We start from the raw sequence: 56404 nt of genomic DNA on the forward strand, positions 1-56404 counted from the left end.
TTGCTTCAGTTCGGCCGGTCAGTGCAGCTTCGGCGCCTTCAACAGCTTGAAGCGGTCGGTCGAAGTCACCGTGACGTCGAAGGTGACGCCTTCATGATGCACGGTGAGCGGCACGTCGACGCCGGCGGCGCCGAGCGCCCACATCTTCTTGTAGAAGGCGGTCTGGCTGATGATCTTCTCGCCGTCGACGGCGAGGATGACGTCGCCGGTCTTGAGCTCGGCGCGGGCGGCCGGCCCGTTGGCGGAGATCCCGATCACCACCACGCGGTTGTCGATCTCGGTTGAATAGAGCCCGAGCCAGGGTCGCGACGGCTTGTTGACGCGGCCGAACTTGCGCAGATCCTCCAGGATCGGCTTCAACAGGTCGATCGGCACGATCATATTGACATGCTCGGCCTTGCCGTCGCGTTCGCGCTCGAGCTGGAGCGAGCCGATGCCGATCAACTCGCCGCGCTCGTTGAGCAAGCCGGTGCCGCCCCAGTTCGGGTGCGCGGGATGTGTGAAGACGGCCTCATCCAGCAGATATTCCCAGTAACCGGCGAATTCCTGCTTGGCCACGATCTGGCTCGCAACCGATCGCGTGCGGCCGCCGGCGCCGCCGACCACGACGCGGTCGCCGACCCGAGTCTCCGCCGAGCTGCCGAGCGGCAAGGGTTCGACGTCGAGCTCACCCAGCGCCTGCACGAGGCCGAAGCCGGTGACCGAATCGAAACCGAGGGCATGTCCCTCGACGACGCGCCCGTCGGCGAGGTGCAGCCACACCGATTCCGCCTCGGTGATGAGATAGCCGATGGTCAGCACCAGCCCGTCGTCGATGACGACGCCGTTGCCGGCGCGCTCGGTGCCCAGCGTCTCGGCGCTGAACGCGTCCGGCGGGATGATGGCGTGCAGGCCGACGACGGACGCGAGCGCGCGGTCGAGATCGAAACCGTAATCGCTCGCACGCGGCTGATTGGCCGGCGGCACTCTCCATTCGGTCAGGGCGGGCATGGAGTTCTCCTGGCTGAGTGCATCGCTCCGCCGTGGCTAGCGGAACGACGCGCGAAGCATGGATAATTTAGGCCGGAGAAGGCCGTCTTGAAAGCCTCGTTTCCCAACTATTCCGCAGAACGCCGTGTGAAATCTTCGAAAGGCGCGGGACCGTTTCGCGCGCGGTCGGCGGCCCGGCGGTCCTTCGATCCGGCATCCGCCGCATGGCTGCTGTCCGGCGAGGTGCTAGGCGCCGTGTAATGAAGCTGCTAACCATTGCCGCTTCGTTTGACCAAGAGATCACGGACCGAAACATGGACAACCGCAGCGACATCTGGCGTGGCGTCGACACGATCAAGGCGCGTTTCATCGACCTCAGCGACAAGGTCTGGGGCATGCCGGAGGTTTGTTACACCGAGGCGCGGTCCGCCGCCGAGCATCTCGCCGAACTGCGCCATCAGGGCTTCCGTATCACCGAGAACGTCGCGGGCATCCCGACCGCGCTGATGGGCGAGTGGGGCGAGGGCGGACCGGTCATCGCCTTCATGGGGGAATATGACGCGCTGCCGGGCCTCAGCCAGGAGGCGGGCGTGGCGGAACATCGTCCGGTCGAGACCGGCGGCCATGGCCATGGCTGCGGTCATAATCTGCTCGGTTCTGCGGCGCTGCTCGCCGCGACCGCGGTGAAGGACTGGCTCGACGAGAACAAGGTGCCGGGCCGCGTGCGCTACTACGGCTGCCCGGCTGAAGAAGGCGGCGCGGCAAAGGCGTTCATGGTGCGCTCCGGCGCGTTCGAGGATGCCGACGTCGCCATCACCTGGCATCCGCACAGCTTCTGGGAAGTGGCGGTGACGCCGTCGCTCGCGAACACGCGCGCCGACTTCATTTTCACAGGCCGCACCTCGCATGCGGCCGCCTCGCCGCATCTCGGCCGTTCCGCGCTCGATGCGGTGGAGCTGATGAATGTCGGCGTGAACTACATGCGCGAGCACATGCCGAGCGACGCGCGGGTGCATTACGCGCTGCTCGACACCGGCGGCATTGCGCCCAACGTGGTGCAGGCGCATGCGCGCGTGCGCTACTCGATCCGCGCCCGCGATCTGCCCGGCATGAACGAGCTGGTCGGCCGCGTGAGCAAGATCGCGGACGGCGCGGCGCTGATGACCGAGACCAAGGTGGAGATGAAGATCATCTCCGCGGTCTCCAACATTCTGCCGAATACGCCGCTGGAGCAGGCGCTACATCGGGTCATGGAAGAGCTCGGACCGCCGCATTTCGACGACGCGGACAAGGGGTTTGCCACCCAGATCCGATCGACGCTGACCGACAAGGACATTGCCTCGGTTTACTACGCGATCGGGATGGAGCCGACCGATCGGCCGCTGGCCGACTTCCTGGTGCCGCTCGATGCCAAGCGCAACCCGCTGGTCGGCTCGACCGACGTTGGCGACGTGAGCTGGGTGGTGCCGACCGTGCAGGTTCACGCACCGACGGTTGCAATCGGCACGCCGTTCCACACCTGGCAGGTGGTGGCGCAGGGCAAGAGCCCGCATGCCCACAAGGCCATGGTGCAGGCGGCCAAGGCGATGGCGGGTATCGGCATCAAGGCGCTCACGGAACCGGAGCTGATCAAGGCCGCGAAAGCCGACCTTGCGAGGCGAACAGCCAAGACACCTTACGTCTGTCCGCTGCCGGACCACGTCGCGCCGCCACTGGATATGTCCGTGGTGTAGAATTTCGTCTCGATACTTCGTCTGATCCGGCGAACAAATTTTCTGCAGTGCAACGTGGATTCCGGCTTGTTTTGACGCCGGATTGCCGAGCGCTTGGGCTGCGGAACGCAGTTTTGCCCAACGGACAGCCAGAACACCGTTTGCATACACACAGTCGCAGTTGACGGGCGGCCTATTCGGTGTGCCATCTACGGCCAGACAAAACCCGGCGGTCGCATCGCGGCCGCCTGCATCCATTCGGGAACCAGACGGGGGACAAACCATGCTGGATAAAGAACTGCGTTCGATGATCGGCCAAGTGAAGGACGGACGGATGGATCGCCGTGCCTTCATCCAGCGTCTTGCCGCTGTCGGTTTGACCGCACCGCTGGCCAACCAGATCCTCGCGCTGGGCGGCGTCGCCATGGCGGAAGGCGTTTCGACCTACAAGCCGACCAAGCGCGGCGGCGGCGGCGCACTGAAGCTGCTGTGGTGGCAGGGGCCGACCCTGCTCAATCCGCATTTCGCCACCGGCACCAAGGACCAGGACGGTTCGCGCCTGTTCTACGAGCCGCTTGCCTGTTGGGATCCGGACGGCAACATGAAGCTGGTTCTGGCCGCCGAAATCCCGTCGATCCAGAACGGCGGCCTCGCCGCCGACGGCAAGTCGGTCACCTGGAAGCTTAAGCCCGGCGTCAAATGGCACGACGGCAAGCCGTTCACCGCCGACGACGTCGTGTTCAACTGGGAATACGCCAAGGATCCCGCGACCTCCGCGGTCACCATTGCGACCTATCGCGACATCGTCGTCGAGAAGGTGGATGACCTCACCGTCCGCATCCTTTTCAACAAGCCGACGCCGTTCTGGGCCGATGCTTTCGTCGGGGCTCCGAACACCATCATCCCCAAGCATCTGTTCGCGGATTACAAAGGCGCGAAGTCCCGCGAGGCGCCGAACAACCTCTCGCCGGTCGGCACCGGCCCGTACAAATTCCTCGAGTTCAAGCCGGGCGATCTCGTCCGCGGTGAGCTCAATCCCGACTATCACATGCCGAACCGTCCGTATTTCGACACGCTCGAAATGAAGGGCGGCGGCGATGCCGTCTCGGCGGCGCGCGCGGTGATCCAGACCGGCGAATACGATTTCGGCTATAACATCCAGGTCGAAGACGACGTGCTGTTGCGCCTGGAGAAGGGCGGCAAGGGCAAGGCCATCTACGCCGTGGGCGGAGACACCGAGTTCATCGCGCTGAATTTCACCGACCCGAACACCGAGGTCGATGGCGAGCGCTCTTCGATGAAGACGAAGCACCCGCTGTTCTCCGATCCCGCCGTACGCAAGGCGCTGGCGATGCTGGTCGATCGTGAAGCGGTGAAGAAGGTGATCTACGGCCGCGCAGGCCGCACCACGGCGAACTTCCTCAACGGCCCCGAAAAGTTCGTCTCCAAGAACACGAGCTGGGAATTCAGCATCGAGAAGGCGTCGAAGATGCTGGATGACGCCGGCTGGAAACCGGGTGCGGACGGCATCCGCGAGAAGGACGGCAAGAAGCTGAAGCTTCTGTACCAGACTTCGATCAACGGCCCGCGCCAGAAGACCCAGGCCATCGTCAAGCAGGCCTGCCAGAAGGCTGGCATCGACGTCGAGCTGAAGTCGGTCGTCGCCTCGGTGTTCTTCTCCTCCGACGCCGGCAATCCCGACATCTACCCGAAGTTCTATGCCGACATGGAGATGTTCCAGATCCCGATGAGCCAGCCGGATCCGTCCCAGCACATGCGGCGCTATATGTCGGCGAATGTGGCGACCAAGGAGAACAAGTGGCAGGGACAGAATTTCCCGCGCTACGTCAACAAGGAGTATGACGACACGATCCTGGCCGCGGAAGGCGAGATGGACCCGGTCAAGCGCGCGGCGCTCTACATCAAGGCTAACGATATCCTGATCGGGGACACCGTGTTCATCCCGGTGCAGCATCGCCTGAAGGTGGAGGCCGCTGCTAACAACCTGGTTTGCGTGGTCAGCGGTTGGGCGAACGAGACCGACAACCTGTTCGACTGGTACCGGGAGGTATGATCGCGCAGGCCTAGGCGGGGTCTTTCCCTATGAGTCAATATGTCCTGCGTCGCCTGCTGATCGCCATTCCGAGCCTGCTCGGCATTTCGCTCGTGCTGTTCGTCGTGCTGGCGCTCGCCCCCGGCGATCCGTTTTCGGAACTGGCGACCAATCCGAACGTACCGCCCGAAGTCGCTGCCGCGCTTCGGGCGAAGTTCGGCCTCGACGATCCGATCTATCTGCGCTACCTGCACTGGCTCTCCGCCATGGCGCATGGCGATTGGGGGTTTTCCTTCGTCAGCCGGATGAACGTCGATGCGCTCATCCTCCAGCGCCTGCCGGCGACGCTCTATGTGATCGGCTCGGCGCAGATCCTGGCGCTCCTGATCGCGATTCCGGTCGGCGTCTACGCGGCGACCAAGCCGTATTCACTGTTTGACCAGATCGCCAACGTGCTGGCCTTCGTCGGTTTCTCGCTGCCCACCTTCTTCACCGGCATCCTCTTCATCCTGATCTTCTCGGTCACGCTGGACTGGCTGCCCTTCGTCTATTCCAGCGACATCAAGGCCACCGGCATCCGCTGGGTGCTCGAGATGATCCGGCAGGCGATCATGCCGGTGGCGGTGCTCGGCCTGTTCCAGGCGGCGTCGATGACGCGCTTCGTGCGCTCGGCGATGCTGGACGTGATCCGGCTCGACTACGTCACCACGGCGCGCGCCAAGGGACTCGGGCAGGCCAAGGTCATCGTCAAGCATGTGATGCGCAATGCGATGATCCCGGTCGTCACGCTGATCGCGCTCCAGATGCCGGCGGTGTTCGGCGGCGCCATCGTCACCGAGCAGATCTTCCGCATCCCCGGCATCGGCTCGCTGCTGATCTCCTCCATCCTTTCCAACGACACGCCGGTGGTGATGGCCGTCACCTTCGTCTTCGCGTGCCTTGTGGTCCTGTTCAATCTCATCGCGGACGTCCTGTATGGCTGGCTTGACCCTCGCATCTCCCTCCGCTGAGCGGCGCGTCTACTCGCCCTGGCGCGAGACGTGGCGGCGCTATAGCCGCCACAAGCTTGCCGTGGTCAGTGCGTTCCTGCTCCTCATTCTGGTGCTGGCGGTGGTCGCCGGCCCCTTCGTCTGGCGGGTCAAGATCGACGACATCGACATCGTGGCGGGCATGCAGGGGCCCTCGCTCGCCCATCCCTTCGGCACCGACGATCTCGGGCAGGACATCCTCGCCCGCATGATCTATGGCGGGCGCATCTCGCTCGCGGTCGGCCTTGCCGCGATGCTGGTCTCGGTGTTCGTGGGCACGCTGATCGGTGCGCTTGCCGGCATGTCGCGCGGTGCGGTCGGTCACGGGCTGATGTGGCTCACCGATCTCTTCTTGTCGCTGCCGCAGCTGCCGCTGCTGCTGCTGCTGATCTATCTGTTCCGCGACGGGCTCAAGGCCGCGTTCGGCCCCGAAGGCGGCATCTTCATCCTGATCGTGCTCGTGATCGGGGGCCTGCGCTGGATGCCGGTCGCCCGCCTCGTGCGCGCGCAGTTCCTGTCGATCCGCGAGAAGGAGTTCGTCGAGGCCGCGCGCGCGCTCGGCGCCAGCCCGGTGCGGCAGGTGGTGCGCCACATCCTGCCCAACGCGCTCGGTCCGGTGATCATCGCCGGCACCATCGACGTCGCCGCCGCCATCATCGCGGAATCGACATTGTCCTTCCTCGGCCTCGGCTTTCCGCCGGACACCCCGACCTGGGGGCGGCTGCTGTACGACGCCAAGGACTTCCTCGATATCGGTCCGCACTGGGCGCTGTTTCCGGGCGGCGCGATCTTCATCGCGGTGGTCGCCATCAACTTCATCGGCGACGGCCTGCGTGACGCGCTCGATGCGCGACGGGTGATCTGATGGCGCCGCTGCTCGAGATCAAGGGCCTGAAAACCCATTTCTCCACTGACGACGGCATCCTGCAGGCCGTCGACGGCGTCGACATCTCCATCAACCGCGGCGAGACGCTCTGTGTCGTCGGCGAGTCCGGCTGCGGCAAGACCGTGACGGCGATGTCGATCCTGAAACTGATCGCGATGCCGCCCGGCCGCATCGCCGCCGGCCAGATCATCTTCGAAGGCCGCGATCTCGTGCCGCTGACGAGCAATCAGCTCGACGAGATCCGCGCCAAGGAGATCGGCTTCATCTTTCAGGAGCCGATGACCTCGCTCAACCCGGTGCTCACCGTCGGCGAGCAGATCGCCGAGAGCCTGCGCCGGCATGAAGCGGTGACGAAGAAGCAGGCGCTCGAACGCACCATCGAGATGCTCAAGCTGGTGCAGATCCCCAACGCCGAAGGCCGCGTGCACAACTACCCGCACCAGTTCTCCGGCGGCATGCGCCAGCGCGTGATGATCGCGATGGCGCTCGCCTGCAAGCCGAAGCTGATCATCGCCGACGAGCCCACCACCGCGCTCGACGTCACCATCCAGGCCCAGATCCTCGACCTCTTGCAGGACATGAAGGAGCGCTTCGGCATGGCGGTGATGCTGATCACCCATGCCATGGGCGTCGTCGCCGAGACCGCGCAGCGCGTCGTCGTGATGTATGCCGGCAAGGTGGTGGAGGAGGCGAGCGTCGACGATCTCTTCGCCGATCCCCGCCATCCCTATACGCAAGGCCTGATCCGCTCGATCCCGCGCATCGACCTCGACAGCGAGCACAAGACGCGGCTGGAGGCGATCGGCGGCTCGGTGCCGATCCTGATCAATCCGCCGGTCGGCTGCCGCTTCGCGCCGCGCTGCAAGTTCGCGATGAACGTCTGCACCGAGAAGGAGCCGCTGCTCCGCGAGGTCTCGCCCGGCCACCGCATGGCCTGTCACCTGGGGGATACGCAGTTGGGAGCCGCGTCATGAGCGAACCCTTGCTCCGCGTCAGCGGTCTGAAGAAGCATTTCCCCGTTCTCGGCGGCTTGCTGTCGCGCCAGGTCGGCAGCGTCTATGCGGTCGACGGCGTGTCGTTCTCGGTCAATCGCGGCGAGACGCTCGGTCTCGTCGGTGAATCCGGCTGCGGCAAGTCGACGACGGGGCGCTGCGTGCTGCGCCTGATCGAGCCGACCGACGGCGAGGTCACCTTCGACGGCCAGGACGTGCGCCAGCTCGGCGGCAACGATCTGCGCGCGATGCGGCGGAACATGCAGCTCGTGTTCCAGGATCCGTTTGCCTCGCTCAATCCGCGCATGACGGTGGGTACGATTCTCGGCGAGGCGCTCGTCATCCACAAGCTCGGCTCATCGGCCAAGGAGCGGGAGGAGCGCGTCGCGAGCCTGCTGGTCAAGGTCGGCCTCAAGGCCGAGCACATGCGCCGCTACCCGCACGAATTCTCCGGCGGCCAGCGCCAGCGCATCGTGATCGCGCGGGCGCTCGCGGTCGAGCCGAAGCTGATCGTCTGCGACGAGCCGGTCTCCGCGCTCGACGTGTCGATCCAGGCGCAGGTCATCAATCTGCTGGAGGATCTCCAGGCCGAGCTGAACCTCACCTATCTCTTCGTCGCGCACGACCTCTCGGTGGTCGAGCACATCTCCGACCGCGTCGCGGTGATGTATCTCGGCCGCATCGTCGAGCTGGCGAAAGCCAGCGACCTCTACCGCAACCCGCAGCACCCCTACACCAGGGCGCTGTTGTCAGCGGTGCCGGTGCCCGATCCCAAGCTCAAGCGTGAGCGCATCCGCCTCAAGGGCGACGTGCCGAGCCCGATGAAGCCGCCGTCAGGCTGCCACTTCCACACCCGCTGTCCGATCGCCCAGCCGCGCTGCGCGGAGAGCGCGCCCGAGCTGAAGGAGGGCGCTGGCGGTCACTTCGTGGCGTGCCATCTCGCCTGAGGCCGGGCAAAGCGGAAGGCGTATTCATTCGCCCTGAAGCACGCCGTGCGCCGAGAGGGCCTGCCTGAAAGCCTCCACCGACGTGTGGTGATGCGCGAACAGGCCCGCCTCGCGCGCGCCGGCAACATTGGCCGGGAGATCGTCGACGAACAGCACGGTCTGCGGCATCACGTCGAGCTCGGCCAGGCAGCGGCGATAGCAGCGCGGGTCCGGCTTTGCCGTCTTGAACTGGGCCGAAGTGTAGATCCGGGAGCCGAACAGCGGCCGCAAGTCCGGCAGCAGCGTGTCGATGTGGTCGGCGACCAGCGTGGTATTGTTGGTCAGGACGGCAATATCGACGGTCTTGCGCAGACGTCGGGCAATCTCCAGCATCGCGTGATCGGGCTGCATCGAGCGGCGCCGCGCCTCCACCCACTCGTCGAGCGACAGCGGATAGCCCATGCGTTCGCCAAAGCCCCGCAGATAGTCAGGGGCGTCGAGAGCGCCGGAATCGCCGAGCAGCTCGAATCCGCTGTCCCAGATTGCCTTGTGGACGAGCTCGCTGGTCGATCCCGCGAGCTCCGCCAGGCATGCCACACGCTGTCCCCTGTCGTAGTTGCACAGGACATTGTCCATGTCGAAGAGGACGAGCTTGATCGCGTCAGTCACGGTAGCACTCTCGGATTGGCTTAAATGTCCGGTCGATTCGTAGTCATATCCCGCTGGAACGTGGACGACAAATCCAGGCCGGGCCGAGCTCCGAGATGAGCGCGACACCTCTACGATCGTGATGCGCGGCGGCGGGCCAGCTGGTGCAACACTGTATCGAAAGCCGGGATCGCTCCGGTCTCGCGGAGCCACGTGTCGGTCAGCTCCCTGAGCTCGCCCGGCGTCAGGCCGAACTTGCGGCGAAACGCCCGGATGAAGGTGGAGTCGCTGCTGAACCGCAAGCCGACAGCGAGGTCGATTAGACGTTTGTCCTGCGCCGCCGGCGACAACAGCCGCTGAAAGGCGAGATTGAGCCGCTGCTCTCTCACGTAATGCGCCAGCCCGCCATCTGCCTCGAACAGCCGGTAAAGCGTCGCGCGCGAAATCTGGAAATGGCGGCAGAGCTCGCTTACGCCGAGCGCGTCGGTCTCGAGATTGTCCGCGATGCGGCGCTTGATCATTGCCAGATAAAGATGTCGCTCGGCCCGCTCGACGCCTTCGGCGATGTCGGCCGTACCGCCCGCAGCCGCGGCAACGATGTCGGCGATGGCCTCGATCGTGGCCTCGACGCTGCCCGCCTCTGGCTCAGGCGGCAGCGCAAGCGCTGCGTAATGGCTTGCGAGCAGGCGCGCGTGAGGGTGGTCTGACGGCAACAGGGTAGCCGTCGCCGAATCCGGATGCGCGAGCCGTGGCGCCAGCATCGACCGTTGCACGATGATTGCCATCAGGTGGGTGCGTCCGCTACCGCCGCGAAACACCGTCCGGTTCGGCTGCGCCATGTCGAGCAGGCAAATGTCACCGGGCCGCAACGTCACCTCGCGGCGACCGGAGCTGAACCGCATCTCGCCTTCGATGCAGAGGGTCATCTGATAGTGGTCGAGGCCGCCGCGTGCGATGTGCGCAGGCGTCCGGTCGTATTCGAGGTCCGTGGCGCGAGAATCGACCAGCAATGCGTTGCCGGCCATCACTGTCGTGGTGGTGATGTGGAAATCGTTCTCGTCGGTGAGCGCAATGACATCGCAGATGTCCACGGTCATCGCGCGCAACTGTCTCAGCGCGCTCGGCCCGTGTTCGGGGTCGTCCGCCAGCATCGTCTTGTTCACCGCCGTCTCGTCCGCATCACGCCTCGACGAGGTCGCGCGCCTTAATGTTCTGAGCCCGGCAGCAGACCAGCATCGCCCCCGCATGTAGCGGTTCGGCAACGAGGACGCAAGCGACGTCGGACGATGAGGGCGTTCGACGAGGCTGCGGGCGCGCGGCCTCGATGTGCCGCACATGCATCACTGTTCACCGAAATCCACGCCTGAGACACCGGGCACATTGTGCAGGTGTCCAGTCTGCTAACGACGCGTCGAGATCACCAGCGTTGCCACGCAGCTTGCGTCCGAGGCTCTTCGTGACGACCAGATTGCGTCCGCCCTCGTGCCTGTCGATCGGGCAGACGAGCCTTCGGCTTGGTGCACGCCGGTGTGCAGCGCTCGCAAGTGTTGCGGTCATGGCATCGTTCTTCGGCCTGTCCGGTGCGGCGCGCGCAGCGACGCTGGTGGTGACCTCTACGGCCGACAGCGGCGCCGGCAGCCTGCGGGGGGAGATCGCCAGCGCCACGAGCGGCGACACCATCCTGTTTCAGGTCAGCGGTACCATCACGCTCCTGAGCGAGCTGCCGATCATCACCAAGAACATCACCATTGACGGCAATGGTAACAACCCGACCATCAGCGGCGCCGGCACCTACCGGCCGTTCTTCATCGGCGATGCCGGGACCACCGGCTCGACCTATTCGGTGACACTGAAGAGCCTGACCATCGCCAATGCGGTGGCGCAGGGCGGAGCCGGTTTGGGCTCCGGTGCCGGCGCCGGACTCGGCGGCGCGGTCTTCGTTTCCAGCAACGGCGCATTGACCTTGTCGAACGTCGCCGTCTCGAACACGCAGGCCAAGGGCGGCGGCGTCGTGGACAACTTCGGAGAGGTGGGCGGCGGGGGCGGCATGGGCGGCAAGTCCTATCCTCTGACTCCGGCTGGAGGCGGTGGACTATTCGTCGGCTCGGACGCCAACAGCTCGGGCACTACCGGCGGTTCGAGCGGTGGGGTGCATAACGGCGGTAGTGGTCCCCAGACCGGAGGCGCCGGTGGTTTCGCCAGCGGTGGCGGCGGTGGCTCGTCCGGCGGGGGGCCCGTGGCTGGAGGCGCGGGCGGTTTTGGCGGTGGCGGTGGCGGTGCCAATGCGGGCGGAGCAACAACGGGCGGTTCGGGCGGCTACGGCGGCGGAGGTGGCTCGGCAGCCGGATTGTCCACCTCGACCGGCGGTGCCGGCGGCTTCGGGGGAGGCGGCGGCGGCGGGATCACGGCTGCCGGGAGCGGCGGCTTTGGCGCCGGCAATGGCGGCAGTGGTGGGACCGGATCCAACTCCGGTGGTGGTGGCCTCGGTGCCGGCGGTGCCATCTTCGTGCAGAGCGGCGGGACGGTGGCCGTTCAGGGCGATCTTTCGCAAACGACGAGCAGCGTTTCGGGCGGCACGGGCCTCAACGGCGGCGGCAACGGCTCGGCCTTCGGCTCCGGCATCTTCTTCCAGGGCACCGGCGGGACGAGCACCGTGCTCGGCTTTGGCTCTGGCAACCAGTCCATTGCCAATGGCATCACCGACTATATCGGCTCCGGCGGCAGCAATCCCGGCGGCGGGACCAACGCCGCCGACCAGGGCGGCAGTGTCGCGATCACCAAGAGCAATGGCGGCACGCTGACGCTCTCGGGCGCCAATACCTATAGCGGCGGCACCACCATCAACGAGGGCACGACGCTTGTCGTCGGCAATGGCACCGCGCTTGGCAGCGGCGCCTTGACGCTCAATGGCGGCACGACGGGCGTGACCGTGAACTTCAACGGCAGCTTCAGCGTCGGCAACAACATCGTCGCGACAGGTGATCCCACCTACAACGTTCTCACCGGCAACACGGTGAATCTCACGGGTGTTCTGTCCGGCTCCGGCGACGTCGTCGTCAACGAAGCGAACGGTTACGCCGGAACGCTGATCCTGTCCGGGGCCAACACCTACAGCGGGCCGACCATTGTGGACGCGGGCACGCTGCAGGCCGGATCGACCAGCGCTTTCGGCAGCAATTCCGCGGTCACGGTCGCCGGCGGCGCCGTGCTCGATCTCGCCGGCTTCTCGAATGTGATCGGCTCGCTCGCAGGTGCCGGCACGGTCAGCAACAGCGGCGGCGCCGCCACGCTGACCGCCGGTGGCGACAACACGTCCAAGATCTTTTCGGGGACGATCCGCGACGGTGCGGGATCGCTCGCGCTGACCAAGACCGGCGACCTTCCAGGCGCTGCCGGGCGCGAGCTTCGTCGTCAACGGCGCTGCGCAGGCTCGCGACTCCGCGCTCACCACGGCTTCCGTGGAGATGAGCTGGCTGAGCGGCTGGTCCGCGGCGGCGAGCTTCGAAGGCGAGTTCTCGAACGTCACCCGCAGCTACGCCGGCAAGGGCAGCGTTCGCTACGCCTGGTAGGCCGGCGACTGCGTCACGCGCTCCTCGCGGGCCAGGGCACGACCTGTCCCGACATCACCAGCCGGTCGCGGCCGCTGTCCTTGGCGGCATAGAGCGCGCGGTCGGCGGCCGCCACCAGCGCGCTGGAGTCGGTCGTGGTCTCGGATGGAAACGCCGTCGCGCCGCCCACACTCGCGGTGACGAGCCGCGAGGGCGGATTCTGTGCATGCAGCATGGCGAGGTCGCGCAACGCACCGCGAATCTCCTCGCCGACCCTGGCGCAGCCGTCGGCGTCGGTGTTAGGCAACAGCACGGCGAACTCCTCGCCGCCGTAGCGCGCCGCGAAGTCGGCCGGCCGCCGGGGATGAGCGGACAGGATCCGCCCCAGCGCACGCAGGCAGCCGTCGCCGGCCAAATGTCCGTAATGGTCGTTGAACGCCTTGAAATGATCGACGTCGATCAGCAGGAGCGAGAGTTGGGTGCCATCGCGGCGGGCGCGGGCCCATTCGTCCGCGAGGCGCTCATCGAATGCGCGCCGGTTGGCGAGCCCGGTGAGGCCGTCGGTCGCCGCGAGCGAGGCGAGCTTGTTCTGCAAGTCCTTCTGCTCGGTCATGTCGCGCACCACCGCGACGACGCCGTCGATCTCGCCGCTGTCGGACGCCCGGGTCACGTGCAGGGCCGACTCGGCCCAGATCTCGCCCTTGTCGCGATGGCGCTGACGGTAGACGAACCTCGCCTCCTCGGCCTCGCCATTCTTCAGCGCGGCAATGGCCTGCTCGACCCGTTCCATGTCCTCCGCGTGAACCCCGGCCACGGCCGACGTCCCCAGGAGTTCGTCGGAAGACCAGCCGATGATACGCGCGCATGACGGAGAAACGTAGATCAGCCGGTTGTCCAGTCCGATCCGGGTCACCATGTCGCTGGATTGCTCGGCCAGCAGGCGGAAATGGGCTTCCTTGGCGATCAGAGCCTGCGCCATGCGCTGCCGCTGCAAGAGCTGACGGACCATGTAAAAGCCGATCGCCGCGATCAGCAGGACGAGGCCGACGACAACGGTCATGCGTGCACCCGCCGCGCGGCGCCAAGGGGCCAGCACGTCGTCCTGCGACTTGCTCGCCAGCACCATCAGGGGATAGCGGCTGCTGCGCTGGTAGTAGCTGAGCCGCTGCACGTTATCCAGCGGCGACTTGAAATAGTAGACTGCCGCAGCCGGACGGCTTTTCCATTGCTTGAACAACGGCGCGTTGGACAGGTCGCGTCCGACGAAGGCGCCGCTCTCGTCGTGACTGCGCGCCAGCATGATGCCGTCGTTGTTCAGCAGCGACGCCGAGCTGTGCGGACCGAGGTCGAAGCGCTCGTAGAACTTGACGAAATAGCTGACGTCGATCGTGAGCAGGGCAACGCCGGCGAAGCTGCCGTCGGGGTGATTGACCCGGCGAGATGCGGTGATGATCCACTGGCCGCCGGCCCGACTCTTGACGGGGCGTCCGATCAGTGTGCCCGGATCCGGCGAGTCGCGATGGCGCTGGAAATATTCGCGGTCGCTGTTGTTGAATTTGGAGAAGTCGACCTGCTCGGTCGTGGCAAGCCAGCGGCCGGTCTCGTCATAGACGAAGATGCCGCGGATGCGGTCCGATGATTTGCGGGTCGGCAGATAGGTCTGGAGCTTTGCGATGGTGTCCGGACCCGTTCCATCGAGCTCGAGCCGATGGACCAGCCCGACGAGGATGGTATCGACGAGTTCGAACGTGTCGTCCGCATGCTGGATCAGCGATTGCGCGAGGTTGGTCACGTCGATTTCGGCGGTCCTGAGCTCGGCATTGCGCGTTTCCCATTCGCGCCAGCCGCTCAGGCCCAGGATGGCGAAGCAAGTCAGCATGACGAAACCCGCCGCCCAGAGCGGAAGACGCGTTTTCCCGAGGTCGCGGCCCGTATTCATCAGGCTTGCTCCATTTCGGTGCAAACCTCTCACTTTCGCCTTAACGGCCTGTTGCGTCATCCGCGCTGATTGTGCGAATCCCGTATTCGGCCGGAACCGGTCCTCGATGTTTCGACGGGTTATCGTCGGCTGATGTTAACCACGCTGACCTCACGCCGGATCCGCCCGGCGTTCCTGCCTCACTCCTCCAGCGTAAACCCGACGCGCAGCGTCACCTGGTAATGGCGCACGGCGTTGTTCTCGATGTGGCCGCGCGTCTGCACCACCTCGAACCATTTCATCTCGCGGATGGTCTTGGCGGCGCGGCTGACCGCGTTCTTGATCGCATCCTCGATCGAGGTCTCGGACGATCCGACCAGTTCCAGGATCTTGTAGACGTGATCTTTCTCGGCTGTGGGCATGGCGCGTCTTCCCCTGTGCTTTGACGGGCCCGGATACCGCTCCCGCAGTGTATTCGAGAGCGTTGGGCCTCTAGATTGAACGGACGCCCGCGCTTCGGGTTCCGTGCTCCGTGATGGCCCGCATGCGCCAGCCAAGGTGGAGCAGGCCGCGCCCGCGAGTGTTGCCGCGGTGAAGAAGAGATAGCCGATGCCGACCGACAGAAATGCGAGCGGCGCCGTCAGCAGTCGTATTGCGGTGGATTGGTCCAGGGCCTGAAGCCATATGCCGCCGGCGACCTCGAACCTGACGGAGCGCCGGCCCGCCCACCGCTGGTTCCCGGTTTGTGCAAGTGCACGAAAATATGGCTCCCGCCTGCGGGCGGTACCCTCAAATTCGTGCGCCGCCGCATGGCCGCTCTTGCTCGCGCCAATGCGGGCGCGTTAGCCTCAATCCGCTTCCTTATACCTTCGATGTGCAGCGATGATCGGCCGTTGGACGAAGAGCGCTCTGGTCGCAATCAGTCTGTCCGCCGTGCCCGCGATCGGCGCAGTGCAGGACGATCTCGACGGCGCGCCCGGCACCATGTCGCTGCAAGTGACGACCGATCCGTCGATGATCGAATGCCGCAAGCTCGAAACGGTCAATCCTGCCTCGCTGATGTTCCTGCCGTTGCGGCGGACGTTCAACGAGGATTTCGACGAGCACCCGCTGTCGGGCGGACGCTGGGTGCCGCACTATGCCGGCGGTGCGGCGTGGCCGGAGGCGCGCTATTGGGGCGGCGACGGCTCCGACTTCAAGCGCAAGACCAGCGCCAATGGCGAGCAGCAGATCTATGTCGATCCGCGCTACACGGGGCGCGCATCGGCGCCGCTCGGGCTTGATCCGTTCAAGGTGAAGGACGGCGTGCTCTCGATCGTCGCGAGCCGCACGCCGCAGGAATTTAAGTCCGTTCTGTTCAACAACGAGTACATCTCCGGGATCCTGACCACGCAGGGCAGGTTCGCGCAGAAGCACGGCTATTTCGAAATCCGCGCCAAGGTCCCGGTCGGTCATGCGGTGTGGCCTGCGTTCTGGATGCTGGCGGACGACGGCGGCTGGCCGCCGGAGGTCGATGTGCTGGAAGGCCGCGGCGAGCGGCCTGGCGATCTCGTGATGACGACGCATTGGCGGATTCCGTCGACCCAGAAGATCCAGTCCTGCGGCTTCGACTTCGCGGTCGGCGACGCTTCGAGCACATTCCACAATTACGGTGTGCTGTGGGAGGAGGATCGCCTGGTCTACTTCATCGACCGCAAGCCGGTCTCCGACATCAAGGTGCCGATCGGCTTTGACGATCCCATGTACCTGATCGTCAATCTCGCGATCGGCTCGAAGTTCTTCGTCGGCGTCGGTCCCGTCGATGCGCAATCGCCGCCGAGCGTCGCATTCGAGATCGACCGGATTTCCGCCTATCAGATCGATATGGAGCAGGCGCGGAGATAGATATGTCAGCGGATTTCTCGCGGCGTCATTTTGCCAAACTGGCGGGCCTTGCCGCGTTGGGAGCAGCGACGGGCGTCGGCGCTGCGGAGAGCGAAACGCCAGCATCGGCCGGGCGCGGTGCGCCTTTCCCCAAGGATTTCCTATGGGGCACGGCGACCTCTTCCTACCAGATCGAAGGCGCCGTCAACGAGGACGGCCGCGGCAAATCGATCTGGGACGTTTTCAGCCACACGCCCGGCAAGATCGAGGACGGCTCCACCGGCGACCGCGCCAACGAGCACTATCACCGCTACAGGGAGGACGTCGCGCTGATCAAGGCGCTCGGCGTCAAGGCCTACCGCTTCTCGATCGCTTGGCCGCGGGTGTTTCCTGATGGGACGGGTCAACCCAATCCCAAGGGGCTCGATTTCTACAACCGCCTCGTCGACGAGCTGCTTGCGAGCGGCATCGAGCCTTATGCGACGCTCTATCACTGGGACCTGCCGCAGGCGCTCCAGGACCGCGTCGGCGGCTGGCAGTCGAGCGACACCTCGAAGGCCTTTGCCGACTACGCTGCGTACGTCGCCGCACGCCTGACCGATCGCGTCAAGAACGTCTTCACCGTGAACGAGGTCGGGCGCTTCGTGAATTTCGGCTATGGCTGGGGCATCGACGCGCCCGGCCTCAAGCTGCCGGCGGTGCAGCTGAACCAGGCCCGCCATCACGTCGCGCTGGCGCACGGGCTTGCGGTGCAGGCGATTCGCGCCTCGGGGCGCGCCGGCACAAGGGTTGGCGCAGCCGAGAACATCGCGGCCTGCGTGCCGGCGATCGCAACGGCGGAAAACATCCGTGCCGCCGAGATCGCGACGCGCGAGCTTAATGCCGGCTTCCTCGGCGTGGTGCTGGAGGGCAGATATACCGACGGCTTCCTCGCCTACGCCGGCGCGGACGCGCCGAAATTCACCGCCGAGGAGTTGAAGATCATCGGTGCGCCGACCGACTTCGTCGGCCTCAACATCTACGCGCCGCAGTTCTATGTCACCGCCTCCGACCGCGCGCCCGGCTTCCACGTGCTGCCGTTCCCCACCTCGTTCCCGCACATGAATTCGGAATGGCTGCGGGTCGGCCCCGAAGTGATCTACTGGGCGCCGCGCCTTGCCGCGAAGATCTGGAACATCGAGACCATCTACATCAGCGAGAACGGCACCTCGTCCGAGGATAGGATCGCCGCCGACGGCCAGGTCTACGACCTCGACCGCATCATGTTCCTGCGCAACTATCTGACCCAGATGCAGCGCGCCGTCGCCGAGGGCGTGCCGATCCGCGGTTATTTCCTCTGGAGCCTGATGGACAATTTCGAGTGGATTTTTGGCTACGGCAAACGCTTCGGCCTCTACCGGGTCGACTTCGAGACGCAGGCGAGGGTCGCGAAACTGAGCGCGGCGTTCTATCGCGACGTGGTGGCGAGGAACGCGATCGGGGTTTGAGGTTGCGCGCCGACCCTACGGATCCAGTTCGGTATCCCAGTAGAGATAGTCCAGCCAGCTGTCGTGCAGGTAGTTCGGCGGGAACATGCGGCCGTTGCGGTGGAGCTGGTGCACGGTCGGCGCGAAGGCGCTCTGGCGCGGAAACATCTTGGCTTGCGCAGGCGTAAGGTTGCCCTTGCGCAGATTACAGGGCGAGCACGCCGCGACCACGTTTTCCCAGGTGGTCTGGCCGCCCTTGCTGCGCGGGATGATGTGATCGAAGGTGAGGTCTTCGGGCGAGCCGCAATATTGGCAGGCGAAACGATCGCGCAGGAAGACGTTGAACCGGGTGAAGGCGGGGTGGGTGGTCGGCTTGACGAAGGATTTGAGCGAGACCACGCTTGGCAGCTGCATTTCCAGCGTGGGACTTCGGACCGCCTGATCGTAATGCGCGACGATGTTGACGCGGTCGAGGAACACCGCCTTGATCGCGTCCTGCCACGACCACAGAGACAGTGGATAGTAACTCAGCGGCCGGAAGTCCGCATTCAGCACCAACACCGGCCAACTGCCTTGCGAGACATGTGCGTTCAAGTAACGCTCCCGGCCTCCATGTACGCTGCGAAGCAGCATGTATTGACATACTACATGCAGCGTGACGGGATTGTGAAGCCCGTTGAGCGACTTATTCAGGCGCAGGCAATGCGGCGGCGGGGTGGCAAAAGCGCTCAAAAACGCCGCGATTCGGGGCGGGGCCGGCAACTGGCGCGGAACCGCCTTTGGCGGCGCGTCGTGGCTTGCCGCGGCGGCTACTCCCGTACCCGTTCCAGCTTCTGCAAGCACCGGGTTGCGCGCACGACGGCCGGCATCTCCTGGTCCGGGAAGCTTGTCGCCCAGTTGGTGACACCGACCTCGCCGACGTAGATGTCGCCCTTCGAGTCCAGCGCGATGCCGTGGGGGGCCAGGAATTTGCCGCTGGCCACACCCGGACCTTCCTCGCCGCCGAGCCGCGCGATGTGATTTCCCTTGGCGTCCACGATCGACAGCCGCGGGCCGAGATTGGGCACATTGCGGTTGATATCGAGGCCGGGGCCCAGCTCGCCGATCACGAAGGTCGGGCTCCTGCCGCCGCAGCAGCACAGCGCGCAGGGCCGGTGCAGGTTGTTCCACTGCGTCTCGTATTTGCCCTCGCCATTGAACACCTGCACGCGATGGTTCTCGCGGTCGGCGACGTAGACCCAGCCATCGGAATCGGTGGCGATGTTGTGCACGATGTTGAACTGGCCGGGGTCGGTGCCGGGCTCGCCCCAGCTCTTGATCAGCTTGCCGTCCGGCGTGAACTTGTGCACGCGCGCATTGCCATAGCCGTCGGAGACATAGATCTCGCCTTTCGGCGACAATGCGGTGTGGGTGCAGCGGTGGAACGGCTCGCCGCTCATGAACGGCGCCGGCTTTGCGGGGATCCCGATCGTCAGCAGCACCTTGCCGTCGCTGGTGCATTTGCGCACGGTATGGTCGCCGTCGTCGGTGCAGTAGAGATTGTCGTCGGCATCGATGTGCAGGCCGTGCGCGCGCGAGAACAGGCCCTCGCCCCAACTGCGCAGGAAATTGCCCTCGCGATCCAGCACCACCATCGGATGGGCGCCGCGGTTGAAGACATAGACGCGGTCGAGGCTGTCGACCGCGACCGCGGCGACGTCGGTGAGCTGCCAGCCGTCCGGAAGTTTCGCGAAGTTTTCGACGACGCGGTAGCGGTGCTCGCCGGTGCCGAGAATGGCTGGCATTGGGTTTCTCCTCTTGTCATTCCGGGGCGCGCGTAGCGTGAACCCGGAATCCATCGGGCCGCATATCCCGGGGGTAGATGGATTCCGGGCTCGCGCTACGCGCGCCCCGGAATGACGTGTGTGTTACCTTGTATCCACCTCACGCCCCAAAATCCCTTCCTCGATGGCCTTGATCTGGAGCGCGAGATATTTCGAGTTGATCCGGCACTGCGCGAGGCTGCCGGCGATGAACCAGAGGCCGGGCTGCTTCGTGCGCGCATACATGTTGCGCAGCTCGAAGCCTTCGCCAAATCCCCAGACCGGGCCGACGCGATCGGCGACGCCATCGCCGAACAGCTTTCGCACCAGATATTCCTGCGGCTTGTAGCCGGTCGAGAGCACGATCAGGTCGGCCGGAATGGTCGTGCCGTCCTTCATCCGAACGCCCTCGGCGACGAAGCTTTCGATGTCGGAAAACTGCCTGAGCTTGATCGCCCCCTCGGCGATGAGGTTGGAGCAGCCGACGTTGAAACAATAACCGCCGCCGCGGGTGAGGTATTTGAACTGCCAGCCGGTGCCGGCCTCGCCGAAATCGAGCTTGAAGCCGACGCGGGAGAGGCCGTCGAGCAGCTCCCTGTCGAGCTCCTTCGACTGCTCCGTCAGCATCACATGGGTCTTCTTCGCCAGCGGCGTCGGCATCGAGGTCGCGATCAGATCGTTGTCCTCGAGCGTGCCCTCATTGTAGGTCGCATAGGCCAACTGCGCCGACGGCTCGATATTGGTGACCAGCGTCGGCGAGCGCTGCACCAGGGTCACCTCGGCGCCGCTGGAGTGGAGGTCTTGCGCGATGTCGTGGCCGCTGTTGCCGGTGCCGATGACGATGGCGCGCTTGCCTGTCCAGTTTTCGCCGTCCTCGTAGCGGCTGGAATGCACCAGCGTACCCCTGAAATTCTCGAGCGTTGGGATGTGAGGAACATTGGCGATGCCGCTGACGCCGGTCGCCATCACCACATGGCGCGGATACATGGTGCGCTTGCCGCCGTCCGCGCGGCGCAGCGTGACGGTCCAGCGGCCTTTCGCCTCGTCGTAAGCGCCGCCCTCGAACTCGGTGCCGGTCCAGAAGTTCAGCTCCATGGCATCGACATAGGCTTCGAACCAGTTGGCGAGCTTGTCCTTGGGGATATAGACCGGCCAGTTCGCAGGGAACGGCATGTAGGGCAGGTGATTGACCTGCACTTGGTTGTGCAGGGTGAGCGCGTGATAGCGCTTGCGCCAATTGTCGCCGATCCGCGCCTCGCGATCGACGATCAAGGTATCGACCTTCAACTGCTTCAGCCGTGCCGCGATGGCGAGCCCGGCCTGGCCGCCGCCGACCACCAGCACGGCCGGGTCGCGATCGGCGTAGTCGCGCGACGTGTTGCGCTGGTCGAGCCAGTTCGGCCCGCGGAAATCGCGCGAATAGGCCTGGCCGCGCGGCCGTGACGTGCCGAGCTGTTCCTCGAAGCCTTTGAGTTCGTCGAGCGCGGTCAGCAGCGTCCACGCCTTCAACCGGTCACCGTCGGTGCTATCAGGCACGAGCCGCAGGATGCCGCTGCCGCGGCCGAGCGCGGTCTCGAAATTGAAGATGGCTTCGATGTTGCTGGTGCCGGCGCGCGTCACCCAGCGCGGTGGCGCACGGTTCGGTGCGATCTCGAAATGGGTCGGTGCAGCCCCGGACGCGAGCGCGGCCAACGCCTGCGCGATTGCGCTGCGGCCGGCCAGCGTTTGCAAGTTCCAGCTCAGCGCCAGCACATCGCGCCAAAAGCTGTCGGGGAGGAAGAGGAGGTCCAGCGCGGTGGCGGGTTCCGGGTTGCCTAGCGCGCCCGCGAATTCATCGAGCCAGGCCTGCGCGGCGACGGAAATATCCTTCGTCCTGTCCAGCATTCGCGACCTCGTGGCCGTCTTCGCGGCGTTTCCTCTGGAGCATGATCCGGAAAAGTGTGTAGCGGTTTTCCGAAGAGATCATGCTCCAATAATAATAGAGGTCGAACGCTATACTGGATCAGCCGATGTCAAAAGCGCTTTACCCGAGCAGCGAGAGCATATGGCCCTGCTCGGGCGGAATGCGCCCCTTCAACGTGTCGAGATAAATGCGCTGCACCGCCTCCGGCCCGCGGCTCTCGATCACACGCAGGCATTTCTCCAGCAGCGGCGCGAAGCCCGACCATGCCGCGCCAAAGCGCTGCTCGATGCCGCCAGGCCCCCAATCCTTCGTCCGCTTGCGAATATGGTCCGGCGCGAAGAACCAGCGCGGTTTTGCGCCGGGCAGGGCTCCTTCGTCGGCCTCGGTGGCGCGATGTGTCAAACCGACGCGCACCGAGCATTTCATCTGGTCGCCAAAATGCCGGTGCAGTTCGGCGCGCAGGGCGCTGCTGCCGGCCATGTCGACGAAGGCGACCGGCGCATTCGATGGCAAGGACGTCACGCGGTCATAGGTGACGACCTCGTCGTAACATCCGAGCGACGTCACGAAGCCGGTATTACCGGCTGAGGTCAGGCCGATCACCTTGCGGCCGCGTGTGTGCAACAGATGCGCAAGGCCGAACGCGGTCTTACTCGAGGCGCTCGACAGCAGCACGGTCCGCGCGCCAAAATCATCGTTCTCGGCGAGGAAGTCGTCGACCAGGAACGACAGCATGAACAGCGGTCGCAATAGCGCCTGGTAGTCGCCCTGCCGGCCTGCGTAGGCGGGGTCGCCGGTGACGCGGGAGTAGAGATTGTAGACCGGCGCCACGCCTTGCCGATGCGCAGCCCCGTCGCGCAAGCCGCGCTTGCTGACGTCCGTGGCTTCGATGACGAGATGTGTCGCCATCGGAAAATAGCCGAACAACCGCTCGCCGGCGGCGACGCCGGGATGTTTCGAGGCGATCACCTCGCCAAAACCCCATACCGGAATGTTGCCAAAACCCTGCGGCGCCGGAAAGATCTGCCAGTATTTCAGCTCGTCGCCCATCACGGCATAGGTGATGTTGTTGGCGGTGAGCGCGAAGCGCTCGACCTTCACCAGCAGCGCATCCGCCGGCAGCGCGGCTGCATCCGGAATGGCGGTCTCGATCAGCTTGCACTGCTCGAGATCGTTGCGCGCAACGACGAAGTCGGTCGAGGTCATGGCGAAGGTCCCGGCTTTTTTCGTGCCGGCATCTTCTCTTTCACCTGTGAGGGCTTTGCAACAGCAACATTGTTTAAAACGGCGTTCGCCTCGCCCGCGAGCACGCCCTCGCGTTTCTTCACCGCGCGGTAATAGCTCCACCACAGATGCGCCGCCGCGCCGCGCAGCGGACGCCAGGGTTCGGCGAGCGGCACCATCTGCTTCTCCGTCGGCCGTGCCTGAAGGCCGAGGCCGATCTTGATGCCCTCCTGCACCGCGAGGTCGCCGGCCGGCCAGGCATCGCCATGGCCGAGGCAAAACAGGAGATAGACGTCCGCCGTCCACGGTCCGATGCCGGGCAGCGAGATCAGCGTGTGATGCGCGGCGTCGGCATCTTCCTCGGCGAGCACGTCGAGGTTCAGCCGCTCCGCCGTGATCTCGCGCGCAAGATGTTTCAGCGTCTTGATCTTGGCGGCGGACAGGCCAAGCCGTCCCAGCCGGTCGGTGCGCGCGCGGCCCACCGCCTCATGATCGAACGGATCTAACGCGGCCGACAGCCGTCCCCAGATCGCCGCGGCGCTGGCGGTCGAGAGCTGCTGCCCGCAGACGATATGCGCGAGCCCGGGGAAGCCCGGTTCGCGTCGCCGCAAGGCCGGCATGCCCGCAGCCGCAAGCACGGGCTTGAGCCGAGGATCGCGCTTCACCAGCGCGTGGACGGCCTCTTCGAGATCGGACTGGGTTTCGAGGTGGATGGTCATTGTGGCCTAACTCGTCATGCGCGGGCTTGCCGTCTCTGCTAAAGCTGCGCTGGCCCAATACCGAAAAGCCCGTTGATGCCTTCGGCGTAGGCGGGACCCGCGCATCCATCTCCCATCGTAACAGAGTCATGGAAGATGGATGGCCGGGTCAAGCCCGGCCATCACGAGATCCTGTCATATGTCGCCACCCGTTTTCCGATTTGCTCCGAGCCCGAACGGCTTCCTGCATCTCGGCCACGCCTATTCGGCGTTGCTCAACTTCGACCGCGCGCGGGAGGCCGGCGGGCGGCTGTTGCTGCGGATCGAGGACATCGATGCGACGCGCTGCCGGCCTGAGTTCGAGGCGGCGATCTACGAGGATCTCGCCTGGCTCGGCATTGCCTGGGAAACACCGGTGCGCCGGCAGTCGGAGTATCTTTCCGATTACCGCGCCGCGCTGGAAAAGCTCTCTGCGCTCGGCCTCGTCTATCCCGCCTTCGAAAGCCGCGCCGAGATCGCAAGACTTGTGGCCGCGCGCGAGGCCGATGGGCCGTGGCCGCGCGATCCCGACGGCGCGCCGCTGTATCCCGGAGACGCCAAGTCGCTGTCCGCCGGCGAGCAGGCGCGGTTGATCGCATCCGGCGCGCCCTATGCGCTCCGGCTCGACATGGCGGCCGCCTGCCGGCGCGTTGCCAGTCTGGCCTGGAATGAGCTCGGCGAGGGGCCGGAGGGCGAGAGGGGCGTCGTTCCCGCGCGGCCGGAGGCCTGGGGAGACGTGATCCTGGCTCGCAAGGAGACGCCGACCAGCTACCATTTGTCCGTGGTCGTCGACGACGGCCTCCAGGGGATCAGCGAGGTGGTGCGCGGCCAGGACCTGTTTCACGCCACCTCCGTCCACCGCCTGCTGCAAACCCTGCTTGGCCTGCCGGAACCCGCCTACCGCCACCACGACCTGATTCGGGATGAGGCCGGGCGGAAGCTGTCGAAATCGAGCCGCTCGACCGGCTTGCGGGAGTTACGCGACGCCGGTGCATCGCCCGTCGGCATCCGCGCTCTGGTGGGATTAGGTGAAGTTTCTCTGGGGTTTAGCCAAACACCGCCGTGACTCCAGGGGTTCCGCCGTGCCATGCTCGACTAACGGCCCGGGGGTTCGAAGGGGATACTTCGAAGGGGAATTATGGCGGCGAAAACGCGCCCAGCGCGCACTACGCGGACGTCCAGGCGATTGCCTCGGAAGCGGTCCGGGGCGGCCGGAAAGGTGCGCAAGCGCACCACCAAAGTGGTCGCGCCGGACGTGGTCCAGGCGGCGCTTGCCGCCTTTGCCCATGAGGTCCGCACGCCCCTGACCGGCATTCTCGCGATCAGCGACCTGCTCGCGACCTCGGATCTCGGGGAGCGGGAGCGGCGCTGGGCTGACACCATCAAGGCCGGTGCCGAGCATCTGGCGAGCCTCGCCACCCTGTTCGTGGACGCCGCCCGAAGCGGCAAGGGGGCCGGGAAGGGTGGCAGCGCGCTGCGGCAGGATCTGTTCGACCTGCGGGCGCTGGCCCGCAGCGCCGGCGATTCGCTCGCCGGGCGCGCCGCGGCCAAGGGCCTCCAGGCCCAGGTCGAGCTCTCCGAAAAGCTGCCGGGGCTGGTGGTCGGCGATCCCGTCCGCCTGCGCGCGGCACTTGAGAACCTCATCGACAATGCGGTGAAGTTCACCGACCAGGGCGGCGTGGCGCTCGTGGTCGCGCCTTGGCGTCCGGCCAAAGGCAAGAAAAACGACAAGATGAAGGGCAGGGTCGGCGTCGCCTTCGCGGTGTCCGACAGCGGCATCGGCCTGACCATGGCCGAGATCAAGCGGCTGTTCCGCCCGTTCACCCAGGCCAATGTCACCATCGCCTCGCGCTTCGGCGGCGCGGGCTTGGGGCTATCCTCGGTGAAGCAGCTGGCGCGCGGGATGGGTGGCGACATCTCGGTCGCACCGCGGCGCGGCGGCGGCGCCACCTTCACATTGACCGTGTCGCTGGACGCGACGGGATCGCCTAAGTCCCGCAAGGCGAAGGGCGAAGCCGAGGCCGATGCGGCGGCCGCGCTGCGCGTGCTCAGCGTCGAGGACAATCCGTTCGGTCGCGTCGTGCTCAACACCATTTTGACCGAGCTCGGCCATCATGCCGAGTTCATCGGGCGCGGCGAGGACGCGGTGAACCGGCTCGCGCAGGGGGCCTTCGACGCGGTGCTGATGGACATGGTGCTGCCGGGCATCGACGGTGTCGAGGCTATCCGACGGATCCGCACCATGCCGGCGCCGCTCGCTCAAATACCCATCATCGGCGTCTCCGGGCGCGGCGAGGACGAGGCGGCCTCGCGCGAGGCGGGCGCCGACGCCTTCCTGGTCAAGCCCGTGTCTCCGCGTGCTTTAGCGACTGCGCTGCTTGAAGCGACACGCCGTGAGGTAGCCGCGACTTGATGATCGCGGCGTTGAGCTCGCCGCCGTAGACGAAGATCGCGGCGATGAAATACAGAAACACCAGCGCGATGATCACCGAGGCCAGCCCCGCATACATCGTCACGTAATTGTTGGCGAAGCGCGCCAGATATTGCCCGAACACGATGCCCGAGATCAGCGACGCCACCATGGTGAAGACGATGCCGGGCAGGATCTGGAGGAAGCTGCGCCGCCCCGCCGGCACCCACGCATGCAGGATGATCAGCGCCACCACCAGCGCGCCGATGGTGATGCCGTAGCGCAGCCAGGTGAGGATGCTCTCGTTGGACTCGACGAACAGCGGGATGTGGCGTCGCGTCGCTTCGATGATGAGTGGGCCGAGCACGATCAGGAACGCCATGGCAAGCGCGGTGAAGGCCGCAACCAGCGTATAGCCGATCGATTCCAGCCGCAGCCAATACCAGCGCCGCATCTCGACCACCGCATAGGCGCGGTTGAGCGCGACGCGGAGCGCCTCGACGCCGTTCGAGGCGAAATAGACCGACAGCGCCGCGCCGATGGTCAGCACGCCGGTGCGGGTCGTGGTCAGCACGTCGTGGATCTCGCCGGAAAGGCTGTCGGCGACCTGCTTGGGCCAGACCTCGAGCATCAGGCTGGCGGCCTGGTCGGCGAGCTCCTTGGAACCGAAGAAGCCGGCGAGCGAGGTCAGCACGATCAGGAACGGGAACAGCGCCATCAATGTCGACAGCGCGATGTGGCTCGCGATCGCCCAGCCGTCGTCGGCCAGGAACGTGTAGAACGCATCCATCACGACGACGTAGATGTAGCGGATGGCTTTCACGGCTTGCCCCGGCGCATACCATCTCCCCGCTTGCCGGGAGAGGCAAAGAAGACAGGCGACCTATGCAGATCAGAAATCATCCAGCTAGCTTCTGATATTATTGGCTTAAAAGCCAGATCGGCGACCAACCCAGTCGTCATTCCGGGGCGATGTGACGGGACCGCGCAAAGCGCGACCCGGAGCATCGAGCCCGGAATCCATTTCGCCGCGCGTGACGCTGCTTGATGGATTCCGGGCTCGCGCCACCGGGCCGCGTTGCCGACCCGTTGGCGCGCCCCGGAATGACGGGTGGGGGGAGATAGCGGACCGGCGCGCACGGTGTTATCTACCCCCGATGGCATCTATCCTGAGTACTTTCATTCTGCCGGCGGCGGCCGGTGCCGTGGCGTTGGTGCTGCTGCTCGGTCTCGTCAACATGATGCGCGGCGGCTCGCCCAACACCTCGCAGAAGCTGATGCGCTGGCGCGTGCTGCTGCAGTTCGTGGCGATTGTCATTGCCATGATCGCGGTCTGGGCGATGGGGCGTTGAACATGGTTGTGCTGAATCGCATCTATACGAAGACTGGTGACGACGGCACGACAGCGCTCGGCTCGGGCGAACGCCGTCCGAAGTATGATTTGCGCATCGAGGCCTATGGCACGGTGGACGAGACCAATGCCGCGATCGGCGTCGTGCGTCTCCATACCCATGATGCGCCCGAGTTCGATGCGATGCTCGGCCGCATCCAGAACGACCTGTTCGATCTCGGCGCCGACCTCGCCGTGCCCGAGCGTGAGGGCAAGGTGGAACGGCTGCGGGTGGTGGCAAGCCAGGTCGAGCGGCTCGAGCACGACATCGACGCGCTCAACGACAAGCTCGCGCCGCTCACCTCCTTCGTGCTGCCGGGGGGAACGCCCGCTGCCGCCTACCTCCATGTCGCACGCACGATATGCCGCAGGGCGGAACGCGTGATGGTGGAACTGGCGGCCCAGCCGGGCGAGCCGGTCGGCGCTGCTGGTATCCAGTATATGAATCGCCTGTCGGACTTCCTGTTCGTGGCCAGCCGCACCGCCAACCATAACGGCGCCGGCGACGTGCTCTGGGTTCCAGGCCAGAACCGCTGACCCATTGGAGCGGCGCATTTCTAAGGTCTAAAATTTGGCCCCTTCGCGCGTTGACCGGGCCGGGTCAGGCCTTTAGGTTCCGCGCCAGTTGATAACCCCCCTCCCAAATTGAGTGAAAGAGGATCGATGAAGGTCTTAGTGCCGGTAAAGCGGGTGGTCGATTACAACGTCAAGGTCCGCGTCAAGGGCGATGGATCGGGCGTTGAACTCGCCAACGTCAAGATGTCGATGAACCCGTTCGACGAAATCGCGGTCGAGGAAGCGCTGCGCCTGAAGGAAGGTGGCAAGGCCACCGAGGTCGTGGTGGTTTCCATTGGACCGGCGCAGGCGTCGGAGACGATCCGCACCGGTCTTGCCATGGGCGCCGATCGCGGCATCCTGGTGAAGGCCGAGGGCACCGTCGAGCCGCTCGCCGTCGCCAAGATCCTGAAGAAGGTCGCTGAGGAAGAGCAGCCGGGCCTGATCATCCTCGGCAAGCAGGCGATCGACGACGACAGCAACCAGACCGGCCAGATGCTGGCCGCGCTGCTCGGCTGGTCGCAGGCGACGTTCGCCTCGAAGCTCGAGGTCGATGGAAGCGACTTCAAGGTCACCCGCGAAGTCGACGGCGGTCTGCAGACCGTCAAGCTGAAGGGACCGGCGATCGTCACAACCGACCTGCGTCTCAACGAGCCGCGCTATGCCTCGCTGCCCAACATCATGAAGGCGAAGAAGAAGCCGATCGCGGAGAAGACCGTCGCCGATTACGGCGTCGACGTCACTGCGCGCCTCGAGGTTCTCAAGACGACCGAGCCGGCGGGCCGCAAGGCCGGCGTCAAGGTCAAGGACGTCGCCGAGCTGGTGTCGAAACTCAAGAACGAAGCCGGGGTGCTCTGATGACGACGCTTCTGATTGCCGAACACGACAACGCGTCGTTGAAGGATGCGACCAACAAGGCCCTGACCGCGGCCGCCGCGCTCGGCGCGGACGTCGAGGTGCTGGTGGCCGGCGAGGGTGCCAAGGCCGCGGCGGATGCCGCCGCCAAGCTCGCGGGCGTGAAGAAGGTGCTGCTCGCCGATGGCGCGCTTTACGCGCACGATCTTGCCGAGCCGCTGGCCGCGCTGATCGTCTCGCTGGCCCCGTCCTATGACGCGATCGTCGCGCCCGCGACCTCGCGCTTCAAGAACGTGATGCCGCGCGTCGCAGCCCTGCTCGACGTCATGCAGGTCTCGGAGATCATCAAGGTGGTCGCCCCCGATACCTACGAGCGTCCGATCTATGCCGGCAACGCCATCCAGACGGTGAAGTCGAAGGACGCCAAGAAGGTCATCACGGTGCGGACCTCCACCTTCGCCGCAGCGGGCGAGGGCGGCAGCGCGCTGGTCGAGAGCGTTCAGGCTGCGGCCGATCCGGGCCTGTCGTCGTTCGTTGGCGAGGAGGTCGCCAAGAGCGACCGTCCCGAGCTGACCTCGGCGAAGATCATCGTCTCCGGCGGCCGTGCCATGCAGAGCCGCGAGAATTTCGCCAAATACATCGAGCCCCTCGCCGACAAGCTCGGCGCCGGCGTCGGTGCCTCGCGCGCGGCGGTGGACGCCGGCTATGCGCCGAACGACTGGCAGGTTGGGCAGACCGGCAAGGTCGTGGCCCCCGAGCTCTATGTCGCGGTGGGCATTTCCGGGGCGATCCAGCATCTGGCCGGCATGAAGGACTCCAAGGTGATCGTGGCGATCAACAAGGACGAGGACGCGCCGATCTTCCAGGTCGCCGATTACGGCCTGGTCGCCGACCTCTACCAGGCGGTTCCGGAGCTGACGGCCGAACTTGGCAAGCTCGGCAAGTAAAAGCCGTTCAAAACACCGGCCGGAGGTATACACTCCGGCCGGTGTTTCATTTTTGAGGCGTTTTCTTTGGCGTGGGGCACGCCGGGGGAGCGATCCAATCTAGGTTTCGAGCCAAGGTTCTGATTAAATCAAGGCTCTGATCAATCAGACCTCCCGGCTTGGGGGATAGGCAGGCGCGATATGCGCGCCGTTCCGGTGGATGACATTATGGCGGCAGTGATCAAGAAGGTCGGCGTGATCGGCGCGGGGCAGATGGGCAATGGCATCGCGCATGTTGCGGCGCTGGCTGGCTTCGACGTGGTGCTCAACGACGTTTCGGCCGATCGCCTCAAGTCGGGCATGGCCACCATCAACGGCAATCTGGCCCGCCAGGTCTCCAAGAAGGTCGTCACCGAGGAGGCCAAGACCAAGGCGCTGTCGCGCATCGTGGCCGCCGAGAAGCTCGACGATCTCGCCGACTGCGATCTCGTGATCGAGACCGCGGTCGAGAAGGAAGAGGTCAAGCGCAAGATCTTCCACGAGCTCTGCGCCGTGTTGAAGCCCGAGGCGATCGTCGCCTCGGATACGTCCTCGATCTCGATCACGCGCCTTGCCGCCGCCACCGACCGGCCCGAGCGCTTCATCGGCATCCACTTCATGAATCCGGTGCCGCTGATGGAGCTGGTGGAGCTGATCCGCGGCATCGCCACCGACGATGCGACCTTCGAGGCGTCCAAGGAATTCGTCGCCAAGCTCGGCAAGCAGGTCGCGGTCTCCGAGGATTTCCCGGCCTTCATCGTCAACCGCATCCTGCTGCCGATGATCAACGAGGCGATCTACACGCTGTACGAAGGTGTCGGCAACGTCGAGGCGATCGACGCGGCGATGAAGCTCGGGGCGCACCATCCGATGGGTCCGCTCGAGCTTGCCGATTTCATCGGCCTCGATACCTGCCTGTCGATCATGCAGGTGCTGCACGAGGGCCTCGCCGACTCCAAGTACCGTCCGTGCCCGCTATTGGTGAAATACGTCGAGGCCGGCTGGCTCGGCCGCAAGACCCAGCGCGGCTTCTACGATTATCGCGGCGCCAAGCCGGTTCCGACGCGCTGACGTCGTAGGGTGGGAAAAGGCGCAAAGCGCCGTGCCCACCGTGTCTCCGCAACTAGGATGCTGATTGGTGGGCACGCTTTGCTTTGCCCACCCTACGGCTCCGTGACAATTCATGTCGCGTTAACCCCTCGCGCCTAGGTTACGGCCGGTACGAGGGTTCGCGTAATGGACATGATGGCAATGGTCAGCACCATGCTGGCCGCTCAGCAAGGCGCGTTGCAGTCGAATATCGCGGCGACGCTGACCAAACAGAACATGGATATGGAGAAATCCACCATCCTGACGCTGATGGGCGCCGGTCAACCCTCGCTCGCCAATGTCGGCCCCGGCGTCGGCGGCAATCTCAACGTTACGGCCTGAAACCCTTAAAGCGCCGCGGCGGCCTTGCCCGTCGCAGCCCGGATCAGCTTGAGCGCGTCCTCGCTCGCCCATTCCGCCGGTCCCGCGATCGTCGCGATCTCGCAGCCCTGCGGGTCGACCAGCACCGAGGTCGGCATGCCGAGCGCCCGGCCTATGGCCTTAAGATCCTGGAAAACCTTGGCTTTCTGGTCGTTGAAATAGCCGAGCCGGGTCAAATTGGCCTCTTTCAGGAAGGTCTTGGGCTTCTCGGGGTCGCGGGTGTCGATATTGATCGCCACCACCTCGAAATTCGGGCCCGAAAGCTTGCCCTGGAGCTCGTCCAGCGCCGGCATTTCCTTCCGACAGGGCACGCACCAGGTGGCCCAGAGGTTCACCAGCAGCGTCTTGCCGCGGAAATCGGACAGCTTCTTCGGCTTGCCGTCGGCGTCCTCGAAAGCGAGGTCGGGCAGCTTCAGGGGCGCGCTCGCCATGGTCAGCGCCGCCACCTCGCCATGGGCGAGCGGGGCGATCTTTTGCGCCGTAGCCACTGCCGCCCGGCAGGCCGGATCGCCGGTAGGCGCCCGGCTCAGGCCCAGCCCGTACAACGCAGCGAAGCCGGCCAGTCCGCCGACCGCCACGGTGGCGATGACGAGGGGGATCCGGCGCGTGGCGGAGGGCTTCGTGTCGAGCATATCGTTTGTCATCCGGTCGCAGATATGGCTATCAGGGGCCTCTTAATACGGCTGGCGGCGGCCAGCAAACGTGACCAGCGACAAGCAAGGCGTGAGCAGGGGATCATGAGCAACAAGATGTGGGGCGGCCGGTTCTCGGAACGTCCCGATGAGATCATGGAAGAGATCAACGTCTCCATCGACGTCGATCGTCACCTCTATGCCCAGGACATTGCCGCGTCCAAGGCCCACGCCGCGATGCTTGCCACGCAGGGCATCATCACGGCCTCTGATGCGAAAAATATCGGCAAGGGTCTAGACACGATTTTGTCAGAGATCGGCAAGGGCGGCTTCACGTTCAAGCGCGCGCTCGAGGACATTCACATGAATGTCGAGAGCCGCCTGTCCGAGCTGATCGGCCCCGCCGCCGGCCGGCTGCACACCGCGCGCTCGCGCAACGACCAGGTCGCCACCGACTTCCGTCTCTATGTCCGCGACGTTCTCGACGAGACCGATGCCGCGCTCGCCGCGTTCCAGCAGGCTCTGGTGGAACGCGCGCTGGAGCATGCCGGCACCGTGATGCCCGGCTTCACGCATCTGCAGACAGCGCAGCCCGTGACCTTCGGCCATCATTTGCTCGCCTATGTCGAGATGGCCGCGCGCGACCGCGGCCGTTTCCAGGACGCCCGCAAGCGGCTCAACGAATCGCCGCTCGGCGCCGCCGCGCTTGCCGGCACCTCGTTCCCGATCGACCGCCACGCGACCGCAAAGGCGCTTCTGTTCGACCGGCCGATGGCGAACTCGCTCGACGCGGTCTCCGACCGCGACTTCGTGCTGGAGACGCTGTCGGCGGCTTCCATCTGCGCCGTGCACATGTCGCGCTTTGCCGAGGAGATCGTGATCTGGACCTCGCCGCTGGTGGGCCTCATCCGCCTCAGCGACAAGTTCACCACCGGCTCCTCGATCATGCCGCAGAAGCGCAACCCGGATGCCGCCGAGCTCGTACGCGCCAAGACCGGCCGCGTCATCGGTGCGCTCAACGGTCTCCTGATCGTGATGAAGGGCCTGCCGCTCGCCTACCAAAAGGACATGCAGGAGGACAAGCAGGGCGCGATGGAGGGCTTTGCCGCGCTGTCGCTCGCCATCCGCGCCATGACCGGCATGGTCCGCGACCTCGCGCCCGATGAGGCCAAGATGAAGGCCGCCGCCGGCGAGGGCTATGCCACCGCGACGGATCTGGCCGACTGGCTGGTGCGGACGCTGAAGATGCCGTTCCGCGAGGCGCACCACGTCACCGGCCGTATCGTGGCCAAGGCCGCCGAGGGCGGCGTGGCGCTGCACGAGCTGCCGCTGAAGGAGATGCAGGCGATCGAGCCCAGGATCACCAAGGACGTGCTCGGCGTGCTCTCGGTCGAATCGTCGGTGAAGAGCCGGACCAGCTTCGGCGGTACCGCGCCGAAGAACGTGGCGTCGCAGGCAAAGAGCTGGGCGAAGCGGCTGGAAAAAGAGCGAAAATTGGGCTGAGGGGCAAAATTTCGCTTATGTTTCATGGTCATCCGGCTCTCGCCAGAGCGCGCCAATCTCTGTATGGTGCGCCCCGCGTAGTGGGGAATTCGTCGTGACGTCAAAGTTTCGCCCGGCCGGCTCGGGGTGGGCCATCATTGTCTTGAGCCTGACGGCGCTCGCGCTTGCCGGCTGCGGCCGCAAAGGTCCCCTCGACCTGCCGCCGACCGCCTCCGGCGCGTCCACGGCCAACGTCGCAGCTCCAACCGACACCGAGACCGCAGCCCAAAAGACGCCGAGCCTGTTCAACCCCAGCTCCGCCGCCGACGCCGCCCCCGCGGCGTCCAAGGGCAAGAAGAAACCGTTTATTCTCGACCCGCTCCTGGACGACCAACCCAGCAAATAGGCTGGGGCAACTGAGCCAACGCCATGAACCATTTCGACTACCGCAACGGCGTGCTGCACGCCGAGGCGGTGAACCTGTCCGAGCTGGCCGCAACCGTCGGCACGCCGTTCTATTGCTATTCGACCGCGACGCTGGAGCGGCATTACCGCGTCTTCGCCGATGCTTTCGCCGGCGAGAAGGTGCTGGTCTGCTACGCCATGAAGGCGAACTCCAACCAGTCGGTGCTGCGTACGCTCGCCAGGCTTGGCGCCGGCGCCGACGTGGTCTCCGGCGGTGAATTGAAGCGTGCTCTGGCCGCGGGTATCCCCGCACGCAAGATCCTGTTCTCCGGCGTCGGCAAGACGGAAGACGAGCTGCGCGCTGCGCTCGCCGCCGACATCCTCTGCCTCAACGTCGAATCCGAGCCGGAGCTCGAGCTGTTGTCGCGCCTTGCGACCGAGATGGGCAAGACCGCGCGGATTTCCGTGCGCGTCAATCCCGATGTCGACGCCGGCACGCATGCCAAGATCTCCACCGGCAAGTCCGAGAACAAGTTCGGCATCCCGATCGCGCATGCCCGCGAGGTCTATGCGCGCGCGGCGAAGCTGCCTGGAATCCAGGTGACCGGCACCGACGTGCATATCGGTAGCCAGATCACCGATCTGTCCAAGATGGAGACGGCGTTTCGCATCCTTTCCGAATTCGTGCAGACGCTGCGTGCCGACGGTCACGACATCTCGCATGTCGATTTCGGCGGCGGCCTCGGCATTCCCTATTACATGGACCGCGAGGCGCCGCCGGCGCCCGATGCCTATGCCGCCATGGTCAAGCGCGTCAGCCATAATCTCGGCTGCACGCTGATGTTCGAGCCGGGCCGCATGATCGTCGGCAATGCCGGCATCCTGGTTGCCAAGGTGATCTATGTGAAGCACGGCGACGGCAAGAATTTCGTCATCATCGACGCTGCGATGAACGATCTGATCCGCCCGACGCTGTATGAGGCCCATCACGATATCCTGCCGGTAACGCAGCCGGCCCGGGACGCGGCCACGATGGTGGCCGATGTCGTCGGGCCGGTCTGCGAGACCGGCGACTATCTCGCGCTCGACCGCACGCTGCCGACGCCGAAGGCGGGCGATCTCCTCGCCATCATGACCGCCGGCGCCTATGGCGCGGTGCAGGCCGGCACCTACAACACGCGGCCGCTGGTGCCCGAGGTGCTGGTGAAGGACGACCAATACGCCGTGGTTCGCCCGCGCATCGATGTCGAGCAACTGATCGCGATGGACACGCCGGCGCCGTGGCTGTGAGGCGTGTCGTGATCTCATCGTGAGACGCGACGTAACCTCGACAATTTCGGTGTCGTCCTGGCGAAAGCCAGGACCCATTACCCCAGGGAGTACTTTGGCGGGAGGCTGGTAACCACGAGTCTTCGCCAAACCTCGCCCTGTGGTAATGGGTCCTGGATCAGCGCTTGCTACGCTCGCTTGTCCAGGACTAGCTGGAAAGGGGATGCGCGAGAAAACTACTTCCCCGCCAAACCGCCCGTCTTTCCCCCAACCACAACCCCCGCCTTCTTCTCGATCGGCTTGATCGCCGCGGTGAAATCGGAATCGGCGCCTTCCGCGCTGATCACGGTCTCCCACAGGCGCCCCACGGCGTCCGCGACCTCCATCGACAGGCCGAGCTGCTTCATTTCCTCCAGCGCGAGGCGCACGTCCTTCACCATCAGCCCCGTGGCGAAGCCGAAATCGAACGTGCGCGGCAGCACCGAGCGCGGAAACTTGTCGCGGCTCGCAGTATTCATGCCCGAGCCGGCATTGATGACGTCGATCATCACGGCGGGATCGAGCCCGGCCTTCACACCCATGACGACCGCCTCCGACGTCGCCACGATCGCGGTGGCCGAGAGGAAATTGTTGGCGAGCTTCATGGTCTGCGCGGCACCCGGCTTCTCGCCGATGAAGAACACTTTTCCGATCACATCGAGCGCCGGCTTGAGCAGCTCGAACTCCGCCTTCGGCCCCGACACCATTACCGCCAGCGTGCCCTTCTCGGCGCCGCCGACGCCGCCGGAGACGGGGCAGTCGATCTGTACGATGTCGCGCTTGGCGAGCAGGCCGTGAATCTTCGAAGCCATCGTCGAGCCGACGGTGGACAGATCGATGAAGCGCTTGACGCGGCTCCCCTCGATCACGCCGTTCGTCCCCGTTGCAACTTCGAGCGAAGCCTGCAGCGAGGGCAGGCTCGCCATCACGGTCTCGACCTGATCGGCAACGTCCTTTGGCGACGTCGCCGGCGTCGCACCGCGCGCCACGAGCTTGTCCACGACCTCCTTGCGCGTGTCGAACACGACGAGCCGGTTGCCAGCCTCGATCAGGCGCCGCGCCATCGGGAAACCCATGTTTCCGAGGCCGATGAATCCGATGTCCATGGTGTTTCCTTGTGTTGATCTTCGTTGTTGGTTGATCGGCGCGCGCCCATCCTCAGTGTCGTCCTGGCGAAAGCCAGGACCCATTACCCCAGGGAGGAGTTGTGGCGCGAAGAGGTCACTCCGAGTCCCCGCAGCCACATTGGTTGGTGGTTATGGGTCCTGGCTTTCGCCAGGACGACGTGGTGAGGGAGTTGCGTCCCTCACTCACACGCCCTCACGCCTTCCCATCAATCTCCGCGAACACCTCGCGCGCGATGCGAAAGCTGTCGACTGCGGCCGGCATGCCGCCGTAGATCGCGACCTGCATCAGGATCTCGCGGATCTCGTCGCGGGTGACGCCGTTGGTGAGCGCGCCCTTCAGATGCGCACGGAATTCGTGCTGGCGGTTGAGGATCGCGATCATCGCGATGTTGAGCATGCTGCGGGTCTTGCGCGGCAGCTCCTCGCGGCCCCACACCGTGCCCCAGCAATATTCGTTGAGCATCTCCTGGAACGGACGGTTGAAGTCGTCGACGTTCTTCAGGGCGTTGTTGACATAGGCTTCCCCCAGCACCGCTTTGCGGACTTCCAGGCCCTTGTCGTGCATCTTCTTGTCCATGGCGTTTCCTTCGTTTCCCTTTGCATGTCCCTTGGATGGCGGCGCGGAAATTACGGGGTTGCGGCGGGCCAGTCACGTCCTCGTGTTATGCGGGAAAAGGGGTGTCTCCCGTACAGGAACGGATGCCTCAGTGCTGCCGTTGTGATACGCTCTTCTCCACCGGGCAACCTGGAGAGCTTATTGAACGGCGTCATCCCTGACCCGTCAGACCCGATCCGCGATGGCGATGCTCTGTCGCGGTTGAAGCTGGCGCAGGCCCTCGATCGGGCGAGATATGCCATTGCGTGGGAGCGTGCCTGGCCGAATCTGGCGCGGCTTCTGACCGTCGTCGGCCTGTTCCTGGCGCTGTCCTGGGCCGGTCTCTGGCTGGCGCTGCCGTTCCTTGCCCGCGCCATCGGTCTCGTCGTTTTCGCCGGCATCGCGATTGCCGCCCTGTTCCCGCTGGTTCGCTTCCGCTGGCCGAGCCGCGAGGAGGCTTTGGGCCGGCTCGATCGCGGCTCCGGCATTCGTCACCGCCCGGCCACCACGCTCACGGACACGCTGACCTCGCAGGACCCGGTTGCGAAGGCGCTGTGGCAGGCGCAGCGTGAGCGCACGCTGGCCTCGCTCAAGCGCATCCGCGCCGGTCTGCCGCACCCGCGGCTCGCTCTGCATGATCCCTGGGCGCTGCGTGCGCTGGTCATGGTGATGCTGGTTGCGACCTTCTTCGCCGCCGGCGACGAGCGTGCGATGCGGCTTGGGGCGGCCTTCGACTGGAACGGCGTGCTGGCGCCGACCAATGTTCGCGTCGATGCCTGGGTCACGCCGCCGCTCTACACCGGCAAGCCGCCTGTGATCCTGTCGGCCGCCAACAGGGAGGCCGCGGCGCTGCCCGCCAGCGGTCCGCTCGCCGTTCCCGCCGGCTCGACCCTGATCGTGCGTTCCTCCGGCGGCAGCCTGGATGTCGCCGTCTCCGGCGGCCTCAAGGAGGTCGCCCCCACTGAAGCCACGCCCAAGGGCACCAACGAGAAGCATTTCGCCATCACCGGCGACGGCACCGCGCATGTCCGCGCGCCCTCCGGCCAGCCGCAATGGGCGTTTGCGGCAACGCCGGACCGCGCGCCGACGATTGCGCTGGCCAAGGATCCGGAGCGCCAGGCGCGCGGCGCGCTTCAGCTCTCCTACAAGATCGAGGACGATTACGGCGTCACCGGCGCCGAGGCGCACATTGGCCTGCGCGCCGCCGACGCCAAGGACGGCGCGAAGGAAGCCACCAAGGACGCCGATACCAAGGCGGCCGCACGGCCGCTGTTCCAGCCGCCGCAATTCCCGCTGGTGCTGCCGAATGCGCGCACCCGCAACGGCGTCGGCCAGACGGTGAAGGACCTCAGCGAGGACCCCTATGCCGGCGCCGACGTCACGCTGACCCTCACCGCCAAGGACGAGGCCGGCAACGAGGCTAGAAGCGAACCCTTCAACATGCGCCTGCCCGAGCGGCTGTTCACGAACTCGCTCGCGCGCGCACTGATCGAGCAGCGCCGCATCCTCGCGCTCGACGCCAACAAGAATTCCGACGTCTATGCCGCGCTCGACGCGCTGATGATCGCGCCCGAATTGTTCACCCCGGATGCCGGCTGCTATCTCGGTCTCCGCAGCCTCGCGCTCCAGCTCGAGGCGGCCCGCACCGACGACGCGATGCGCGACGTCGTGGCGAGCATGTGGGCGTTCGCGGTCACCATCGAGGACGACGGTGTCGCCGGCAGCGTCAACGCCGCGCTGCGCTCGGCGCAGGACGCGCTCAAGCGGGCGCTGGAGCGCGGTGCCGGCGAGGACGAGATCAGGGTGCTGACGCAAAAGCTCCGCGAGGCCATGGCCGGCAAGGTGCGCGACCTCGCCCGGCGTGCGGAGCAAAATCCGCTGGGACCCCGGCAGCCGTTCCCCGCGGAAGTCCAGCTCATCCTCGACAAGGCCGTCGAGCTGCGACAGAAGACCCAGCACGCGACGCCCGAGCAGCTCGAGGAGCTGGCGCAGCAGCAGGACGCATTGCGTCAGCAGCTTCAGGCCTATCGGAAGTCGGCGAGCAACCGGGCCAAGGCGGGGGACGACGGGGCCAATCAGTTTACGCGGGACCGGAAATGCGGAAGCTAGCGCGCGTGCCAGTCTTGAAGGCGATCTCGATCGCCTGCCTCGCCTTCCTGTTGGGAGGCCTTCCGTCCGTCGCTGCCCAGCAGGATCAGGATCCCGATGCGCTGCTCGATGGCGCGGAAAAGGCGATGCAGGATGCCGGCGATAACCTCCGGCAGAAGGAATCCGGGCGCAGCCTGAACAATCAATCCGATGCCATTCAGAAGCTCGAGGAGTACAAGCGCGCGACGGAAAGGAACCAATCCTCCAATCGCGATCGCTCCGTCATCACGCAGCGGGATCTGGAAGATCTTCTGAAGCAGATCGAGAAGGCGGCGCGCGAAGGCAATCGCGAGGCGGCGCAGCGCATGCTCGAGCAGCTGGCGCAGATCATGGAAAATCTCCAGATGGCGCAGCCCGGGCAATCCGGCGACAGCGACATGGAGCAGGCGCTCAACGAGCTCAGCGACATGATCCGCAAGCAGCAGCAATTGCGCGACAAGACCTACAGGCAGGGCCAGGACTCCCGGCGTGACCGCTCGCGCGGCAAGCAGCAGGGCGATCAGTCGATGTCGGACCTCCAGCAGGACCAGCAGGCGCTGCGCGACCGGCTGAAGAAGCTGCAGGACGAGCTCGCCAAGCGCGGCCTCACGCAGAAGGGACAAAAGGGCCAGAAAGGGCAGCAGGGGCAGAAGGGCCAGCAGGGCGACCAGGGACAGCCCGGTCAGGATGGCGATCAGGACGGTGACGATGACGACGGCAGCCTGGACACCGCCGACGGTGCCATGGGCGATGCCGGCTCAAAGCTCGGCGAGGGCAATGCGGACGGCGCCGTGGACTCGCAGGGCAAGGCTCTCGACGCCTTGCGCAAGGGTGCGCAGAAGATGGCCGAGGCGATGCAGCAGGGGGATGGCGAGGGGCAGGGCGATGGTCCGGGCAACCGGGCCGGCCGCCAGCAGAGCGGCGGCAATCAGACCGATCCGCTCGGTCGCCCGCTTCACGGTCGTGAGTTCGGCGACGACTATACGGTCAAGATCCCCGGCGAGATCGACGCCCAGCGCGTCCGCCGCATCCTCGAAGAACTCCGCCGCCGCTTAGGGGATACCTCGCGTCCGCAGATCGAGCTCGATTATATCGAGCGGCTGCTGAAGGATTTTTGAGGCGAGAACCCGGTTATCTCCCCAATGTCGTCCTGGCGAAAGCCAGGACCCATTACCCCAGGGAGTGGTTTGGCGAAGACTCGTCGTCCGGTACGGCTATCGATTCCTAAAAGATAGACCTCGCGGTGTGGGTCCTGGCCTTCGCCAGGACGACACCGTGTATGAGGGACGAGGATCGCGTAACAGCAGTGCTACAAGTGCGGCGCGCGCTACCTCTTCTTCGCCGCCAGCGCGTCTGCCACCGCGGTGCGGATGTCGGCGACCGAGAACGGTTTTGTCACGACGTCATGCACCAGCGCGTTGAGGTTCGAGGCGCGCTCGCGCTGGTCGGCAAATCCGGTCATCAGCAAAATCGTCAGGTCGGGGAAATCGCGCGCGGCGGAGAGCGCCAGCGCGATGCCGTCCATGACCGGCATCTGGATGTCGGTGAGCAGCAAATCGAATGCGCCGTCCTCGCGGGTCAGGATCTCCAGCGCCTCGGCGCCGTCCTGCGCGGTCACGGTCTCGTGCCCGTCCATGGCGATGGCGCGCGCCACCAGTTGGCGCATCGAATCCTCGTCGTCGGCGATCAAGATTCTTGGCATGGGACCAACCTTGGGACCAACCTCCCGTGCGGACCTTGCGAGCCTGATTACACGCTGCCGCCGGCAATGTCGCGCCGGTTGAAGAAGCGAACGTCGATATTGCGGCCCTCCGGCGGCGGGGAGGCCAGGCGCGAGCGGAAGAAGGCGCGCTCGCCGGGCCGCAGCACGGTCTGCTCCAGCACCGTATTCCAGGCATAGATCTCCGCGCCCTGCGCGTCGCGCACCGCGAAGCGCAGCCGCGGGATATCGAGCGGCTTCTTGCCCTCGCCGACGATGACGCCCTCGATCACCAGCACCTGCTTACCGTCAACGGTCTCGCTGGACAGCTTGACGTCCTTGAAGGCCAGCCCGCGCAGGTTAACGTCGAGGCCGACCATCTTGTAGAAGGCCGCGGTCTGCGGCAGCAGCCGAACCATGTCGCCGCGCCAGACGATCAGGGCCAGCACCAGCGCGCCCATGGCGGCGCAGGCGGTCGGCAGGCCGAATTGGGACTTTCGCGGCGCCGCCGTGGGGGCCTGACGCCTCACCCGTGCCCCGCGCCGGCTGAACAGGCCGCGGAACCAGGACTGGTGCTGCGCGCCGGCGACCTCGTCCTCGGCGTCCCGGGCCGCCGCCGACCACTCGTCCTCGGTCTCCTTGGCGTCCTCGTCCGGCCAGTCGCTGGCGATGGAGGGGCTGTCGACCACAGGCGTGTCGGTGGCGCCGTCGTCCTTGGCGTAGGAGTTCCACTGCTCGGCGAGGTCGGACTGGTCGTCGGCCTGGCTGGCGGCGGCCATGGCCGGGACGGACGCCTCCTCGATGGCATCCTCGGCATAGGCGACCCAGGTCTGCTTGCACCGGGAGCAGCGGACTGTCCGCCCGTTCGCCCCCAGGCTTGCAAGCTTGATGGCGTAGGATGTCGTACAATGGGGGCAGGCGATATGCATGGACGAGCCTTGATGCATGAACGAGTCTTGACGATGCCAAGGTCGCGGAGACCCGGGCGTACTGGATGCTACAGGGCGACCGTTAACGAACCGGAAACCATAACGGTCGCAAAAACCGTTGATCGCGTGTGGCGGAGCGTCGCGTCGCGGCCATCGCCCCCTCTCGAACGGAGCTGAGCTTGGTTCGGTTCGAAAATGTCGGATTGCGTTACGGCCTGGGGCCGGAGATCCTGCGCGACCTCAATTTCCAGATCCCGGCGCACTCCTTCCAGTTCCTCACCGGCCCGTCCGGCGCCGGCAAGACCTCGCTCTTGCGCCTGCTGTTCCTGTCGCACCGGCCGACGCGCGGCCTCGTCAACCTGTTCGGCCACGACATCTCGCAGCTCGGCAAGGACGAGATCGCCGACTTGCGCAAGCGCATCGGCATCGTGCTCCAGGATTTCCGCCTGCTCGACCACATGACGACCTACGAGAACGTCGCGTTGCCGTTTCGCGTCATGGGCCGCAGCGAGTCGAGCTATCGCAAGGAGGTCATCGACCTCTTGCGCTGGGTCGGACTCGGCGAACGCATGGATGCGCTGCCGCCGATCCTGTCCGGCGGCGAGAAGCAGCGTGCGGCGATCGCGCGCGCCGTGATCTCGCGGCCGCAGCTTCTGCTCGCGGACGAGCCGACCGGCAGCGTCGATCCGACGCTCGGCCGCCGGCTGCTGCGCCTTTTCATCGAGCTCAACAAATCGGGCACCGCCGTCATCATTGCGACCCACGACATCGGCCTGATGGATCAGTACGAGGCGCGGCGGCTGGTGCTGCATCAGGGACGGCTGCACGTCTATGAGTAAGCCCGACGAGCGCGGCGTGCTGGTCGACCTCGGACAGGAGCGTCCGCAGCTTCCGGCCAAGGCGCGCAACATGTCGCCGATCGTGCCGCGCGCCTCGATCCACGGCCGTGCGCTGGTTGCCGTCGTCGCCATCATGACCTTCCTCGCTTCGATGACCACGGGCACGGTGCTGCTGGTCAGCGCCTCCGCCGCCGAATGGCAGTCGGACGTCGCGAGCGAAATCACCATCCAGGTTCGTCCGCAGTCCGGGCGTGACCTCGAGCGCGACACCGCCGCGGTGACCGAGGCGATGCGCGCGCAAGCCGGTATCGTCGAGGTCAAGCCGTTCACCAAGGACGAGAGCGGCAAGCTGCTCGAGCCCTGGCTCGGCACCGGACTGTCGATGGACGATCTGCCGGTTCCGCGCATGATCATCGCGCGCGTGCAGCCCGGCACGGCGCTCGATCTTGCCGCCTTGCGCGCCCGCGTGACGCAAGTGGCGCCAAGCGCCAGCGTCGACGATCACCGCGCCTGGATCGAGCGCATGCGCTCGATGACCAACGCAACCGTGCTCGCCGGTCTCGGCATCCTCGCGCTCGTCATCATCGCGACGATCATCTCGGTCTCGTTCGCGACCCGCGGCGCCATGGCGGCGAACCGTCCGATCGTCGAGGTCCTGCATTTCGTCGGCGCCGGCGACCGCTACATCGCCAACCGCTTCCTGCGCCATTTCCTCAGGCTGGGCCTGGAGGGCGGCGTGATCGGCGGCGGCGCCGCCATGCTGGTGTTCGGCTTCTCCGAGTCGATCGCCGGCTGGTTTTCGGGGACGCCCGTCGGCGACCAGTTCGCCGCCCTGCTGGGCACCTTCTCGCTGCGGCCCTCCGGCTATGTCGTGCTCGCGGTGCAGGCGGTGCTGATCGGCGCCATCACCGCCGTCGCCTCGCGCCAGACGCTGTTCGCGACGCTGAATGATGTGGATTGAGGTTGTGCTTCTTCCTTCCCTCTTGTGGGAGAAGGTGAATAAACCGGACTCCACTTCGCCTCAAAACGTTTTAAAATCATCCGGGGAAGGGATTACCGACATCGCATGACCTCGCCGACCGACGATCGATCGCCGAAATTGCCGCGCGGCTGGCTGCGCGCAGCCGTGGTGTCGACGATCGCGTTCGCCTTCGTCGGCGCGGCGGCGGGCTTCATCGCGTTCCTGTCGCAGTTGCGCGGCGCCGAGATCGCGCCGGACCGCAAGGCGGACGGCATCGTGGTCTTGACCGGCGGCTCCTCGCGGGTGTCGGATGCCATGGAGCTGCTGGCTGCCGGCTACGGCAGGCGGCTCCTGATTTCCGGGGTGCATCCGACCTCGACCGCAAGCGACATCTCGCGGACCCTGCCGGAGAACCAGTCCTTCATGACCTGTTGCGTCGACCTCGACCGCACCGCGCTCTCGACCCGCGGCAACGCCGCGGAGGCGCGGCGCTGGGCGCAGGCGCGCCGGTTCAAATCGCTGATCGTGGTGACCTCGAACTATCACATGCCGCGCGCGCTGGTGGAATTCTCGCACGCGATGCCGGAGACGATTCTGATCCCGTTCGCCGTGGTCGGCGACAAATGGCGCGAGGAGCCGTGGTGGGCCTCGGCGTCCACCTTGCGGCTGCTGCTGTCGGAATATGTCAAATATATCGCGGCCGAAGTCAGGGTGCGGCTGGAGGATTTCGGGATTGACCTTTCGCCCGAAGTATCGGAGCAGCCTCCCGGGATGCAGCCGAAGCGGCCCGCCACTGCACAGGCCAATTGATCGGCAATTGATCGGATCGTCGATGTTCTTGATTTTCCTGCGCTCGCTCGTGTTCAACGTGCTGTTCTACGCCGTGCTGGTGTGTCTCGCGATCGTGGCGCTGCCGACCTTTGCAATGCCTCCGCGCGCGATGCTGACGGTCGCGCAATGGTGGGCGAAGGCGACGCTGGTCCTGATGCGGGTGATCTGCAACATCAAGGTGGAATTCCGCGGGCAGGAGAAGATCCCGCAGGGGCCGCTGGTGATCGTGGCAAAGCATCAGTCGTTCTGGGAAACCTTCGTGCTGCCGGGATTCTTCGACCGCCCGATCTTCATCCTCAAGCGTCAGCTCATGCAGATCCCGGTGTTCGGTCAGTTCCTGGTCAAGACCGGGATGATCGCGATCGACCGCAAGGCCGGCGTGAAGGCGCTGCTGGACATGACGCGGCGGGCGCGCGACGCGGTGCGCAGCGGCCGCCAGCTCGTGATCTTTCCGGAAGGCACGCGCCGCGCGCCGGGCGCGCCCTCCGACTACAAGACCGGTTTTGCGCAGATCTATTCGTCCTGCGGCGTGCCGTGTCTGCCGATTGCGCTCAATTCCGGCCTGTTCTGGCCGCGCCGCACCTTCATGCGCTATCCCGGCACGCTGGTGGTGGAGTTTCTCGATCCGCTGCCGCCGGGCCTGCCGAAGGACGAGTATCTCTCCCGCGTGCAAACGGCGATCGAAGAGGCGACCGACCGCCTCGTCGAAGCGGGCCGCAAGGAGCAGGAGCAGCTGATCGGTTCGGCGCCGAGCTACGCGCCGACTGGCAGCTAGCGGCTTTCGCGATCTTCGCTCGGAGCCGGCGCGTGCAGGGAATGCGCTTCCCCATGCAGCATCGTCGCGAGCTGATGCAGTTGCGTGTCGCGAAAGCCTTCGGCCTCGATCGCCTTCACCGTCGCCGTCACGTAGTCGCGGTTGGCCCCGGACTGGCCGTGCCCCTGGAGCACGTGGCGATGCTGATCGGCGAGCGACAGCCGGCCGGCATATTGCACGTGGCCGCGGTCGACGACATAGGCGAGTGCGGAGACGCGCTGCCGCGCATCGTTCTCCAGCCACACCGAGCGCATCACCTCGCGGTAGACCGACGTCACCTGCTCGCGTTCGCGCAAATAGGCGACGACGTCGGCACGGTTCTTTTCGGCGACGCGGAACGCGATGCCGCGACAGGCGCCGCCGCGATCGAGCCCGAGCACCAGGCCCGGCTTCTCCGGCGTGCCGCGATGCACGAAGGAATAGACGCAGAGCGCACGATGCTCGCCGACCAGCCGCGCCGGGACGCGCTCCTCGAATTCGAAGCCCGGCCGCCACATCAGCGAGCCGTAGCCGAACACCCAGAGGTCGCCGTTGGCTGTCGTGACGGAGGGGAGGGTGATTTCCGACATGGCGGGCACGGCTACCAGAACCGCGCCCCCAAGCGAAGCGAATTCTCCGCCTTTCGGAGCAAGCCAACCTCGCTTACATTTGACAAAATCTGAGGCCAAAGGGTCGCCGCATGTCCAATCTGACCGTTGCCGCAGGCCGCCGCCCCCGTTGGGGCCTTTTCATCGCACCCATTCTCCTCCTGATCCTCGCCGTCGCGTGGAGCTGCTTCTGGTTCTACGCCGCTTCGCAGGCCGAAATCGCCGCAGACGCCTGGCGCGCGCAGGAGGCCAAGTCCGGCCGCATCTATGATTGCGCCAAGCGCTCGATCGCGGGCTTCCCGTTCCGCTTCGAGGTCCAGTGCTCCGGCGCCAGCGTCGCCCTGGTCTCGCAGAACGCGAGCAAGACGCCGTTCACGGCGAGGCTCGACAACATCCTGGTCGTCGCCCAGGTCTACGATCCCAAGCGCGTCATCGCCGAATTCTCGGCGCCGGCGACCCTCACCGACGGCGTTACGCAAAACACCTTCGTGGTGAACTGGAGCAAGGGCCGCAGCAGCGTGGTCGGCCTGCCGGCGGTGCCGGACCGCGCCTCCATCGTGTTCGACGATCCCGTCATCAACCGGCTCGACGGCAGCGTGCAGGTGCCGCTCGCGCGCGCCAAGCAGGTCGAGCTGCACGGGCGCCTCGCGGACGGATCGCCGTCCGATCATCCCGTGATCGAGACCGTGCTCCACGTCGCGCAGGGCAGCATCCAGGGTGTTCACCCCTTGCTCGCCGAGCCGTTCGAGGCGGACACGCGCGCCAAGGTCACCGGGCTCTCCGACCTCACCCCAAAGCCATGGCCGCAACGCTTCCGCGAGATCCAGGCCGTCGGCGGCCATATCGAGATCGTGCAGTCGCGGATCCAGCAGGGCGAGATGATCGCGGTCGCGGCCGGCACGCTCGGGCTCTCGGCGAATGGCCGACTCGACGGCGAATTGCAGATGACGGTGACGGGCCTCGAGCGCGTGATCCCGGCGCTGGGTATCGAGAAAATGCTGGAAGAGGGTGTGCCGCAGGCAACCCTCGACCGCGTCGCGCCCGGCGTGAAGTCGCAGGATCTCAACAATCTGTTCGGCGCGCTCGATCGCGCCGTTCCCGGCCTCGGCAAGGTCATCAAGCAGAACGCCAATGCCGGCGTCGCCGCCGGCATCAATTCGATCGGCACCGAGAGCACGCTGGAAGGCAAGAAGGCCCGCAGCTTCCCGCTGAAGTTCGTCGACGGCGCCGTGCTGCTCGGCCCGGTCAAGGTCGGCCAGATTCCGCCGCTGTATTGAAACCTCTCTCGTCATTCCGGGGCGATGCGTAGCATCGAACCCGGAATCTATTTCGCCGCGTGCGCTGTGGCCCAATGGATTCCGGGCTCGCCCTTCGGGCGCCCCGGAATGACAGGAGCTACGGCTTCTTCAGCGCCGCATGCGGCCGGCCGAAGTCCGGCGCCGCCGAATCCTGGCCGATCTCGACGATGCCGCGACGGATGGCGCGGGTGCGGGTGAAGTGGTCGAACAGCGCTTCGCCGTCGCCGCGCCGGATCGCGCGGGTGAGTTTTGCCAGATCCTCGGTGAAGGTGCCGAGCATCTCCAGCACGGCTTCCTTGTTGGCGAGGAAGACGTCGCGCCACATCGTCGGGTCGGACGCCGCGATGCGGGTGAAGTCGCGGAAGCCGCCGGCGGAGAACTTGATCACTTCCGATTCCGTCACCTGCGCCAGCTCGTCGGCGGTGCCGACGATGGTGTAGGCGATCAGATGCGGCAGATGGCTGGTGATCGCGAGCACGAGATCATGATGATCCGGCGTCATCACCTCGACCTTGGCACCCATCGCAGCCCAGAAGGCGCGCAAGCGATCGGTGGCCGACGCGTCGACGCCTTCCGGCGGGGTGAGGATGCACCAGCGGTTGATGAAGAGCTCGGCAAAGCCGGAATCCGGCCCCGAGTGCTCGGTGCCCGCCACGGGGTGCGCCGGCACGAAATGAACGGTCTTCGGCAGATGCGGCGCCATGTCCCTGACGATCGCGCCCTTCACAGAGCCGACGTCGGAGACGATCGCGCCGGGCTTCAGATGCGCGGCGATCTCCTGCGCCACCGGTCCGCAGGCGCCGACGGGAATGCAGAGGATGACGAGATCGGCATCCTTCACCGCTTCCGCATTGGTCGCCACGACCTGATCGACGATGCCGAGCTCGAGCACGCGCGCGCGCGTCTTCTCCGAGCGCGCGGTGGTGACGATCTCGCCGGCCAGGCCCTGGAGCTTCGCAGCGCGCGCGATCGAGCCGCCGATCAGGCCGAAGCCGATCAGGGCGATGCGCTGGAAGTGCGGCTGTACGCTCATTTGCCGGCCATGAAGTCGCGCAAACCGTCGACGACGAGGCGGTTGGCCTCCTCGGTGCCGATGGTCATGCGCAGGGAATGCGGCAGGCCGTAATTCTTCAATGCCCGCAGCACGAGGCCTCGCTTCGTGAGGAAGGCGTCGGCGTCGTCCGAGGTCCTGCCCCTGTCGGTCGGGAAGTGGATCAGCACGAAATTGGCGACGCTCGGCGTTACCTTCAGGCCGAGCTTGCCGATCTCTTCGGTCAGCCAGTTGCGCCAGGTCTCGGTGAACTGCTTCGACATCGCCTGATGCGCGGCGTCCTCGATCGCGGCGACCGCGGCGTACATTGCCGGCGTCGACACGTTGAACGGACCGCGGATGCGGTTGACCGCGTCGATGATGTGCTCGGGGCCGAACATCCAGCCGATGCGCAGCGCGGCGAGGCCGTGGATCTTGGAGAAGGTGTGCGTCACCACGGTGTTCTCCGTGGTGGCGACGAGCTCGATGCCCATCTCGTAATCGTTGCGCGAGACGTAGTCGCAATAGGCGGCGTCCAGCACCAGCAGCACGTGCGAGGGCAGGCCGGCGCGCAGGCGCTTGACCTCGTCGAACGGAATATAGGTGCCGGTCGGGTTGTTCGGATTGGCGAGCCACACCAGCTTCGTCTTCGGCGTCACAGCCTTGAGGATGGCGTCGACGTCGCAGGTGAGGTTCTTCTCCTGTGCGATGACGTTCCTGGCGCCGACCGCCATGGTGGCGATCGGGTAGACCAGGAAGCCGTGCGTGGTCGAGATCGCCTCGTCGCCCTGGCCGAGATAGGTGTGGGCGAGCAGGTTGAGGATCTCGTCCGAGCCGGCGCCGCAGATGATGCGGTTGGGGTCGAGGCCGAAGGTGCGGCCGATGGCTTCGCGCAGCACCCGCGAGGTGCCTTCCGGATAGTCTTCCAGATGATCTGCCACCTTCTTGAAGGCCTCGATCGCCCTGGGCGAGGGGCCGAACGGCGTCTCGTTGGCCGAGAGCTTGAACACCTTGCGGCCCGGCTCCGGCACCGGGCTCTTGCCGGGCGTGTAGGGCGCAATATCGAGAATGCCGGGGTTCGGCACGGGGCGGGACATCTTCAACTCCGGAATGGCAGGCGGCTCGTAACTTACGATTTCGACCCGGTCGGGGGCACCGTATAGCGCGTCGCGTGGCTGCCGACGAGGGCCGTGGAGCGCACCGAGGCCCCCGCCTCGATCAGGGCAGCCTTGATCTTGTCGATGCTGCTCGCGCTCGTGACCGAGACCAGCAGCGCGGCGCCATCGAAGGCGGTATCGGGCACCGCCACGATGTCGGCGAGCGGCGACAGCGCCCGCGCGATCTCGGCATTCCACCCCGAGACGCGCACGCTGAAAGTCTCCACCTCCGTCACCAGGGCACTGTCGGCGACGCGCGAGATCGCGAACACGGGCAGCGCGGCCGGATGGTCGGCACGCTCGACGAAGGGCAGCCGCGCGATGATCTTCGGTGCGCCTTCTGCTTCCAGCTCCAGCCACCACGGGGTGCGGCTGGAAGTCGCCGAGACCAGCGCCAGATCGCCCTTGGATTTCGCGACCGCCTCGACCGCGGCCTGCGCGCTGAAATGCGCGACGTAAGGCACGGTGAAGCCGAAATGGAATCGCACGGAATCGCGCATCGCGGGCTCGCTCACCGAGATGTCGGCATGCACCGCGAACGGCGCCTGCACGTAAGTGAACGTCGCGATGATGACGCGCCAGATGCTCTCGACCGTGTCGAGCGGCAGGATGCCGCGATGGCGCTCCACGATCCGCCGCATCATGTCGGCCTCGCGCGCAGGCCGGAACGCCGAGCCCACCTCCTGGGTCTGCTTCACCTGGATCAGGCGGTCGATGATGTCGCCGCGCTGCATCAGGAGGCGATGCATGCCCTCGTCGATCGCGTCGATCTCCTTGCGCAATTCCTGCAACGATGGTGGCGCGGGCGGACGTTGGGACATATCTGGCAAGTGCTGTTGAGAGGCGTTCCAATGCGGGTCCATCAGGTCGGACCCGCCGCGGTCGATGTCTTGATTAGGCAGTCGGAGCGGCGAAAGCAAAGAGAAATGCAAAGGGAAATCGGGCCTTTTCGGCTGACGCGACGGGGACGAATTTGGTCAATCAGGACCGTATCTTGACGAAAACCGTCCAAGCCGTTAAGTTTTGCCTGTTCCGTGGTCATTTGAGCCGGCCGGCTTGCAGCCACGTTAAAAAACTCGCTAAACAGGCCGGGGACGCTTCCGATCCCGGCCGAACCTATCGTTCAGGCCGGGTTTTTTATGGCCTGATGCAAGTAGCGGTCTGAAGTCCGATCGCAAACGAGGTCGATGGTCAGATGGTTGGCGTCACGTCGATATCCAATCCCGCGATCAGTGCCGATGAGCGGTCGCATGAGGTGGATCATCCGAGCTCGCTCGTCGCGCATTTCGGCGCTGATCAGCCGTTGCCGCTCGACTGCGGCATAGATCTCACCCCGTTCCAGATCGCCTACCAGACCTATGGAGAGCTCAACGCCGATCGCTCCAACGCGATCCTGATCTGCCATGCGCTGACCGGCGACCAGCATGTCGCCAATGTGCACCCCGTCACCGGCAAGCCCGGCTGGTGGGAAACCCTCGTCGGTGCGGGCCGTCCGCTCGATCCGAGCCAATACTTCATCATCTGCGCCAATGTGATCGGTGGCTGCATGGGCTCGACCGGGCCGGCCTCGATCAATCCCGCGACCGGCAAAGTGTGGGGCCTGGATTTCCCGGTCATCACCATCCCTGACATGGTTCGCGCGCAGGCGATGCTGATCGACCGGCTCGGCATCGACACGCTGTTCGCGGTGGTCGGCGGCTCGATGGGCGGCATGCAGGTGCTGCAATGGACGGCGGCCTACCCCGAGCGCGTGTATTCCGCGCTGGCAATTGCCTGCTCGACGCGGCACTCGGCGCAGAACATCGCCTTTCACGAGCTCGGTCGCCAGGCTGTGATGGCCGATCCCGACTGGCACAATGGCGGCTACGCCGATCGCGGCATCCATCCGCATCGCGGCCTTGCGGTCGCACGGATGGCGGCGCACATCACCTATCTCTCCGACGCGGCGCTGCATCGCAAGTTCGGCCGGCGCATGCAGGACCGCGACCTGCCGACCTTCTCGTTCGACGCCGACTTCCAGGTCGAGTCCTATCTGCGCTACCAGGGCTCGTCCTTTGTCGAGCGCTTCGACGCCAACTCCTATCTCTATCTGACGCGCGCGATGGACTATTTCGACATCGCCGGCGACCATGGCGGCGTGCTGGCGAAGGCGTTCGCGGGCATCAAGACGCGCTTCTGCGTGGTCTCCTTCACCAGCGACTGGCTGTTCCCGACCTCGGAATCGCGCGCGTTGGTGCATGCGCTGAATGCGTCGAGCGCGCGGGTATCGTTCGCCGAGATCGAGACCGATCGCGGCCATGACGCCTTCCTGCTCGACGTGCCCGAATTCTTCGACATCGCCCGCGCCTTCCTGGAATCGGCCGGCAAGGCGCGCGGACTCAACGGCAGGGGTGGCTAGGATGTCAGTGCAGGAAGTGCTGCCGCTGGGCGGCCTTAGCGCGGGACAGTCCGGTCATTTTCGCGCCGACCATCTGCTCGTCGCCGAGATGGTCAAGCCGGGCTCCAAGGTGCTCGATGTCGGCTGCGGCGACGGTGATCTGCTCCAGCTTCTGGAGACCCGCGGCATCGACGGCCGCGGCATCGAATTGTCGCGCGAGGGCGTCAACCGCTGCGTCGCCAAGGGCCTCGCGGTGGTGCAGGGCGACGCCGATACCGACCTCGTGAACTATCCCGATGATGCCTTCGACTACGTGATCCTGTCGCAGACGCTCCAGGCGACGCGGCAGCCGCGTGTAGTGCTGGAAAATCTCCTGCGCATCGGCCGCCGCGCCATCGTCTCGTTCCCGAACTTCGGCTTCTGGAAGATGCGGCTCCAGCTCCTGATCGGCGGCCACATGCCGCGCACCGAGAACCTGCCGGCGACCTGGTACGACACCGCCAACATCCACTTCTGCACCATCAAGGATTTCGTCGAGCTCTGCGACGAGATCAACGTCAAGATGGAACGCTCGGTGGCGCTCGATCTCTATGGCCGCCCGGTGCCGCTGAACCTGCCCTGGTGGGTGTGGAATATGTTCGGCGAGCAGGGCGTGTTTCTGCTCACGCGCGGGCAGGGGAAGTGACGCCGTAGGCGTCATTCCGGGGCGGCACGAAGTGCCGAACCCGGAATCTCGAGATTCCGGGTTCGCTCTTCGAGCGCCCCGGAATGACTGGGTAAACTAATGCGCCGCCACCGACCTCGGATCGCGCGCCGGCCAGCGACCTGCTTCCACCAGCGTGACGAACCGCTCCACGGTCTCGTTGAACAGCGCGGGCTCCTCGAGGTTGAGCACGTGCCCCGACTTCGGAAACATCGCGAGGCCCGCGGCCGGAAGATGCTTCTTCAGGAACAGGCTCGGCCCGACGCAAGGGTCATCCTCGTCGCCACAGATGATCAGCGCCGGCGTCGCGACGCCCCTGATCGCGTCCGTCGTGGTGTAGATCGAGGGACGGCCGCCCTGGAAGCCGCGCATCGTGCGCGCCGATCCCCTGGCATCGTGCCGCGCCAGCGCGGCGTAGAAATCGGCGTGGCCGCGTGGGTCCTTGACCAGGAAGGGAATCCGGCTCGGCGCCTCGCGCGTGACTTTTGCCACCTCCGTGGAGCCGAGCGTCTCGAATTGCTCGGCATTGGCGCGGCATTGCCTGCGCCAGGCGTCGAGATTCTCGATCTCCGAACCGGAGCCGACGCCGGCGAGCGTCATCGACAGCGCCCGCTGCGGCGCGTTCAGTCCGATCTGGAGCGACGAATAGGCGCCCATCGAGAGCCCGACGAGATGCGCGCGGTCGATCCTGAGATGATCGAGCACCGCGAGCGCGTCGGTGTAGAAATGCGTGTAGGTGTAGACCTCGCCCTCAGGCACGTCCGACGGCGTGTAGCCGCGCGCCGAATAGGTGATGCAGCGGTGGCCGCGCGAGAAGTAGCGCATCTGCGGCTCCCAATTGGTGTAGTCGGCCGCGAACTCGTGCAGGAAGATGATCGGCGTTCCCTGGCCCGCTTCCTCGAAATAGATGCGGACGTCGTCCCTGGTCGTGGCGTGGGGCATTAACCGTTTCCCTCTCTTCTAGCCGCAGATGGAGGATCGCAGTTAATGCTGTTGTCCGCAATGCGGCAGCGTCAGGCCGGCACCGACACAAAATCAACCCAGCTATTCACCGGCACGGTGTCTTTTTCTCGCCACATGGGGCGGCTTAACGGCCCGAGGGATGTCGGCCGCGCACGGGCCGGCTGGGAAGTGGGGGTGTCAACGAAGGATGACTAATGTTCGAGTTGTTTGCGTCTCGCCTGTCGCGTTGTGTTGTCGCGCTGGCGCTGTTCTTCGCGGCGGTCGCCGCGTTCTCGTCTCCGGCCTCGGCACGGCCGCATCGTCATAGCGCAGAGCGGCACGCTTACGCGCATCACGCCAGCAGATATCATCATTACCGGCACCAGGCCCGCAGTTCGCGCTTCGAGCGCAGCGCGGCGCAGTTGCAGGCCGGCGGCTTCATGGACACGCAGGCCAGCTACGATCCGAACGCCAATAGCGGCGGCATGGGTGACACGCGCTATCTGGGCGGCGGTGAAATGGGCATCGGTGGAAACGTGAGCCGCGCCGGCAAAGTGAGCCGCGCCCGTAACATGAGCCACGCTGTCAACAAGAGCAGCGCTGGCGACAATGGCAACGCCGGCAACATGGGTATGAGCAGCGGCTTCGGCGGCGGATCGGGCCTCGTGTCCGAGGCGCGCCGTTATCTCGGCGGCAACCCGACCGGGCGTGGCAGCCTGTGGTGCGCGCGCTTCATGAACATGGTGCTTGAGAAGACCGGCCACCGGGGCACCGGCTCGGACATGGCGAATTCATTCGCGCGTTACGGCACGCGTGTCTCCGGCCCGCAGGTCGGTGCCATCGCGGTGATGTCGCGCGGCGGCCGGGGCGGCCACGTTGGCATCATCACCGGCGTCGACGCGCAGGGAAATCCGATCATGATCTCCGGCAACAACGGCAACCGCGTCCGCGAGGCGCCGGTCTCGCGCGGCCGCATCTATGCGTATGTGATGCCGAACTGAGGTGAGGGAGCGTAGGGTGGGCAAAGGCGCGTTAGCGCCGTGCCCACCATCTCGCCCCGCAGAGATAAAGTTGGTGGGCACGCTTCGCTTTGCCCACCCTACGAAGCTCACACCAGCTTCGGCTCTTCCACCGCGACCGCATCCCCCACGCCGATCTCGCCGCCGGCGATGACCTCGGCATAGATGCCGCAGTCCATATGTCCGAGATGCCGCGAGAGCGTCGGCGGAATCTCGAGATCGCGCTTTGCCGTCACCGGGTCCACGTTGGTGGCCGGGCAACGGACGATGCGCTTGACCACTTGCAACCGGGCCTGACCGATCGCGAGCGTCTGGCCGACGAGGTCGAGTTCGGACCAGGCCGGCCAGCCCTTCACGTAGAGATTGGCGCGGAAGCGCAGGGGATGCACGGCGGTGCCGCCGAGCATGGCCTCGATCGCGCGGACGCTGTCCAGATTGATGATGGAGACGACCTTGCGGGCGACGTCGGAAAAGCTGTGGTCGCGGCCGGACAGGACTTTTGGCGGGCCCTTCAGCTCCGGCTGAAAGTTTTCGCTGAAGTAGCGCTCGATGGCGGCGCGCCCGGCGGCGGTCTCCAGATCGCCGCTGGCGACGATCTGGCCGTCCTTGCGGATGGTCAGGCGGTTGGTCGCGTCCTCGAACCGGCTGTCGAGGGAAGCCAGCCGCTCATTGCGGGCCAGCATCAGAAACTGGATTTTCGGCTTCCAGGCCGGCGCCTCGGGATCGAACCCGCTCGGGCCGTTCTCGATGGCGTAGCGGCGGTCGGCGGGCAGGGTCTGGCCGACCCGCAAGGCAACGCGGGGCAGGGGTTCCGGGGTGAGGCCCTTGATGGGATAGCGGTAGAGGCCGGTGATCTCGGCGGTCTGGCTGGCTGTCATGGCGCTACTTAGGGGATTCGGCCACGCCGCGCCAAGCGGGCCGATGCGCGCACGAAATTGTGAAGACGCCTCTTTCGCTCCCGCAGCCCGCATCCCACATCTGCCTCAGGCCGGCGGCAGCGTCGGTAAATAACGACCGTTACCGGTTGAGAAACGTCAATGCGGTAATCGGAAACCCAATGAAGATGCCGTTTGGAGTGCCTTAGAGGGCTCCATGGGCAGGCCGAGGGAAAGAAAAGATGAACATCGAGAAGTATACCGAACGCTCCAGGGGCTTCATCCAGTCCGCGCAGTCGCTTGCGGTGCGCGAGGGGCACCAGCAGTTTTCGACCCTGCACGTCCTGAAGGTGCTGCTGGACGACAATGAGGGGCTCGCTGCCGGTCTGATCGACCGTGCCGGCGGCAATTCCCGCGCAATTTTGAAGGCGACCGAGGACGCCCTGAACAAGGTGCCGAAGGTCTCCGGCGGCGGCGCCGGGCAGATCTATCTGGCGCCCGAGCTCGCGCGCACCTTCGATGCCGCCGAAAAGGCCGGCGAGAAGGCCGGCGACAGTTTTGTCACCGTCGAGCGGCTGCTGCTCGGCCTCACGCTGGAGAAGACCAGCGAGGCCGGCACGATCCTCAGCAAGGGTGGTGTCACCCCGCAAAACCTCAACGCGGCGATCGAGGCCCTGCGCAAGGGCCGCACGGCCGACTCGGCGACCGCCGAGAACGCCTATGACGCGCTGAAGAAATATGCCCGCGACCTGACCCAGGCCGCGCGCGACGGCAAGCTCGACCCGGTCATCGGCCGCGACGAGGAGATCCGCCGCACCATCCAGGTGCTCTCGCGCCGGACCAAGAACAATCCCGTCCTGATCGGTGAGCCCGGCGTCGGCAAGACCGCCATCGCCGAGGGCCTCGCGCTGCGCATCGTCAACGGTGACGTGCCGGAGAGCCTGAAGGACAAGAAGCTGCTCTCGCTCGACTTGGGCGCACTGATCGCCGGCGCGAAATACCGCGGCGAGTTCGAGGAACGGCTGAAGGCCGTGCTCCAGGAGGTGACCGGGAGCGAGGGCACCTTCATCCTGTTCATCGACGAGATGCACACGCTGATCGGGGCAGGCAAGGGCGACGGCGCGATGGACGCATCGAACCTGCTGAAGCCGGCGCTCGCCCGCGGCGAGCTGCACTGCATCGGCGCGACCACGCTCGACGAGTACCAGAAACATGTCGAGAAGGATGCGGCGTTGGCGCGGCGCTTCCAGCCGATCTTCGTCAGCGAGCCCTCGGTCGAGGACACCATCTCGATCCTGCGCGGCCTGAAGGACAAGTACGAGCAGCACCATGGCGTGCGGATCACCG

General features: G+C 65.7%; 52 protein-coding genes, 2 pseudogenes and 1 riboswitch (1 of these 55 only partly in view). Of the genes and pseudogenes, 32 read left to right on the forward strand and 22 right to left on the reverse strand.

Annotated elements, in window-relative coordinates; translation table 11 throughout:
• Nucleotides 1-18 precede the first annotated feature (18 nt).
• Entirely contained in the window at nt 19-990 is a 972-nt protein-coding gene (locus WN73_RS07440; protein WP_028173565.1) for a S1C family serine protease, read from the reverse strand.
• Between the two features lie 293 nt (nt 991-1283).
• Here WN73_RS07440 and WN73_RS07445 point away from each other — a divergent pair, with 293 nt between their 5' ends.
• The 6 genes from WN73_RS07445 to WN73_RS07470 all read left to right on the forward strand — a co-directional run bounded on the left by WN73_RS07445 (nt 1284) and on the right by WN73_RS07470 (nt 8587).
• Complete coding sequence (locus WN73_RS07445; RefSeq protein WP_028173564.1) at nt 1284-2702, forward strand: M20 family metallopeptidase; 1419 nt, start codon at nt 1284-1286, stop codon at nt 2700-2702.
• A 262-nt stretch (nt 2703-2964) separates the two neighbouring features.
• The gene (locus WN73_RS07450; protein WP_028173563.1) at nt 2965-4755 is read left to right on the forward strand and encodes a peptide ABC transporter substrate-binding protein; all 1791 of its coding nucleotides are present in this window, start codon (nt 2965-2967) and stop codon (nt 4753-4755) included.
• 29 nt (nt 4756-4784) lie between these two features.
• A complete protein-coding gene (locus WN73_RS07455) occupies nt 4785-5744 on the forward strand; it encodes an ABC transporter permease (protein WP_011084172.1) in 960 nt (319 codons plus the stop codon).
• Entirely contained in the window at nt 5710-6627 is a 918-nt protein-coding gene (locus tag WN73_RS07460; protein ID WP_028173562.1) for an ABC transporter permease, read from the forward strand. Before WN73_RS07455 ends, WN73_RS07460 begins: the two co-directional genes overlap by 35 nt.
• On the forward strand, nt 6627-7622 hold the full coding sequence (locus tag WN73_RS07465) for an ABC transporter ATP-binding protein (RefSeq protein ID WP_028173561.1): 996 nt from the start codon (nt 6627-6629) through the stop codon (nt 7620-7622). Before WN73_RS07460 ends, WN73_RS07465 begins: the two co-directional genes overlap by 1 nt.
• A complete protein-coding gene (locus WN73_RS07470; RefSeq protein WP_011084175.1) occupies nt 7619-8587 on the forward strand; it encodes an ABC transporter ATP-binding protein in 969 nt (322 codons plus the stop codon). Before WN73_RS07465 ends, WN73_RS07470 begins: the two co-directional genes overlap by 4 nt.
• Nucleotides 8588-8611: 24 nt before the next feature.
• On the opposite strand, the gene WN73_RS07475 is transcribed toward WN73_RS07470, so the two are convergent.
• Nucleotides 8612-9235, reverse strand: coding sequence for an HAD family hydrolase (locus WN73_RS07475; protein ID WP_028173560.1), 624 nt, complete (start codon nt 9233-9235; stop codon nt 8612-8614).
• A gap of 110 nt (nt 9236-9345) precedes the next feature.
• Nucleotides 9346-10377: a helix-turn-helix domain-containing protein gene (locus WN73_RS07480; protein ID WP_028173559.1), complete on the reverse strand. Its 1032-nt coding sequence runs from the start codon at nt 10375-10377 to the stop codon at nt 9346-9348.
• A gap of 884 nt (nt 10378-11261) precedes the next feature.
• Between WN73_RS07480 and WN73_RS44525 the strand changes: the two are divergent.
• Together WN73_RS44525 and WN73_RS44530 are read left to right on the forward strand one after the other, a co-directional pair.
• Nucleotides 11262-12329, forward strand: a pseudogene (locus WN73_RS44525) (autotransporter-associated beta strand repeat-containing protein); the annotation flags it as partial.
• A 259-nt stretch (nt 12330-12588) separates the two neighbouring features.
• Nucleotides 12589-12783: pseudogene (locus WN73_RS44530) on the forward strand (autotransporter outer membrane beta-barrel domain-containing protein); the annotation flags it as partial.
• A 13-nt stretch (nt 12784-12796) separates the two neighbouring features.
• Here the strand turns inward: WN73_RS44530 and WN73_RS07490 are convergent.
• Nucleotides 12797-14701 carry a sensor domain-containing diguanylate cyclase gene (locus WN73_RS07490; RefSeq protein WP_271552208.1) on the reverse strand — a complete coding sequence of 635 codons (1905 nt, stop codon included), beginning with the start codon at nt 14699-14701 and terminating at the stop codon, nt 12797-12799.
• A 179-nt stretch (nt 14702-14880) separates the two neighbouring features.
• Nucleotides 14881-15102 carry a dodecin gene (locus tag WN73_RS07495; protein WP_011084181.1) on the reverse strand — a complete coding sequence of 74 codons (222 nt, stop codon included), beginning with the start codon at nt 15100-15102 and terminating at the stop codon, nt 14881-14883.
• 460 nt (nt 15103-15562) lie between these two features.
• Here WN73_RS07495 and WN73_RS07500 point away from each other — a divergent pair, with 460 nt between their 5' ends.
• Together WN73_RS07500 and WN73_RS07505 are read left to right on the forward strand one after the other, a co-directional pair.
• Nucleotides 15563-16564, forward strand: a complete 1002-nt coding sequence (locus WN73_RS07500) for a glycoside hydrolase family 16 protein (RefSeq protein WP_271552209.1) — start codon at nt 15563-15565, stop codon at nt 16562-16564.
• Nucleotides 16565-16566: 2 nt separating this feature from the next.
• Nucleotides 16567-18030, forward strand: a complete 1464-nt coding sequence (locus WN73_RS07505; protein WP_271552210.1) for a GH1 family beta-glucosidase — start codon at nt 16567-16569, stop codon at nt 18028-18030.
• A gap of 15 nt (nt 18031-18045) precedes the next feature.
• Here WN73_RS07505 and WN73_RS07510 read toward each other — a convergent pair whose 3' ends face one another.
• From WN73_RS07510 to WN73_RS07530, 5 genes are all read right to left on the reverse strand, one after another.
• Nucleotides 18046-18603: an HNH endonuclease gene (locus tag WN73_RS07510; RefSeq protein ID WP_028173554.1), complete on the reverse strand. Its 558-nt coding sequence runs from the start codon at nt 18601-18603 to the stop codon at nt 18046-18048.
• Between the two features lie 215 nt (nt 18604-18818).
• Nucleotides 18819-19793, reverse strand: a complete 975-nt coding sequence (locus WN73_RS07515) for a peptidyl-alpha-hydroxyglycine alpha-amidating lyase family protein (protein ID WP_028173553.1) — start codon at nt 19791-19793, stop codon at nt 18819-18821.
• Nucleotides 19794-19916: 123 nt separating this feature from the next.
• Nucleotides 19917-21695, reverse strand: a complete 1779-nt coding sequence (locus tag WN73_RS07520) for a flavin-containing monooxygenase (RefSeq protein WP_271552211.1) — start codon at nt 21693-21695, stop codon at nt 19917-19919.
• 139 nt (nt 21696-21834) lie between these two features.
• Nucleotides 21835-22920: a DUF2855 family protein gene (locus tag WN73_RS07525; RefSeq protein WP_028173551.1), complete on the reverse strand. Its 1086-nt coding sequence runs from the start codon at nt 22918-22920 to the stop codon at nt 21835-21837.
• Entirely contained in the window at nt 22917-23657 is a 741-nt protein-coding gene (locus WN73_RS07530) for a DNA-3-methyladenine glycosylase family protein (protein WP_011084189.1), read from the reverse strand. Before WN73_RS07530 ends, WN73_RS07525 begins: the two co-directional genes overlap by 4 nt.
• A 178-nt stretch (nt 23658-23835) precedes the next feature.
• Here WN73_RS07530 and gluQRS point away from each other — a divergent pair, with 178 nt between their 5' ends.
• Nucleotides 23836-24741, forward strand: a complete 906-nt coding sequence (gene gluQRS / locus WN73_RS07535; RefSeq protein WP_271552212.1) for a tRNA glutamyl-Q(34) synthetase GluQRS — start codon at nt 23836-23838, stop codon at nt 24739-24741.
• Between the two features lie 72 nt (nt 24742-24813).
• Entirely contained in the window at nt 24814-26088 is a 1275-nt protein-coding gene (locus tag WN73_RS07540; protein WP_271552213.1) for an ATP-binding protein, read from the forward strand.
• Here WN73_RS07540 and WN73_RS07545 read toward each other — a convergent pair.
• Nucleotides 26015-26908: a YihY/virulence factor BrkB family protein gene (locus tag WN73_RS07545; RefSeq protein ID WP_011084192.1), complete on the reverse strand. Its 894-nt coding sequence runs from the start codon at nt 26906-26908 to the stop codon at nt 26015-26017. The genes WN73_RS07540 and WN73_RS07545 overlap by 74 nt on opposite strands.
• Before the next feature lie 334 nt (nt 26909-27242).
• On the opposite strand from WN73_RS07545, the gene WN73_RS07550 reads away from it, so the two are divergent.
• From WN73_RS07550 to WN73_RS07575, 6 genes are all read left to right on the forward strand, one after another.
• Nucleotides 27243-27437 carry a twin transmembrane helix small protein gene (locus tag WN73_RS07550; protein WP_027544319.1) on the forward strand — a complete coding sequence of 65 codons (195 nt, stop codon included), beginning with the start codon at nt 27243-27245 and terminating at the stop codon, nt 27435-27437.
• 2 nt (nt 27438-27439) lie between these two features.
• Entirely contained in the window at nt 27440-28012 is a 573-nt protein-coding gene (locus tag WN73_RS07555) for a cob(I)yrinic acid a,c-diamide adenosyltransferase (protein ID WP_271552215.1), read from the forward strand.
• A gap of 126 nt (nt 28013-28138) precedes the next feature.
• Complete coding sequence (locus WN73_RS07560; RefSeq protein ID WP_271552217.1) at nt 28139-28888, forward strand: electron transfer flavoprotein subunit beta/FixA family protein; 750 nt, start codon at nt 28139-28141, stop codon at nt 28886-28888.
• On the forward strand, nt 28888-29832 hold the full coding sequence (locus WN73_RS07565; RefSeq protein WP_271552219.1) for an electron transfer flavoprotein subunit alpha/FixB family protein: 945 nt from the start codon (nt 28888-28890) through the stop codon (nt 29830-29832). Before WN73_RS07560 ends, WN73_RS07565 begins: the two co-directional genes overlap by 1 nt.
• Before the next feature lie 207 nt (nt 29833-30039).
• On the forward strand, nt 30040-30921 hold the full coding sequence (locus tag WN73_RS07570; RefSeq protein ID WP_011084197.1) for a 3-hydroxybutyryl-CoA dehydrogenase: 882 nt from the start codon (nt 30040-30042) through the stop codon (nt 30919-30921).
• Nucleotides 30922-31086: 165 nt separating this feature from the next.
• Nucleotides 31087-31281, forward strand: coding sequence for a hypothetical protein (locus tag WN73_RS07575; RefSeq protein ID WP_038965352.1), 195 nt, complete (start codon nt 31087-31089; stop codon nt 31279-31281).
• Nucleotides 31282-31286: 5 nt separating this feature from the next.
• Here WN73_RS07575 and tlpA read toward each other — a convergent pair whose 3' ends face one another.
• Nucleotides 31287-31952, reverse strand: a complete 666-nt coding sequence (tlpA, locus tag WN73_RS07580) for a thiol:disulfide interchange protein TlpA (protein WP_011084198.1) — start codon at nt 31950-31952, stop codon at nt 31287-31289.
• A 105-nt stretch (nt 31953-32057) separates the two neighbouring features.
• Here tlpA and argH point away from each other — a divergent pair, with 105 nt between their 5' ends.
• The 3 genes from argH (at nt 32058) to lysA (ending at nt 35129) form a co-directional block, all read left to right on the forward strand.
• Nucleotides 32058-33455 (forward strand): argininosuccinate lyase, encoded by a 1398-nt coding sequence (gene argH, locus WN73_RS07585; RefSeq protein ID WP_060910114.1) that lies wholly within the window; start codon nt 32058-32060, stop codon nt 33453-33455.
• Between the two features lie 94 nt (nt 33456-33549).
• Nucleotides 33550-33840, forward strand: a complete 291-nt coding sequence (gene lptM / locus WN73_RS07590; RefSeq protein WP_011084200.1) for an LPS translocon maturation chaperone LptM — start codon at nt 33550-33552, stop codon at nt 33838-33840.
• A 23-nt stretch (nt 33841-33863) separates the two neighbouring features.
• Nucleotides 33864-35129 (forward strand): diaminopimelate decarboxylase, encoded by a 1266-nt coding sequence (lysA, locus tag WN73_RS07595; protein WP_011084201.1) that lies wholly within the window; start codon nt 33864-33866, stop codon nt 35127-35129.
• A 215-nt stretch (nt 35130-35344) separates the two neighbouring features.
• On the opposite strand, the gene WN73_RS07600 is transcribed toward lysA, so the two are convergent.
• Together WN73_RS07600 and WN73_RS07605 are read right to left on the reverse strand one after the other, a co-directional pair.
• Complete coding sequence (locus WN73_RS07600; RefSeq protein WP_028173543.1) at nt 35345-36253, reverse strand: NAD(P)-dependent oxidoreductase; 909 nt, start codon at nt 36251-36253, stop codon at nt 35345-35347.
• Nucleotides 36254-36467: 214 nt separating this feature from the next.
• Nucleotides 36468-36851, reverse strand: a complete 384-nt coding sequence (locus tag WN73_RS07605; protein ID WP_008567285.1) for a carboxymuconolactone decarboxylase family protein — start codon at nt 36849-36851, stop codon at nt 36468-36470.
• A gap of 180 nt (nt 36852-37031) precedes the next feature.
• Between WN73_RS07605 and WN73_RS07610 the strand changes: the two genes are divergently transcribed.
• Together WN73_RS07610 and WN73_RS07615 are read left to right on the forward strand one after the other, a co-directional pair.
• Nucleotides 37032-38978: a TIGR02302 family protein gene (locus tag WN73_RS07610; protein ID WP_271552225.1), complete on the forward strand. Its 1947-nt coding sequence runs from the start codon at nt 37032-37034 to the stop codon at nt 38976-38978.
• Nucleotides 38966-40114, forward strand: a complete 1149-nt coding sequence (locus tag WN73_RS07615; protein ID WP_028173541.1) for a DUF4175 family protein — start codon at nt 38966-38968, stop codon at nt 40112-40114. Before WN73_RS07610 ends, WN73_RS07615 begins: the two co-directional genes overlap by 13 nt.
• Before the next feature lie 209 nt (nt 40115-40323).
• Here the strand turns inward: WN73_RS07615 and WN73_RS07620 are convergent, their stop codons facing one another.
• Together WN73_RS07620 and WN73_RS07625 are read right to left on the reverse strand one after the other, a co-directional pair.
• Entirely contained in the window at nt 40324-40698 is a 375-nt protein-coding gene (locus WN73_RS07620) for a response regulator (RefSeq protein WP_028173540.1), read from the reverse strand.
• 47 nt (nt 40699-40745) lie between these two features.
• Complete coding sequence (locus WN73_RS07625) at nt 40746-41624, reverse strand: MJ0042-type zinc finger domain-containing protein (protein WP_028173539.1); 879 nt, start codon at nt 41622-41624, stop codon at nt 40746-40748.
• A 179-nt stretch (nt 41625-41803) separates the two neighbouring features.
• Here WN73_RS07625 and ftsE point away from each other — a divergent pair, with 179 nt between their 5' ends.
• The 4 genes from ftsE to WN73_RS07645 all read left to right on the forward strand — a co-directional run bounded on the left by ftsE (nt 41804) and on the right by WN73_RS07645 (nt 45030).
• Nucleotides 41804-42463 (forward strand): cell division ATP-binding protein FtsE, encoded by a 660-nt coding sequence (ftsE, locus tag WN73_RS07630; protein ID WP_027544305.1) that lies wholly within the window; start codon nt 41804-41806, stop codon nt 42461-42463.
• Entirely contained in the window at nt 42456-43424 is a 969-nt protein-coding gene (locus tag WN73_RS07635; RefSeq protein ID WP_011084208.1) for a cell division protein FtsX, read from the forward strand. Before ftsE ends, WN73_RS07635 begins: the two co-directional genes overlap by 8 nt.
• A 105-nt stretch (nt 43425-43529) precedes the next feature.
• Nucleotides 43530-44234, forward strand: coding sequence for a YdcF family protein (locus WN73_RS07640; protein ID WP_011084209.1), 705 nt, complete (start codon nt 43530-43532; stop codon nt 44232-44234).
• Nucleotides 44235-44256: 22 nt separating this feature from the next.
• Nucleotides 44257-45030, forward strand: a complete 774-nt coding sequence (locus WN73_RS07645; RefSeq protein WP_028173538.1) for a lysophospholipid acyltransferase family protein — start codon at nt 44257-44259, stop codon at nt 45028-45030.
• Here the strand turns inward: WN73_RS07645 and WN73_RS07650 are convergent.
• A complete protein-coding gene (locus tag WN73_RS07650) occupies nt 45027-45638 on the reverse strand; it encodes a gamma-glutamylcyclotransferase (protein WP_028173537.1) in 612 nt (203 codons plus the stop codon). The genes WN73_RS07645 and WN73_RS07650 overlap by 4 nt on opposite strands.
• A 110-nt stretch (nt 45639-45748) precedes the next feature.
• On the opposite strand from WN73_RS07650, the gene WN73_RS07655 reads away from it, so the two are divergent.
• Nucleotides 45749-46933 carry a DUF2125 domain-containing protein gene (locus WN73_RS07655; RefSeq protein ID WP_028173536.1) on the forward strand — a complete coding sequence of 395 codons (1185 nt, stop codon included), beginning with the start codon at nt 45749-45751 and terminating at the stop codon, nt 46931-46933.
• Nucleotides 46934-47051: 118 nt separating this feature from the next.
• Here the strand turns inward: WN73_RS07655 and WN73_RS07660 are convergent, their stop codons facing one another.
• Genes WN73_RS07660 through WN73_RS07670 form a run of 3 tightly spaced genes read right to left on the reverse strand, consistent with a single transcriptional unit; the run spans nt 47052 to nt 49962 of the window.
• Nucleotides 47052-47987 carry a prephenate/arogenate dehydrogenase family protein gene (locus WN73_RS07660; protein ID WP_011084213.1) on the reverse strand — a complete coding sequence of 312 codons (936 nt, stop codon included), beginning with the start codon at nt 47985-47987 and terminating at the stop codon, nt 47052-47054.
• Nucleotides 47984-49081: a pyridoxal phosphate-dependent aminotransferase gene (locus WN73_RS07665; RefSeq protein ID WP_028173535.1), complete on the reverse strand. Its 1098-nt coding sequence runs from the start codon at nt 49079-49081 to the stop codon at nt 47984-47986. Before WN73_RS07665 ends, WN73_RS07660 begins: the two co-directional genes overlap by 4 nt.
• A gap of 32 nt (nt 49082-49113) precedes the next feature.
• Nucleotides 49114-49962 (reverse strand): chorismate mutase, encoded by an 849-nt coding sequence (locus WN73_RS07670; RefSeq protein ID WP_011084215.1) that lies wholly within the window; start codon nt 49960-49962, stop codon nt 49114-49116.
• A gap of 203 nt (nt 49963-50165) precedes the next feature.
• Nucleotides 50166-50245, forward strand: a riboswitch (SAM riboswitch).
• A 91-nt stretch (nt 50246-50336) separates the two neighbouring features.
• Here WN73_RS07670 and metX point away from each other — a divergent pair.
• The gene (metX, locus tag WN73_RS07675) at nt 50337-51539 is read left to right on the forward strand and encodes a homoserine O-acetyltransferase MetX (protein WP_028173534.1); all 1203 of its coding nucleotides are present in this window, start codon (nt 50337-50339) and stop codon (nt 51537-51539) included.
• A 1-nt stretch (nt 51540) separates the two neighbouring features.
• The gene (gene metW / locus WN73_RS07680; protein WP_060910126.1) at nt 51541-52203 is read left to right on the forward strand and encodes a methionine biosynthesis protein MetW; all 663 of its coding nucleotides are present in this window, start codon (nt 51541-51543) and stop codon (nt 52201-52203) included.
• A gap of 96 nt (nt 52204-52299) precedes the next feature.
• Here metW and WN73_RS07685 read toward each other — a convergent pair whose 3' ends face one another.
• Nucleotides 52300-53163, reverse strand: coding sequence for an alpha/beta fold hydrolase (locus WN73_RS07685; protein ID WP_271552232.1), 864 nt, complete (start codon nt 53161-53163; stop codon nt 52300-52302).
• 215 nt (nt 53164-53378) lie between these two features.
• On the opposite strand from WN73_RS07685, the gene WN73_RS07690 reads away from it, so the two are divergent.
• Nucleotides 53379-54164, forward strand: a complete 786-nt coding sequence (locus WN73_RS07690; protein WP_028173531.1) for an NlpC/P60 family protein — start codon at nt 53379-53381, stop codon at nt 54162-54164.
• A gap of 107 nt (nt 54165-54271) precedes the next feature.
• On the opposite strand, the gene WN73_RS07695 is transcribed toward WN73_RS07690, so the two are convergent.
• On the reverse strand, nt 54272-55060 hold the full coding sequence (locus WN73_RS07695) for an MOSC domain-containing protein (RefSeq protein ID WP_271552234.1): 789 nt from the start codon (nt 55058-55060) through the stop codon (nt 54272-54274).
• 239 nt (nt 55061-55299) lie between these two features.
• On the opposite strand from WN73_RS07695, the gene clpB reads away from it, so the two are divergent.
• Nucleotides 55300-56404 carry the 5' portion of an ATP-dependent chaperone ClpB gene (gene clpB / locus WN73_RS07700; RefSeq protein WP_271552235.1) on the forward strand. 1535 nt of this gene lie beyond the right edge of the window, so 1105 of the gene's 2640 nt are visible here — the first part of the coding sequence; its start codon is at nt 55300-55302; its stop codon lies beyond the right edge, outside the window.

The sequence above is a fragment of the Bradyrhizobium sp. CCBAU 45394 genome (genome assembly GCF_028128655.1).
GTDB lineage: Bacteria > Pseudomonadota > Alphaproteobacteria > Rhizobiales > Xanthobacteraceae > Bradyrhizobium > Bradyrhizobium diazoefficiens.

Bases quoted from the DNA above. Each gene is read 5' to 3' on its own strand.
- lysA (WP_011084201.1), top strand. From the start codon at position 33,864: ATGAACCATTTCGACTACCGCAACGGCGTGCTGCACGCCGAGGCGGTG.
- WN73_RS07605 (WP_008567285.1), bottom strand. From the start codon at position 36,851: ATGGACAAGAAGATGCACGACAAGGGCCTGGAAGTCCGCAAAGCGGTG.
- WN73_RS07565 (WP_271552219.1), top strand. From the start codon at position 28,888: ATGACGACGCTTCTGATTGCCGAACACGACAACGCGTCGTTGAAGGAT.
- WN73_RS07600 (WP_028173543.1), bottom strand. From the start codon at position 36,253: ATGGACATCGGATTCATCGGCCTCGGAAACATGGGTTTCCCGATGGCG.
- WN73_RS07685 (WP_271552232.1), bottom strand. From the start codon at position 53,163: ATGCCCCACGCCACGACCAGGGACGACGTCCGCATCTATTTCGAGGAA.
- WN73_RS07665 (WP_028173535.1), bottom strand. From the start codon at position 49,081: ATGTCCCGCCCCGTGCCGAACCCCGGCATTCTCGATATTGCGCCCTAC.
- WN73_RS07620 (WP_028173540.1), bottom strand. From the start codon at position 40,698: ATGCCAAGAATCTTGATCGCCGACGACGAGGATTCGATGCGCCAACTG.
- WN73_RS07440 (WP_028173565.1), bottom strand. From the start codon at position 990: ATGCCCGCCCTGACCGAATGGAGAGTGCCGCCGGCCAATCAGCCGCGT.
- WN73_RS07490 (WP_271552208.1), bottom strand. From the start codon at position 14,701: ATGAATACGGGCCGCGACCTCGGGAAAACGCGTCTTCCGCTCTGGGCG.
- WN73_RS07695 (WP_271552234.1), bottom strand. From the start codon at position 55,060: ATGACAGCCAGCCAGACCGCCGAGATCACCGGCCTCTACCGCTATCCC.
- WN73_RS07625 (WP_028173539.1), bottom strand. From the start codon at position 41,624: ATGCATATCGCCTGCCCCCATTGTACGACATCCTACGCCATCAAGCTT.
- WN73_RS07655 (WP_028173536.1), top strand. From the start codon at position 45,749: ATGTCCAATCTGACCGTTGCCGCAGGCCGCCGCCCCCGTTGGGGCCTT.
- WN73_RS07570 (WP_011084197.1), top strand. From the start codon at position 30,040: ATGGCGGCAGTGATCAAGAAGGTCGGCGTGATCGGCGCGGGGCAGATG.
- WN73_RS07560 (WP_271552217.1), top strand. From the start codon at position 28,139: ATGAAGGTCTTAGTGCCGGTAAAGCGGGTGGTCGATTACAACGTCAAG.
- WN73_RS07470 (WP_011084175.1), top strand. From the start codon at position 7,619: ATGAGCGAACCCTTGCTCCGCGTCAGCGGTCTGAAGAAGCATTTCCCC.
- WN73_RS07635 (WP_011084208.1), top strand. From the start codon at position 42,456: ATGAGTAAGCCCGACGAGCGCGGCGTGCTGGTCGACCTCGGACAGGAG.
- WN73_RS07505 (WP_271552210.1), top strand. From the start codon at position 16,567: ATGTCAGCGGATTTCTCGCGGCGTCATTTTGCCAAACTGGCGGGCCTT.
- gluQRS (WP_271552212.1), top strand. From the start codon at position 23,836: ATGTCGCCACCCGTTTTCCGATTTGCTCCGAGCCCGAACGGCTTCCTG.
- WN73_RS07660 (WP_011084213.1), bottom strand. From the start codon at position 47,987: ATGAGCGTACAGCCGCACTTCCAGCGCATCGCCCTGATCGGCTTCGGC.
- metX (WP_028173534.1), top strand. From the start codon at position 50,337: ATGGTTGGCGTCACGTCGATATCCAATCCCGCGATCAGTGCCGATGAG.
- WN73_RS07690 (WP_028173531.1), top strand. From the start codon at position 53,379: ATGTTCGAGTTGTTTGCGTCTCGCCTGTCGCGTTGTGTTGTCGCGCTG.
- WN73_RS07465 (WP_028173561.1), top strand. From the start codon at position 6,627: ATGGCGCCGCTGCTCGAGATCAAGGGCCTGAAAACCCATTTCTCCACT.
- WN73_RS07455 (WP_011084172.1), top strand. From the start codon at position 4,785: ATGAGTCAATATGTCCTGCGTCGCCTGCTGATCGCCATTCCGAGCCTG.
- WN73_RS07615 (WP_028173541.1), top strand. From the start codon at position 38,966: ATGCGGAAGCTAGCGCGCGTGCCAGTCTTGAAGGCGATCTCGATCGCC.
- WN73_RS07520 (WP_271552211.1), bottom strand. From the start codon at position 21,695: ATGCTGGACAGGACGAAGGATATTTCCGTCGCCGCGCAGGCCTGGCTC.
- WN73_RS07515 (WP_028173553.1), bottom strand. From the start codon at position 19,793: ATGCCAGCCATTCTCGGCACCGGCGAGCACCGCTACCGCGTCGTCGAA.
- tlpA (WP_011084198.1), bottom strand. From the start codon at position 31,952: ATGCTCGACACGAAGCCCTCCGCCACGCGCCGGATCCCCCTCGTCATC.
- WN73_RS07540 (WP_271552213.1), top strand. From the start codon at position 24,814: ATGGCGGCGAAAACGCGCCCAGCGCGCACTACGCGGACGTCCAGGCGA.
- WN73_RS07555 (WP_271552215.1), top strand. From the start codon at position 27,440: ATGGTTGTGCTGAATCGCATCTATACGAAGACTGGTGACGACGGCACG.
- WN73_RS07640 (WP_011084209.1), top strand. From the start codon at position 43,530: ATGACCTCGCCGACCGACGATCGATCGCCGAAATTGCCGCGCGGCTGG.
- WN73_RS07575 (WP_038965352.1), top strand. From the start codon at position 31,087: ATGGACATGATGGCAATGGTCAGCACCATGCTGGCCGCTCAGCAAGGC.
- WN73_RS07460 (WP_028173562.1), top strand. From the start codon at position 5,710: ATGGCTGGCTTGACCCTCGCATCTCCCTCCGCTGAGCGGCGCGTCTAC.
- WN73_RS07645 (WP_028173538.1), top strand. From the start codon at position 44,257: ATGTTCTTGATTTTCCTGCGCTCGCTCGTGTTCAACGTGCTGTTCTAC.
- WN73_RS07495 (WP_011084181.1), bottom strand. From the start codon at position 15,102: ATGCCCACAGCCGAGAAAGATCACGTCTACAAGATCCTGGAACTGGTC.
- WN73_RS07450 (WP_028173563.1), top strand. From the start codon at position 2,965: ATGCTGGATAAAGAACTGCGTTCGATGATCGGCCAAGTGAAGGACGGA.
- WN73_RS07445 (WP_028173564.1), top strand. From the start codon at position 1,284: ATGGACAACCGCAGCGACATCTGGCGTGGCGTCGACACGATCAAGGCG.
- WN73_RS07550 (WP_027544319.1), top strand. From the start codon at position 27,243: ATGGCATCTATCCTGAGTACTTTCATTCTGCCGGCGGCGGCCGGTGCC.
- argH (WP_060910114.1), top strand. From the start codon at position 32,058: ATGAGCAACAAGATGTGGGGCGGCCGGTTCTCGGAACGTCCCGATGAG.
- WN73_RS07500 (WP_271552209.1), top strand. From the start codon at position 15,563: ATGATCGGCCGTTGGACGAAGAGCGCTCTGGTCGCAATCAGTCTGTCC.
- WN73_RS07530 (WP_011084189.1), bottom strand. From the start codon at position 23,657: ATGACCATCCACCTCGAAACCCAGTCCGATCTCGAAGAGGCCGTCCAC.
- WN73_RS07525 (WP_028173551.1), bottom strand. From the start codon at position 22,920: ATGACCTCGACCGACTTCGTCGTTGCGCGCAACGATCTCGAGCAGTGC.
- WN73_RS07650 (WP_028173537.1), bottom strand. From the start codon at position 45,638: ATGTCGGAAATCACCCTCCCCTCCGTCACGACAGCCAACGGCGACCTC.
- WN73_RS07670 (WP_011084215.1), bottom strand. From the start codon at position 49,962: ATGTCCCAACGTCCGCCCGCGCCACCATCGTTGCAGGAATTGCGCAAG.
- metW (WP_060910126.1), top strand. From the start codon at position 51,541: ATGTCAGTGCAGGAAGTGCTGCCGCTGGGCGGCCTTAGCGCGGGACAG.